The 56,563-nt window shown below is 60.6% G+C and carries 56 protein-coding genes and 6 pseudogenes; 32 read left to right on the top strand and 30 right to left on the bottom strand.

Features of this window, described 5'->3' with window-relative positions:
- Nucleotides 1-169: 169 nt before the first annotated feature.
- From EDE08_RS32690 to EDE08_RS32650, 9 genes are all read left to right on the top strand, one after another.
- A complete protein-coding gene (locus EDE08_RS32690; RefSeq protein ID WP_245524950.1) occupies nt 170-1,009 on the top strand; it encodes a hypothetical protein in 840 nt (279 codons plus the stop codon).
- A gap of 350 nt (nt 1,010-1,359) precedes the next feature.
- Nucleotides 1,360-1,659 (top strand): BufA1 family periplasmic bufferin-type metallophore, encoded by a 300-nt coding sequence (locus EDE08_RS32685; RefSeq protein WP_085400258.1) that lies wholly within the window; start codon nt 1,360-1,362, stop codon nt 1,657-1,659.
- Between the two features lie 45 nt (nt 1,660-1,704).
- On the top strand, nt 1,705-2,616 hold the full coding sequence (bufB, locus tag EDE08_RS32680) for an MNIO family bufferin maturase (protein ID WP_131873467.1): 912 nt from the start codon (nt 1,705-1,707) through the stop codon (nt 2,614-2,616).
- The gene (locus EDE08_RS32675) at nt 2,603-3,397 is read left to right on the top strand and encodes an HvfC/BufC N-terminal domain-containing protein (protein ID WP_131873469.1); all 795 of its coding nucleotides are present in this window, start codon (nt 2,603-2,605) and stop codon (nt 3,395-3,397) included. The genes bufB and EDE08_RS32675 overlap by 14 nt, the downstream gene beginning before the upstream one ends.
- Nucleotides 3,384-3,914, top strand: a complete 531-nt coding sequence (locus EDE08_RS32670; protein WP_502700658.1) for a DoxX family protein — start codon at nt 3,384-3,386, stop codon at nt 3,912-3,914. The genes EDE08_RS32675 and EDE08_RS32670 overlap by 14 nt, the downstream gene beginning before the upstream one ends.
- Before the next feature lie 279 nt (nt 3,915-4,193).
- Nucleotides 4,194-5,789 (top strand): GMC family oxidoreductase, encoded by a 1,596-nt coding sequence (locus EDE08_RS32665; protein ID WP_131873471.1) that lies wholly within the window; start codon nt 4,194-4,196, stop codon nt 5,787-5,789.
- Nucleotides 5,790-5,994: 205 nt separating this feature from the next.
- The gene (locus tag EDE08_RS32660; RefSeq protein ID WP_131873473.1) at nt 5,995-6,510 is read left to right on the top strand and encodes a Dps family protein; all 516 of its coding nucleotides are present in this window, start codon (nt 5,995-5,997) and stop codon (nt 6,508-6,510) included.
- 327 nt (nt 6,511-6,837) lie between these two features.
- Nucleotides 6,838-7,737, top strand: coding sequence for a DUF3095 family protein (locus EDE08_RS32655; protein WP_131873583.1), 900 nt, complete (start codon nt 6,838-6,840; stop codon nt 7,735-7,737).
- Nucleotides 7,647-7,958, top strand: coding sequence for a DUF3095 family protein (locus EDE08_RS32650; protein WP_131873585.1), 312 nt, complete (start codon nt 7,647-7,649; stop codon nt 7,956-7,958). Before EDE08_RS32655 ends, EDE08_RS32650 begins: the two co-directional genes overlap by 91 nt.
- Before the next feature lie 143 nt (nt 7,959-8,101).
- Here the strand turns inward: EDE08_RS32650 and EDE08_RS32645 are convergent, their stop codons facing one another.
- The 10 genes and pseudogenes from EDE08_RS32645 to EDE08_RS32600 all read right to left on the bottom strand — a co-directional run bounded on the left by EDE08_RS32645 (nt 8,102) and on the right by EDE08_RS32600 (nt 19,974).
- The gene (locus tag EDE08_RS32645) at nt 8,102-9,124 is read right to left on the bottom strand and encodes an AraC family transcriptional regulator (RefSeq protein ID WP_131873475.1); all 1,023 of its coding nucleotides are present in this window, start codon (nt 9,122-9,124) and stop codon (nt 8,102-8,104) included.
- A 357-nt stretch (nt 9,125-9,481) separates the two neighbouring features.
- Complete coding sequence (locus EDE08_RS32640; RefSeq protein WP_131873477.1) at nt 9,482-11,689, bottom strand: xanthine dehydrogenase family protein molybdopterin-binding subunit; 2,208 nt, start codon at nt 11,687-11,689, stop codon at nt 9,482-9,484.
- Nucleotides 11,690-11,693: 4 nt separating this feature from the next.
- Nucleotides 11,694-12,149 carry a (2Fe-2S)-binding protein gene (locus EDE08_RS32635; RefSeq protein WP_131873479.1) on the bottom strand — a complete coding sequence of 152 codons (456 nt, stop codon included), beginning with the start codon at nt 12,147-12,149 and terminating at the stop codon, nt 11,694-11,696.
- A 790-nt stretch (nt 12,150-12,939) separates the two neighbouring features.
- A pseudogene (locus tag EDE08_RS32630) lies at nt 12,940-13,236 on the bottom strand (transposase); the annotation flags it as partial.
- A gap of 156 nt (nt 13,237-13,392) precedes the next feature.
- Nucleotides 13,393-14,667, bottom strand: a complete 1,275-nt coding sequence (locus EDE08_RS32625; RefSeq protein ID WP_245524948.1) for a lactonase family protein — start codon at nt 14,665-14,667, stop codon at nt 13,393-13,395.
- 10 nt (nt 14,668-14,677) lie between these two features.
- Complete coding sequence (gene msrA / locus EDE08_RS32620) at nt 14,678-15,190, bottom strand: peptide-methionine (S)-S-oxide reductase MsrA (RefSeq protein ID WP_131873481.1); 513 nt, start codon at nt 15,188-15,190, stop codon at nt 14,678-14,680.
- Nucleotides 15,187-15,645, bottom strand: coding sequence for a peptide-methionine (R)-S-oxide reductase MsrB (gene msrB, locus EDE08_RS32615; RefSeq protein ID WP_131873483.1), 459 nt, complete (start codon nt 15,643-15,645; stop codon nt 15,187-15,189). Before msrB ends, msrA begins: the two co-directional genes overlap by 4 nt.
- 620 nt (nt 15,646-16,265) lie before the next feature.
- Nucleotides 16,266-17,480: a DUF3095 domain-containing protein gene (locus EDE08_RS32610; RefSeq protein WP_131873485.1), complete on the bottom strand. Its 1,215-nt coding sequence runs from the start codon at nt 17,478-17,480 to the stop codon at nt 16,266-16,268.
- A gap of 382 nt (nt 17,481-17,862) precedes the next feature.
- Nucleotides 17,863-18,366, bottom strand: a pseudogene (locus EDE08_RS39740) (MFS transporter); the annotation flags it as partial.
- A 1,209-nt stretch (nt 18,367-19,575) separates the two neighbouring features.
- Nucleotides 19,576-19,974, bottom strand: a complete 399-nt coding sequence (locus tag EDE08_RS32600; protein WP_131873487.1) for a hypothetical protein — start codon at nt 19,972-19,974, stop codon at nt 19,576-19,578.
- Nucleotides 19,975-20,535: 561 nt separating this feature from the next.
- Between EDE08_RS32600 and EDE08_RS32595 the strand changes: the two are divergent.
- The 4 genes and pseudogenes from EDE08_RS32595 to EDE08_RS38690 all read left to right on the top strand — a co-directional run.
- A pseudogene (locus EDE08_RS32595) lies at nt 20,536-20,718 on the top strand (urease subunit beta); the annotation flags it as partial.
- Nucleotides 20,719-20,730: 12 nt separating this feature from the next.
- Nucleotides 20,731-21,810, top strand: coding sequence for an urease subunit alpha (locus tag EDE08_RS32590; RefSeq protein WP_283810580.1), 1,080 nt, complete (start codon nt 20,731-20,733; stop codon nt 21,808-21,810).
- Nucleotides 21,704-22,027: pseudogene (locus tag EDE08_RS39430) on the top strand (amidohydrolase family protein). Before EDE08_RS32590 ends, EDE08_RS39430 begins: the two are co-directional and overlap by 107 nt.
- 5 nt (nt 22,028-22,032) lie before the next feature.
- Nucleotides 22,033-22,173 (top strand): hypothetical protein, encoded by a 141-nt coding sequence (locus tag EDE08_RS38690; protein ID WP_165936301.1) that lies wholly within the window; start codon nt 22,033-22,035, stop codon nt 22,171-22,173.
- Between the two features lie 75 nt (nt 22,174-22,248).
- Here the strand turns inward: EDE08_RS38690 and EDE08_RS32580 are convergent, their stop codons facing one another.
- A complete protein-coding gene (locus EDE08_RS32580; protein ID WP_131873489.1) occupies nt 22,249-23,055 on the bottom strand; it encodes an enoyl-CoA hydratase/isomerase family protein in 807 nt (268 codons plus the stop codon).
- A gap of 114 nt (nt 23,056-23,169) precedes the next feature.
- Between EDE08_RS32580 and EDE08_RS32575 the strand changes: the two genes are divergently transcribed.
- Entirely contained in the window at nt 23,170-24,726 is a 1,557-nt protein-coding gene (locus tag EDE08_RS32575; protein ID WP_131873491.1) for a class I adenylate-forming enzyme family protein, read from the top strand.
- 22 nt (nt 24,727-24,748) lie between these two features.
- Here the strand turns inward: EDE08_RS32575 and EDE08_RS32570 are convergent, their stop codons facing one another.
- Nucleotides 24,749-25,687, bottom strand: coding sequence for an IclR family transcriptional regulator (locus tag EDE08_RS32570; protein WP_131873493.1), 939 nt, complete (start codon nt 25,685-25,687; stop codon nt 24,749-24,751).
- A 164-nt stretch (nt 25,688-25,851) separates the two neighbouring features.
- Here EDE08_RS32570 and EDE08_RS32565 point away from each other — a divergent pair, with 164 nt between their 5' ends.
- Entirely contained in the window at nt 25,852-26,718 is an 867-nt protein-coding gene (locus tag EDE08_RS32565) for a MaoC/PaaZ C-terminal domain-containing protein (RefSeq protein WP_131873495.1), read from the top strand.
- A gap of 5 nt (nt 26,719-26,723) precedes the next feature.
- On the opposite strand, the gene EDE08_RS32560 is transcribed toward EDE08_RS32565, so the two are convergent.
- Nucleotides 26,724-28,250 carry an acyl-CoA synthetase gene (locus tag EDE08_RS32560; RefSeq protein ID WP_131873497.1) on the bottom strand — a complete coding sequence of 509 codons (1,527 nt, stop codon included), beginning with the start codon at nt 28,248-28,250 and terminating at the stop codon, nt 26,724-26,726.
- A gap of 40 nt (nt 28,251-28,290) precedes the next feature.
- On the bottom strand, nt 28,291-29,442 hold the full coding sequence (locus EDE08_RS32555; protein ID WP_245524947.1) for an acyl-CoA dehydrogenase family protein: 1,152 nt from the start codon (nt 29,440-29,442) through the stop codon (nt 28,291-28,293).
- 121 nt (nt 29,443-29,563) lie between these two features.
- Between EDE08_RS32555 and EDE08_RS32550 the strand changes: the two genes are divergently transcribed.
- The 9 genes and pseudogenes from EDE08_RS32550 to EDE08_RS39735 form a co-directional block, all read left to right on the top strand.
- Entirely contained in the window at nt 29,564-29,977 is a 414-nt protein-coding gene (locus tag EDE08_RS32550) for a Zn-ribbon domain-containing OB-fold protein (protein ID WP_131873501.1), read from the top strand.
- A gap of 3 nt (nt 29,978-29,980) precedes the next feature.
- A complete protein-coding gene (locus EDE08_RS32545; protein WP_131873503.1) occupies nt 29,981-31,120 on the top strand; it encodes a thiolase C-terminal domain-containing protein in 1,140 nt (379 codons plus the stop codon).
- Between the two features lie 62 nt (nt 31,121-31,182).
- The gene (locus EDE08_RS32540; protein ID WP_131873505.1) at nt 31,183-32,097 is read left to right on the top strand and encodes an SDR family NAD(P)-dependent oxidoreductase; all 915 of its coding nucleotides are present in this window, start codon (nt 31,183-31,185) and stop codon (nt 32,095-32,097) included.
- A 57-nt stretch (nt 32,098-32,154) separates the two neighbouring features.
- Nucleotides 32,155-33,399, top strand: coding sequence for an ABC transporter substrate-binding protein (locus EDE08_RS32535; RefSeq protein ID WP_131873507.1), 1,245 nt, complete (start codon nt 32,155-32,157; stop codon nt 33,397-33,399).
- Between the two features lie 7 nt (nt 33,400-33,406).
- Nucleotides 33,407-34,126: an ABC transporter ATP-binding protein gene (locus EDE08_RS32530; RefSeq protein ID WP_131873509.1), complete on the top strand. Its 720-nt coding sequence runs from the start codon at nt 33,407-33,409 to the stop codon at nt 34,124-34,126.
- Nucleotides 34,119-34,823: an ABC transporter ATP-binding protein gene (locus tag EDE08_RS32525; protein ID WP_131873511.1), complete on the top strand. Its 705-nt coding sequence runs from the start codon at nt 34,119-34,121 to the stop codon at nt 34,821-34,823. The genes EDE08_RS32530 and EDE08_RS32525 overlap by 8 nt, the downstream gene beginning before the upstream one ends.
- A gap of 12 nt (nt 34,824-34,835) precedes the next feature.
- Nucleotides 34,836-35,699 (top strand): branched-chain amino acid ABC transporter permease, encoded by an 864-nt coding sequence (locus tag EDE08_RS32520; protein WP_131873513.1) that lies wholly within the window; start codon nt 34,836-34,838, stop codon nt 35,697-35,699.
- Nucleotides 35,696-36,688: a branched-chain amino acid ABC transporter permease gene (locus EDE08_RS32515; RefSeq protein ID WP_131873515.1), complete on the top strand. Its 993-nt coding sequence runs from the start codon at nt 35,696-35,698 to the stop codon at nt 36,686-36,688. The genes EDE08_RS32520 and EDE08_RS32515 overlap by 4 nt, the downstream gene beginning before the upstream one ends.
- Before the next feature lie 458 nt (nt 36,689-37,146).
- A pseudogene (locus tag EDE08_RS39735) lies at nt 37,147-37,227 on the top strand (hypothetical protein); the annotation flags it as partial.
- Between the two features lie 9 nt (nt 37,228-37,236).
- On the opposite strand, the gene EDE08_RS39730 reads toward EDE08_RS39735, so the two are convergent.
- On the bottom strand, nt 37,237-37,416 hold the full coding sequence (locus EDE08_RS39730) for a hypothetical protein (RefSeq protein WP_502700657.1): 180 nt from the start codon (nt 37,414-37,416) through the stop codon (nt 37,237-37,239).
- 98 nt (nt 37,417-37,514) lie between these two features.
- On the opposite strand from EDE08_RS39730, the gene EDE08_RS39250 reads away from it, so the two are divergent.
- On the top strand, nt 37,515-38,111 hold the full coding sequence (locus tag EDE08_RS39250) for a hypothetical protein (protein WP_245524946.1): 597 nt from the start codon (nt 37,515-37,517) through the stop codon (nt 38,109-38,111).
- Complete coding sequence (locus EDE08_RS39245) at nt 38,041-38,649, top strand: glycine cleavage T C-terminal barrel domain-containing protein (RefSeq protein WP_245524945.1); 609 nt, start codon at nt 38,041-38,043, stop codon at nt 38,647-38,649. Before EDE08_RS39250 ends, EDE08_RS39245 begins: the two co-directional genes overlap by 71 nt.
- A 238-nt stretch (nt 38,650-38,887) precedes the next feature.
- On the opposite strand, the gene EDE08_RS32505 is transcribed toward EDE08_RS39245, so the two are convergent.
- The 7 genes and pseudogenes from EDE08_RS32505 to EDE08_RS32480 form a co-directional block, all read right to left on the bottom strand.
- Entirely contained in the window at nt 38,888-39,067 is a 180-nt protein-coding gene (locus EDE08_RS32505; protein WP_131873517.1) for a hypothetical protein, read from the bottom strand.
- A gap of 12 nt (nt 39,068-39,079) precedes the next feature.
- Nucleotides 39,080-39,781: an ABC transporter ATP-binding protein gene (locus EDE08_RS39240; RefSeq protein ID WP_245524963.1), complete on the bottom strand. Its 702-nt coding sequence runs from the start codon at nt 39,779-39,781 to the stop codon at nt 39,080-39,082.
- 210 nt (nt 39,782-39,991) lie between these two features.
- Nucleotides 39,992-40,387 (bottom strand): annotated as a pseudogene (locus tag EDE08_RS39235) (hemerythrin domain-containing protein); the annotation flags it as partial.
- Between the two features lie 8 nt (nt 40,388-40,395).
- Nucleotides 40,396-41,157: an ABC transporter ATP-binding protein gene (locus tag EDE08_RS32495; protein ID WP_131873521.1), complete on the bottom strand. Its 762-nt coding sequence runs from the start codon at nt 41,155-41,157 to the stop codon at nt 40,396-40,398.
- Complete coding sequence (locus EDE08_RS32490; RefSeq protein ID WP_319334920.1) at nt 41,154-42,092, bottom strand: branched-chain amino acid ABC transporter permease; 939 nt, start codon at nt 42,090-42,092, stop codon at nt 41,154-41,156. The genes EDE08_RS32495 and EDE08_RS32490 overlap by 4 nt, the downstream gene beginning before the upstream one ends.
- Nucleotides 42,089-42,964, bottom strand: coding sequence for a branched-chain amino acid ABC transporter permease (locus EDE08_RS32485; protein WP_131873523.1), 876 nt, complete (start codon nt 42,962-42,964; stop codon nt 42,089-42,091). The genes EDE08_RS32490 and EDE08_RS32485 overlap by 4 nt, the downstream gene beginning before the upstream one ends.
- A 96-nt stretch (nt 42,965-43,060) precedes the next feature.
- Nucleotides 43,061-44,200: an ABC transporter substrate-binding protein gene (locus tag EDE08_RS32480; RefSeq protein WP_131873525.1), complete on the bottom strand. Its 1,140-nt coding sequence runs from the start codon at nt 44,198-44,200 to the stop codon at nt 43,061-43,063.
- A gap of 304 nt (nt 44,201-44,504) precedes the next feature.
- Here EDE08_RS32480 and EDE08_RS32475 point away from each other — a divergent pair, with 304 nt between their 5' ends.
- The 5 genes from EDE08_RS32475 to EDE08_RS32455 all read left to right on the top strand — a co-directional run bounded on the left by EDE08_RS32475 (nt 44,505) and on the right by EDE08_RS32455 (nt 47,933).
- A complete protein-coding gene (locus EDE08_RS32475) occupies nt 44,505-44,987 on the top strand; it encodes a flavin reductase family protein (RefSeq protein WP_131873527.1) in 483 nt (160 codons plus the stop codon).
- 54 nt (nt 44,988-45,041) lie between these two features.
- On the top strand, nt 45,042-46,244 hold the full coding sequence (locus EDE08_RS32470; RefSeq protein WP_131873529.1) for an acyl-CoA dehydrogenase family protein: 1,203 nt from the start codon (nt 45,042-45,044) through the stop codon (nt 46,242-46,244).
- Between the two features lie 42 nt (nt 46,245-46,286).
- Nucleotides 46,287-46,697, top strand: a complete 411-nt coding sequence (locus tag EDE08_RS32465; protein ID WP_131873531.1) for a RidA family protein — start codon at nt 46,287-46,289, stop codon at nt 46,695-46,697.
- Between the two features lie 100 nt (nt 46,698-46,797).
- Entirely contained in the window at nt 46,798-47,397 is a 600-nt protein-coding gene (locus EDE08_RS32460) for a Crp/Fnr family transcriptional regulator (protein ID WP_165936300.1), read from the top strand.
- Nucleotides 47,398-47,441: 44 nt separating this feature from the next.
- Nucleotides 47,442-47,933 (top strand): PIN domain-containing protein, encoded by a 492-nt coding sequence (locus EDE08_RS32455; protein WP_131873534.1) that lies wholly within the window; start codon nt 47,442-47,444, stop codon nt 47,931-47,933.
- 8 nt (nt 47,934-47,941) lie between these two features.
- On the opposite strand, the gene EDE08_RS39425 is transcribed toward EDE08_RS32455, so the two are convergent.
- Nucleotides 47,942-48,073: a hypothetical protein gene (locus EDE08_RS39425; RefSeq protein ID WP_283810581.1), complete on the bottom strand. Its 132-nt coding sequence runs from the start codon at nt 48,071-48,073 to the stop codon at nt 47,942-47,944.
- A gap of 314 nt (nt 48,074-48,387) precedes the next feature.
- Nucleotides 48,388-48,954 (bottom strand): hypothetical protein, encoded by a 567-nt coding sequence (locus tag EDE08_RS32450; RefSeq protein WP_131873536.1) that lies wholly within the window; start codon nt 48,952-48,954, stop codon nt 48,388-48,390.
- 344 nt (nt 48,955-49,298) lie between these two features.
- Here EDE08_RS32450 and EDE08_RS32445 point away from each other — a divergent pair, with 344 nt between their 5' ends.
- The gene (locus tag EDE08_RS32445) at nt 49,299-50,708 is read left to right on the top strand and encodes a DUF2130 domain-containing protein (protein WP_131873538.1); all 1,410 of its coding nucleotides are present in this window, start codon (nt 49,299-49,301) and stop codon (nt 50,706-50,708) included.
- A gap of 51 nt (nt 50,709-50,759) precedes the next feature.
- Here the strand turns inward: EDE08_RS32445 and EDE08_RS32440 are convergent, their stop codons facing one another.
- From EDE08_RS32440 to EDE08_RS38910, 6 genes are all read right to left on the bottom strand, one after another.
- Complete coding sequence (locus EDE08_RS32440; protein WP_131873540.1) at nt 50,760-51,995, bottom strand: OmpA family protein; 1,236 nt, start codon at nt 51,993-51,995, stop codon at nt 50,760-50,762.
- Nucleotides 51,996-52,004: 9 nt separating this feature from the next.
- Nucleotides 52,005-53,024: a hypothetical protein gene (locus tag EDE08_RS32435; RefSeq protein ID WP_131873542.1), complete on the bottom strand. Its 1,020-nt coding sequence runs from the start codon at nt 53,022-53,024 to the stop codon at nt 52,005-52,007.
- A gap of 3 nt (nt 53,025-53,027) precedes the next feature.
- Nucleotides 53,028-53,675 carry a hypothetical protein gene (locus EDE08_RS32430; protein ID WP_131873544.1) on the bottom strand — a complete coding sequence of 216 codons (648 nt, stop codon included), beginning with the start codon at nt 53,673-53,675 and terminating at the stop codon, nt 53,028-53,030.
- Nucleotides 53,676-53,856: 181 nt separating this feature from the next.
- On the bottom strand, nt 53,857-55,116 hold the full coding sequence (locus tag EDE08_RS32425) for a hypothetical protein (RefSeq protein ID WP_131873546.1): 1,260 nt from the start codon (nt 55,114-55,116) through the stop codon (nt 53,857-53,859).
- A 208-nt stretch (nt 55,117-55,324) separates the two neighbouring features.
- Nucleotides 55,325-56,053: a thermonuclease family protein gene (locus tag EDE08_RS32420; RefSeq protein WP_165936299.1), complete on the bottom strand. Its 729-nt coding sequence runs from the start codon at nt 56,051-56,053 to the stop codon at nt 55,325-55,327.
- 295 nt (nt 56,054-56,348) lie between these two features.
- Nucleotides 56,349-56,563 (bottom strand): hypothetical protein (locus EDE08_RS38910; RefSeq protein WP_207913150.1); only part of this gene is annotated, 215 nt, incomplete at its 5' end.

Raw genomic sequence — 56,563 nt, 5'->3', positions numbered from 1 at the left:
CAGGGATCGAAGCGCCACGATCGGACTGCGCTTCGACTATTTGGCGCCGGCTCCCGCGGCCGCGGCCATTTGCTACCCCTTTCTACTCCGGGCCTTTCACGCCGTGGTCGGCACCCAAGCCGCAACACCTTCGCCTCTCGCAATTGTCGCCGCGACCTTGATCTTGGTCGTGGCGTTTTTTTTCGTGCCGTTTCTCGCGCTCGCGCTCGCTGGCCGACCCGACGCCGATCCAGGGGCGCGGCGGCTCGCTTATGCCGCTGTGGCGACCCCAACGCTCTTCGTCCTTCTTGGCGTCGTTCAGGACCTGATTCATAGCCCTCTCCCCGACGAACTCGTGTGGAGCGTGCTTTGGTTCGTGATCGCGATTTGGTCACAGACCGCCGGCCATCCCGCGGCTACAATGCGGCCGACTTTGGGGCGCTGGCGTATTGTCCACGGAATGACAGCGGCGCTCTTGTTCCTGTTCGTGACGTTCCATCTGGCCAATCACTTGTTTGGTTTGATCGGCCCCGACGCGCAAGCGGCCGTCATGCAGATTGGCCGGGTTGTCTACCGCTCTGGCGTAGCTGAACCGCTGTTGGTGGCTGCCATGCTTTTCCAGATCGGCACCGGGCTGTTTCTGGCATGGCGTTGGAGTGCCGCCCCGCAAGGCTTCCATCGAACATTTCAGGTCGCCTCGGGAGCCTACCTCTCACTTTACATCCTCGGGCACATGAACTCGGTTTTCATCTACGCTCGGAGCTTTCTAGGTATACCGACCGATTGGAATTTCGCGATTGGAGCCCCGACCGGGCTCATTCATGACGCATGGAATATCCGCCTATTGACTCATTACGCGCTCGGCGTGTTTTTTGTCCTAAGCCACCTTGCGTCGGGATTGCGGGTGGTTCTGATCGCGCATGGCGTCAATCGATGCGCCGCAAATCGTCTTTGGGGCGCGGGCGTCGCAACAAGCGCCGTTATCTCGGCCGCGATCATCGCGGGTATGTGCGGGGTTCGAATCAGATAGGCGACGGCGACGGCCTGCGGGGCATGCGGCCCGCAAGGACGAACGTGGCCACCACCACGGCGGCAAACGGTTTAGAAGCGTTCACTCCGCAACTCCTTTCGTCATGCCCGCCGACGCAGTTCGCGCTCGGCCTGCGCTTCTCGGCGGCATCTGGAGCGAGGCACGTGAAGGTTCGCTGATCGCAATTCGTCTCAGACGATTGAAGACAATAAAGCATCGGTTTCGAGGTGCGATGCGAATGGCCGAGCGGCAATAACGATTGTCTATCGACTCTATGGCGAGAGGTGATTTCCGTCGCCGGCGGTGTAAGGCCACTCTTCGGGCGCGACTAACCCCCCGTGGAGAGACTAATGAAGACGATGATCAGTTCACTCGTGCTCGCCGGCGCCGTGTCGACTGCGCTTGCGACCGTTGCCGCCGCCGCTCCCCTGAGCAAGGCAGAAGCCGATGCAGCGATCGCCGCCAAGAAGGAGAAGTGCTTTGGCGTTGCGCTGAAAGGTCAAAACGATTGCGCCGCAGGTCCCGGAACGACGTGCCAGGGCACTTCGACCGTCGACTTCCAGAGCAACGCGTGGAAGTACGTGCGGGGTGGCACCTGCACCAACATTCAGGTGCCGAACGGCAAGACTGGCTCGCTTAAGCCGGTCTAGACTGCGTAGCCGGGCGACGAGTAATCAGGAAAGCGGAGAGACGGCATGAACGCGGCGATCGCCCCAACCGCGGCGCACGACATGCCTCTTCGCTTTCCCGCGTTTTCGGTTGACGGGCTTGCCGGGACCAGCTTCAAGCATGAGCATTTTGCCGCGATCCTTGCGGAAGGAGTACGCAGCGGCTTCTTCGAGGTTCACGCCGAGAATTACATGGGGGCCGGCGGTCCGCCGCATCGCGCGCTTGAGGCTATGCGCCGCGACCATCCCATATCGCTGCATGGCGTCTGCATGTCGATCGGCGGCCCGCAGGCGCTCGACAAGGCGCATCTTGCGCGCTTCCGCCATCTCGTCGAGCGCTACGAGCCCGTCCTAGTCTCGGAACACCTCGCCTGGTCGACACACGAGACCACGTTCTATAACGACCTGCTGCCCTTGCCCTATACGCCAGCGACGCTCGTGCGGGTCTGCGATCATATCGACGAGATACAGGAGGCGATCCGCCGGCCACTGCTGCTGGAAAACCCATCGAGTTATGTTGTCTTTCGCCAGACGACCATGAGCGAACCAGACTTCATCCGTGCTGTCTCGCGCCGCACCGGGTGTGGTCTTCTGCTCGACATGAACAACGTGTTCGTGTCCGCCACCAATCAGGGCTTCGCCGCCCGCGACTATCTCGCCAACTTCCCGCTGTCGGCCGTCGGAGAGATTCATCTCGCCGGTCATGCCGAGCAGACCGATGACGAGGGCGCCCCACTCCTGATCGACAGCCATGACGGGCCGGTCGCCGACGCCGTATGGAAGTTGTACGAGACCGTCATCGCGCGTTGCGGCCCAATTCCGACGCTGATCGAATGGGACAGCAAGATTCCGGATTGGCCGGAGCTGAGGGCGGAAGCGGCGGCGGCGCAAGCAATCCTCGACAGCTATCAGCGAGACGTCCGTCATGCGGTCTCTTGAACAGGTATCGTTATCCTATGCCGCGGCCTTTTCATCGACGTTGATGAATCCTCTGCGCCCGGCGCCCGCGATTGTCAGTGGTCCCGCAGGGAAGGGCGGGGTCAAGCGCTACAACGTCTATCGCAACAACGTGACGGTCAGCTTGATTGATGCGCTGTCTGCAATCTTCCCCGCGGTCCAGCGGATCATGGGAGTCGAGTCCTTCCGCGCCATGGCGCGCCAACATGTTCGTGCCACGCCGCCGACCTCGCCGCTGCTGCTTGACTATGGCCGCAACTTTCCGGCCCTGATCGAAAGTTACGAGTACGCACAGGCGATGCCGTGGCTCGCCGACGTCGCGCGGATCGAGCGCGCTTGGCTTGACGCCTATCACGCCGCGGACGCTGAGCCGCTCGCGCCTGACGCGCTCGCGGCGATCCCGCCCGAGCAGCTGGGGGAAGCGGTGTTCGTCTCGCACCCGGCCACGCGGATCATGCGCTCGTCCTTCTCGGCGGTCACAATTTTTGCCGCCAATCGCGGCGAGGGCGCCTCAGGTCAGATTGATGCAAGCGCACCCGAAGATGCGCTGATCACGCGCCCCGGTGCCGACATTGTGGTCCGGCATCTGCCCGACGCTGCCGCTGCGTTCCTGACGAGCCTGACGGCCGGACGCCCGCTTGGCGAGGCTGCTGCATCGGCACTGCGATCTTTCCCGTGTTTCGACCTTGCCGCCAACATTGCCGGCCTGATCCAGGCGGGCGCTTTCGTTGCAGTTGCTCTGGAGAAACATGATGGGCCTTGATCAGCATATTGGCGCAGCGTTCCTCCGGCTCGGTCTCCGCGTCGACAAGGCCGAGTGCCGGGTTCAGGCGATCGCGCCGCCGTCTTTGGTGCAGTTCGTGATGCGCGTGGCGCTGGCGGTGCCGTTTTGGAAGTCCGGCATACTGAAATGGGCTGGTGTTTTCAAGCTTAGTGACGCCGCGGTGACGTTGTTCACTGACGAGTTCATGTTGCATTTGCCGGGCGGCCCTTATCATTTTCCGGTGCCGACGGTGATGGCGTTCCTTTCCGGCTGCGGCGAGGTCATGCTTCCGGTGCTGCTGGTGCTCGGCTTCGGCACCCGCTTCGCCGCACTCGGGCTGTTGTTCATGACATTGATTGTGGAGCTCACCGTGCCCGACGGCTGGCCAATCCATCTTACCTGGGCTGCAATGGCGTTCGGTATCATGGCATGGGGACCAGGACGGGTCTCCGTCGATCATTGGCTGGAAGGGATCAGCGAAGCAATGGTCCTGGGGGACGGGTGGAGACTTCGTTGATCGCCATCTCGTCTCAGGCCATTGAATACTATAAGGCGTCGGTTTCGCGGTGCGGTGCGGCTGGTGGCGTTCCTTGCTGCGGCATCGTCCGGCGTGGCGAGCGACAATAACGATCGTCTATCGACTCGATGGCGAGAGGTGATTTCCCTCGCAGGCACTGCAAGCTCACTCTGCAAAAGCAAGGTCAAATCAGTCTCTGGATCGGGCGACGCGATAGCGAGGCGGCCGGCTAGGGGCGTTGATTGAACGATAAGAATGGTACCAAAGAGAAAGACGCTGATGTCCCGGGAGAGTTACGACATTGTCATTGTTGGCGCGGGCGCGGCCGGCTGCGTCGTTGCGAGTTATCTCGCCGAACACACCGATGCGTCGATCGCGATGATCGAAGCGGGCGACATGGATCGCGATCCGTTCATCCACATTCCCGCCGGCTTCGCCAATATACTGGTCCACGACCGTCATGTCTGGAAATACGAGACCGTTCCCCAGCACGGCATCAAGCGAGCATATCGCTCAGGCAAGGTGCTCGGCGGCGGCTCCTCGATCAACGCGATGTGCTACGTGCGTGGTCAGATACGCGACTTCGCCGCATGGCAGGACGCGGTCGGCGACACCGGTCAATGGTCGTATGAAGACCTGCTCCCCGTCTTCATGGCGCAGGAACGCAACGACACCTTCCACGACGAATATCACGGCATCAACGGTGGTCTTGCGGTCCAGCTGCCTAAGGGCATCAACGAGTTGAACCAATATTGCCTCAAGGCCTTCCAGGAATATGGGGTCCCGTACAATCCCGACTATAACGGCGAGAGCCAGATCGGCGTCTCGCCGGTGCAGTCAACGGTCGGAGATTCGCGCCGTTGCAGCGCGGTCGACGCTTATCTGCGTCCGCACCTCGCCTCGGGCCGCGTCACTCTTCTTACCGGGAAGACCGTCGTGCGGATTCCTATCGAAAACAAGCGGGCTGTGGGCGTCGAGCTAAAGGACAACAGGCTTGAGAGGATCATGGCCGGCCAGGTCGTCCTGTCGGCGGGGGCCGTTCATAGCCCGAAAATCCTCATGCATTCGGGCATTGGGCCAGCGGATCAGTTGCGCCAGCACGGCATCGCGGCGATCGTCGATTCTCCGGAGGTAGGCGAAAATCTCCACGACCACCCGATGATACCGGTCCGTGCCTATGTGAGAGGTGATCTCGGCTATCAGGCGGCAGCGCACGGACTCGGCACCGTTAAGGCGGGCTTGCGTTATCTCGTCACCAAGGATGGCCCGGCGTCGGGCAACGGCATCGAGACGGTTACACACTGGAATCCGTCGGACTTCGCCGCCGAACCCACGATCCAATGCTATCATGCCCCTATCATCTTGAACGAGCAACTCGGCCCAGCGGGCGACCGCTCGGGCGTCACCTTCGAACTCGTGGTGCTTCAGCCCAAGAGTCGTGGCTGGGTACGGCTGGCCGATAGCGACCCGACGTCGATGCCCCTCATCAACCCGAACTTCGTCGGCGAGGAGGAAGACTTAAGGGCCGCGGTGGAATCCGTGCGCGCGATCCGCGAGGTTATGGCCCAGGAGTCGTTGGCGTCGGCGATCGAGGAAGAGATGGAACCCGGTCCGCATATCCAGTCGGACGCGGAGATCGGCGCATGGGTGAAGCGAGTCGTGACGACGATGTGGCACCCGGTCGGCACGTGCCGGATGGGTCAGGATGGACGAGCGGTGGTTGACGCAAGGCTCAGGGTCCGTGGGGTCGACGGCCTGCGCGTGATCGATGCCTCGATCATGCCGAATATCACCAGCGGCAATACCAACGCTCCGACCCAGGCGCTTGCGCGCCACGCTGCGACGATGCTGGCCGAGGATCTGAAGCGGACCTAGGGAGTTCGGGCGCGAGCCGGCGATAGCGATGGCCGCGGCCTCCCGGCCGTGCGCGCCGGGGGGGCGCGGGAGGTATCTGTGCCTTGTCTGAAAGATGGGTGGGCGGAGTGTTCGTGATCGTGACCCACTGCCACTCGCGGAACAGTTTCGTTCAGAGCCATCCTCCAGCGAAAAGCAAGGCTGCATCAACCAGGAAGGGATCAAAATGAGTCTGGAAGACGCGAGAAAGCGCCGCGAGGCACCACTCAACACGCCGAGCAATCTCGGCTCCAATGCCACCAAGGATATTTCCGCCGCTCTCACGGCGCTTCTGGCAGACGTGTTCGCGCTTTACGTCAAGACCAAGAACTTCCATTGGCACATGTCAGGCCCACATTTCCGGGATTATCACCTCCTTCTCGACGAGCAGGCTGAGCAGATCTTCGCGATGACGGACGAAATCGCCGAAAGAGCCCGCAAGATCGGCGGCACAACGATCCGCTCGATCGGCCACATCGCCAGGGTGAAGCATATCGGGGACAATGATGCGGATTTCGTCACGCCCGAAGACATGCTCGCCGAGCTGAAGGAAGACAATCGGGCGCTCACCCAGCGCATGCGGCAGACCCACAATGTCTGCGACGAGCACGGCGATGTCGCCACGGCCAGCCTGATCGAAAACTGGATCGACGAGGCGGAACGTCGCACATGGTTTCTGTTCGAGACGACCAGGAGAGCTTAACCTCGAGGGCACGCCAACTCGCGAATCTCGGCTGACCGCCTGCGTTCAAATCAAGCCATCCACTGTCCACTGGCCCGATTCATCCTCCGTATTGAGGCGCATGTTCACGTTCCAGCGGTTCGGACTACGGCTTCCGCAGCCCACGCCAGAGCGGCGCCGTGCTAACGGCGAATCTAAATTGTGCGTCCAGTCGTCCGTCGGGATCGCGGCGGCATAGCCCCCGATGGGTAGTGCGAGCTACGTCAAGCTCGATGCGCATGTCGCTGAGCCGGCGGCCCACACCGAGCTACGACGACGACCGAAGGGAGTGCAAATGACGGCGGATCGATCAGCGCCAGCTTTCGAACCCGGTCCTTCCAGATAAAGGTTGACCAAGAGGTCGAAGGTGACCGCTTCTATGAAGCGCTTGTGCGCTTCGACTCTTTTGATGACGTAGTGCGGCGAGATCGGTACAGCCCTCTACCTGATGACTGGATCATCGCCGTTACGAACGTCAGCCAGTCGACCGAAGCTATTGAACAAGGACGGTACCGTGAGGTGAATACGGTCGATGCGGCGGTTCTTTCTGCGGTAAGCAACGCACTACCCGATCTACAGTTTCCGTCTACGTTCGGAGGAGATGGCGCGAGCTTCGCCGCACCCGCCGCCTATTCGTCCATCATCAAGGATACGTTGGCAGGAACCGCCGCTGGGGCTGAAGACGCATTGGGTCTCACGTTGCGCATTGCGGTCATTCCTATTGCGGACATTCGTGCTCAGCAGTTGGACGTTCTGGTAGCCCGCTTCGCGCCGTCTGCGAATGTCACCTATGCGATGTATGCCGGCGGAGGAGTTGCCTGGGCCGAGCGCGAACTGAAGCAAGGTGCCTATACCGTCCCGCGCGCGCCCATGGGAGTAACAGCCGACCTCACAGGTCTTTCGTGCCGATTCGCGCCGATCGGTACCAAACGGGGCGTCATCTTGTCTCTTATCGTCGTTCCGCGCGATGATCCGACTTCATTCGTGGAACTCATACGGGAGTCCTGCGGACGCTCCGTTCAGATGAGCTCGGCCTACATCCATTGCCTGCCGAGGGCCGGCGGCCCGCATCGACCAGCGACCGTCTCGATCATGCCGTCAAGAAAAGCAGCCGAAAGATGCCCCTTGCGGCTTGGGCTGCGAAGTGCTTGCGCGCTGTTCGGCGCGGGTGGGCACCCTATTGCGAATCCCTGTTGGTGGCTTTCATGAAGTTAAGTTCCGACAAGAGCTTATGGAGAATACAGATTACCGAAAATGACGTCGAAGACGCACGTTTGGAAGAGGCTCAGCGGCGAGGCGCATGCTTTTTTGGAACGCATCGACAGTCGACCGCAAATCTTACCTGCTTTGTGCCATCACCCACGCGAGCTAATCACGTGCACTTCGTTGACGGTGCTTCCGGGGGTACGCTTTCGCCGCTGCCAACTTGAAGCGAAAGGTTGCGAGTGGAGTCGGTACAGAACGAACTCATGCTTTGGCTGGATACGTCCAACCCACCAGACATTCCGTCTAGGATGCTCAGGGGCATCCATCGTAGAATGGATAGCGCCTACCATGGGATCGCAGGTCGTTCTCAGATATCCTTCTGGGCCTTGCCTTCCTTGGCTGTCCGCCGATAGTCGCTCGGATCTCGATTGTACGCCTTTCGAAAAGCTCGCACAAAGCTTGAACGGCTCTCGTACCCAGCATTGTGAGCAATGACGTCGATCGACATCGTCGTTGTCGTCAAATTGATCGCAGCCTGGCGCATTCTCAAGTCTCGCAAGACGACCATCGGGGACTGTCCAAAGATGTCTGAGAATCGCGCCATGAACGCCGAGCGACTCAATCCTGCACTATGGGCCAAGCTCTGAACTGAATGGGCGGCTCCTGGCCGCGCCACCATATCTGCAAAAGCACGAGTGACCTGCCTGTCGGCAAGTATCGAGAATCGCTCAGTCCAACGCTGGGATGACCTGAGGGACCGTCGTACTAATGAGACAACAATTTGCTTGAGCAGAGACGCTGTCATGGCGCCAACGCCAACCTCCTGTTGTAGCAGCTCGTCCATAGCCTCGCGGAGTTTCAGATCAATCTTGTCCGCTGGCTCGAACTGCTCGATCACAGGTTCGCGGAGTTCTCCGAACAGCCTGACAGACTGACCAAAGGATGCATTAAAGAAGCCGCATATCTGAATGATTTCGGGTTTCTCATTCGGCACTGCGACGCGGAGGATGCCGTCTTGGCGGGTCCAGCAGTCTCTCGATATGAGCTTCGGTGGGCCACGTCCACCGTCGACCTCGATCGTGAACGGAGTGTTTGGCGGCACGATGATAAGCAAATGAGGATTCAACGGCATCTCGGGTCCGCCGTTGATCGATATGCGCCCCTCGCCACTCAAATTGTAGTGGATCCCGGGTGCGTCAATCATTCCCATTTCGACTCTATGGCCGTGAGGCACCAGAAGTTCAGTCAGCGCGATGACATCGATGTCGAGCCCCTGCATCAATTTGTCGACGTCTGTTGTAGACAATTTGTTGATAGTAGAGCCCATGGCCAGCGAAACGTTCTGCCCGAAGAGAGCTGTCTGTGTTGGAACCGCTTTCGAAGTGTACATGACTATAGTAGCCCTTTCTTGCTCGGCTACCGGTGCCGATGCTTCGGAAGCCCGTTCTCCCGAAGATCATGCCAGTTCGCGCCACTGACTGACCGTCTTCCCGAACCCGAATGAGTAATCATGACCGGAACTCCGTAGCATGGAAGTGAAATTCCTGCAGATCAATCCTGAGCTGCCTTCAGATCGAGGCTGACAACAATACGGTCTTCGACGCCATCACGCAGGCTGCTGCGGGCAAGCCAACAAGTTGTACTGAGCCACTTCGTCTCTCGCCAAGCCGATAGTCGTTATGCACGGCGCTTTAGTCCCGGACCATCATACCGCGCGCTGCGACGCGCGCGGGATGACAAGCAAGGACTAAGACGACGACTTCAGCAAATTTGTATCGATTGGCAGGCTGCGCACACGCTTGCCGGTCGCGGCGAAGATCGCATTGGTCACCGCCGCACTGACAATGGCTGTCGGAGCCTCACCAATGCCACCTGGAGCTTCTGCGTTCTTGATCAAGTGCGTCTCCACTAGCGGCACCTCGTCGATGCGCATCGGCACATACGTGTCGAAATTGCTCTGCTCGACGCGGCCATCCTTGAAGGTGATCGAGCCATGAAGCGCAGCGGTCAGTCCGAAAAGCGTTCCGCCTTGGATCTGTGCTTCGATCGTATCTGGATTGACGTACATGCCGCAATCAATCGCACAGACGATCCGCTTGACTTTGACTGAGCCGTCGGGCGCCACTTCGACCTCGGCGACCTGCGACGTGTAGCTTCCGTATGCGAATTGTACCGAAATCCCGCGGCCATGCCGTGCGGGAAGTGGTGATCCCCATCCTGCCTTTTTCGCAGCATGCGACAGAACAGCAAGCGCTCGTGGATTATGGCCAAGCAATCCCTTGCGATAGGTGACGGGATCCTGCATCGCGGCATGCGCGAGCTCATCTATGAAGCTTTCGACCACAAAAACGTTGTGAGTCGGTCCGACGCCGCGCCACCAAGAGGTCCGGACACCACGGGGCTCGACCTGGACAAAGTCGACATGGATATTGGGCAGCGCATAGGGCGGCTCGGCCGCCGCTTCGACGGCATCGGGGTCCAATCCGTCCTTGAAGTACGGGGGATAATAGCGAGCCATGACTGAGGAGCCGGCGATCCGATGCGTCCAGGCAACGGGCTTGCCGGCCGCATCAAGCCCGGCCGACAGCCGATCGAGATAATATGGCCGATACATATCGTGTTGGATGTCTTCCTCGCGGCTCCAGATCACCTTGACCGGGCCGTCGACGTGCTTGGCGATTTTGACAGCGAGGATCGTGCCATCGGCTTCCAGCCTTCGGCCGAAGCCGCCGCCAATCAGATGATTGTGAATTTTGATCGCATCGTTTCGCAAGCCGGTGAGTTCGGCCACCTGGGACTGCGTGATCGTAGGCGCTTGCGTCCCGACCCAAATGTCGCAACGATCCTTCTGCAGATGAACGGTACAGTTCATCGGCTCCATCGCCGCATGGGCCAGGAAAGGCACCTGATAGATAGCGTCAACTCGTTGCGCTGCCTCCGCAAGTGCCTTCCCTACATCACCGACGTTGCGGGCAACCGCGCCCCGCTTCTCGGATTCCTCCTCCAATTGTTTGACGATATCGGCGTTGCTGATCTTGCCGTTCGGCCCGTCGTCCCACGTGATGGCGGCGGCCTCGAGCCCCTTCTTCGCCGCACCCATGTGATCCGCTACGATGGCAACAGCTTCATCGATATTGACCACCTTTCGCACGCCCTTCACCGTCAGCGCGGCCGTCTCGTGGACCGTTTTCGTTTTACCACCGAGCACGGGTGAAATGGCAACCGCCGCAACCTTCATGCCCGGCAGTCGGGTATCGATGCCGTAGAGCGCGCGCCCATCGACCTTTATTGCTGAATCCACGCGCTTGGCACGCGTGCCGATCAGGGTGAAATCCTTCGGATCCTTCAATTTGATGTTTGCCGCAGGCGTCACCGGCAATTTCGCCGCGGCCTTCGCAAGCTCGCCGTAGCTCAGATGCTTCAAGCCTGATGCATCGAAAACGACGCCGTCCTTGGCGCGGCAGGTTGCTGGATCGACATTCCAGTGCTTTGCGGCTGCCGCGATCAACAGACTACGACCCACAGCCCCTGCCTGACGCAGCGGTGTCCAGAAGGCCCGGACAGAGGCGGAACCACCTGTATTTTGAATGCCTATGATCGAATTGACGTAAAGCGCATGATTGGGTGGCGCATGCTGAACCTGAATCTGATCAAGCTTCACTTCCAGTTCTTCAGCGAGAAGCATCGTAAGCGATGTGTAAACCCCCTGTCCCATTTCGATCATCGGAATGACCAGAGTCACGGCGCCGGTTGGATTGATCCGTATAAATCCGTTCGGCGCGAAAGTACCCGTGACCTCGTCTTCGGCCACCTGCAAAGCGGGCGCCGCGAAGACAGACTCCGTGCTTGCACCGGTCAGCGCAAAGCCAAGTAGCAAACCTGTACCCTGAAGAAGGGCGCGCCGCGACATCGCTGTTTCATTGACAATTGGCTCTTTCAGAACAAGCTCATCCATGATCTCAAACTCCTGCAGCGTGCTTGATCGCGGCGCGGATGCGCTGATAGGTACCGCATCGGCAGACATTGCCCGACATGGCAGCGTCGATGTCATCATCCGTCGGTTTCGGTTTGTCCTTCAGCAGCGCCGCCGCCGACATGATCTGGCCTGATTGGCAGTAGCCGCACTGCACCACCTCCAACTCTAGCCACGCCTTCTGCAAGGCCGCGCCCTGTGGCGCCTGGCCGATCGCTTCGATCGTGGTGATCGCGCTGTCGCCCACGCTGTCGACAGGCGTCTGGCAGGAGCGCACCGGCTGACCGCCGACATGCACCGTGCAGGCGCCGCACAGCGCCTGGCCGCAGCCGAACTTGGTCCCGGTCATGCCGAGTACGTCGCGTAGTACCCACAAAAGTGGAATGTCGCCATCAACATCGACCTTATGGGGCGTGCCGTTGATCGTTAACGTGAAAGCCATGGATCCCTCTTGAGCGCGTTGGAGAGAGCAGCCGACGAACATCGCGCATTAGAAGTCTTCGGCAGGACCAGATTGCCCAACGCGGTATCTTCGGAAGATCGAAGTTGGACTGAGATTGCGCTGGGCGGTACTCGACGAAATCCGCGACGCTAGTAGCCATTCATCGCAGCATGGGACGAAGATTTCCAATGTCCGGCATGTATAGTTTCCATACCAGCGGGGAATACTGCTACGACGGCCTCTCTGCCGTTGTAAATTTAGGGGAACGTGCACGACGCACTGCTGAATAGTGCGGGCATTCTGTGGAAAGCGCTGCTCGACCAGACGACATTGGAGATGTGGAATGAGTTGAGCGCGGTAAGCTTGGTGACGCAGTCTGCACCACGCGCCTCTGCCGCCATCATGATAGGAATAGTGACATTGACGCGCGCACTGCCCCCAGGACTGCCCGACGACCCAATTCGCGTCGATGTAGACCCCGGTACCGCGGACATGCCGATGGTCCTAGGAAGTGATAAAGTTCTTAGCCGGTGGGTATTGGCCACGGATCAGGGCGCGCTGCATCCTCTTGGATTGTAGTTTGGCTGCCAAGGATCAAGCCTGTGAATCGGCGCAGGGGGCAGGTTGTTGCAGGTATCGGCAGTAACGCTCTGAAGGCGGTTAAGAAACGCCAGTCGATATGGGGTCACCGTCGGCGCCGATCGGGACCTCTCATGACGCAGATTTCCTTATTCGCCACAGGGCATTGCCGGCGTTAGTTCAAGGCGCCCAGTTCGGTGCCGATTCACAAATAGCCCTCATACTGGAGGCGCTCGGCGGCTGTTAGCAGCTTGGGATCGATCGTGGTCGCGCGAATGACGATGCGTATCTGCCGCATCGATTTGCAGACGGCATCAAGGAAGGCCCGACTGGCGTTCTCCATCAAATGCCAACGGTCGGCGACCTGCACCGCGTGCGGCAGGGCCTTTGCTGTTGCTTCGCCATATCCACCGCCACGATCGCGAGCGACGACCGAGATCGTGGGATGAGCCGCCAGCCAGGCTTGGGCGGTTGCGGGCTCACGATCCGGCAGCAAGGTAGCTAGCCGCTCTTCACGGATGACTCATTAAGCCCGTCGTTAGAGATCGCGAAGACTATCTTGCGATCAACTGATCTTGCCGCAAGATCCAAGAGTGCGCTGCCAGACTTGATCTCAGTGGGAGTGGCTTAATTTTAACTGGTCCCGCGGTCCGTCGGAGGATGTCTAGAACCCTGCGAGGCCTTGGGGGCTGTTATAAGGGATCGGGTTTCGACCAATCTCTGTCAGTTTGCCGCTCGTCTTGTCGAGGCTGTAGCTGACAAGCACCTGGGCATTTCCAAAGATCTGGTAGAAGTAACGGTCATCGGGAGTCAACCAGCTGTCGCTGGGGCCACTGCTGACGAGCCCGTTCACAGCGCGAAAGGTACCGTCACCCGATATCGCCTTGTTGGCCGGGTCCTGGAGAAGGCTCAACCGGCCCTTTTCAAGGCGGTAAGTCGAGACCGTTCCGTACCCGAAGTTGGTCGCGAGCACCAGCGAGTTGTCAGATGTCACCTGTAGCCAGCATAGCTCAGATGGCTTCCCGAGCGCGGTATGGATTGGGGCCAACTGGCCGTCTGTCACGCGACCCTCGCCATTAATGCGGCTCACGAGCACGCCGTCTCCTACCGCAAATCCGTTCAGGAAGGTATCGCTACTCCGGTTGAGGAATGCGATGTAGAATGGCCCTGCGCCGCCGGCATTGGAAAAGGAGGCCTCTCCCAGCGTGCCGTCATCGCGCACTGGGAATATCACGAGCCCGTCTGGGTCGGGGGCGTTCGCCACGACCAGATTGGGCGACCCGTCCGAACTGATGGCCGGACGGGAGTCGAAGAGTATATCAACCAGCAGGAAACGGCCGTCGGGCGATAGGACTGCTTGTGTCGATACTCGATCGGTTTTTGTCGCGCTGTTTACAGAGTGGCGCTCCGGGCGCAGCTTCAGCTTACCGTCCTGGGCAACCGTGTATGTCCGGAGGTGGTTGGGGCCGAAGGCATGGAGCACGTATAATGTTCGACTTTGGGGGCGGTAGGCGAGCGACTTTGCCGTTCCGCTGCGCCCGGCCACGGGCTCGCCAGTCGATTGCCGATCAATAACATTCAGTTTGCCGTCTGGGCTCACTCGGAAGCTTGTCACGCTATTGTCGCCGCCGTTTGTCGTGAACAGCAGGGTGTTGGATTCGGCTAGGATCACGCTGCCAGCGCCCTCGAATGCGTTAGGCGCGCTCATCTGGCCGCTGATCGGCTTGAAGACCCCCGAGCCAGTGCCCCCCGTAGGGATACTCTTGAGTAGTTTGAGTTGCCCGTCTGCGTTCCGACCGAAGTGCATGATGCGGTTCTGAACTTCATTAGTCTGCATGTAGACGTGGCCTACAAGTTCCGACGCGCGAGCTTCTATTTGGGGAAGTCCGAGCAGACATAGCATTGTAAGAAGGAAATTTGACGACAGGGTGCGAGCCATATGGTTCTCCTTAGGCGCCAGTCCTGACTGGCAGTTTCCAATGCGGGCGGACGAAGTGGCAGGTGTAGCCATTCGGAAAGCGCTCCAGGTAATCCTGGTGTTCGGGCTCGGCCTCCCAAAAATCCGCGGCGGGCAAAATCTCGGTCACAACCTTGCCCGGCCACAGCCCTGAGGCTTCGACGTCAGCGATGGTGCCCTCGGCGACGCGGCGCTGCTCCTCGTTCGTATAGAAAATCGCGGACCTGTAACTTGTACCTCGGTCGTTTCCTTGCCGGTTGAGCGTCGTCGGGTCGTGGATCTGGAAGAAGAATTCGAGCAGGTCGCGAAAGCTCGTCTGGCTGGCGTCGAACGTGATCTCGATCGCTTCAGCGTGCGTGCCATGATTGTGGTAGGTGGCGTTTTTGACGTCGCCGCCCGAGTACCCGACCCGCGTTGAGACGACGCCGGGTAGGCGACGCACCAGCTGCTGCATTCCCCAGAAGCACCCCCCTGCCAGAACCGCGCGCTCTATAGTCGCCGTCATTCACAGTCCTCCTGTTTTGAGAATAAATTTGAGTACCTGCCGTATCCCTGACTCTCCAATTGATCACGGTGGATGAATCTCAAGAAAGCTGAGTTTATGCAGTACCTCAACCCGCCCTTGTCGCGGGGCCCGTCCGGGAAGACGTGGCCAAGATGGCTGTCGCCGTGCTTGGAGCGAGCCTTGGTGCGCGTCATGCCTTGCGCACTGTCAGCTTTTTCAGCGACGTTTGCGGCCTCGATGGGTCGTGTGAAGCTGGGCCACCCCTTCCCGCTTTCGAACTTGTCTAAAGACGCAAAGAGCGGCTCGCCCGAAACCACGTCGACGTCGAGACCAGGCTCCTTGTTATCCCAGTATTCGTTGGCAAAGGGACGCTCGGTCCCATCAGTCTGGGTGACGCGGTACTGCTCGGGAGTCAACTTCGACACAGCTTCTGGATTTCTCCTGTAGGTCGGCATTCGCCGTGCTCCTCTTTGTTTTGAATTGAAGACCCAATCATAGGGGGTACGAAAATTGTCCCGAACTTTCCCTCCGATACGATCGATCCAAGTCGATCAAAAGGCTCATCGACCCGTTATCGGCGTGCAGTCGGTTCCACCGCTCCATTGATCTTTCGCGGAGCTGCCTGGCTTATGAGTCGTCGACTTCGGAAACTCCGGTCTATGCTGTGACGAGCGTCGTAAAACCGCCAATTCCCTTCTGGAATGCGTTCGATAACTCCTTTGTTACGTCGTCGTGGACTATTGACGAGGTCGTGGCGCCTTATTCGAGGCTCGCTAGGTTCGTGTGGAGGTGCTTCCTTGATGGCGATTTGTTTCCGCTGGGGAGGGGGCCTGTTCTGCGGCAAGACCTGATCGGACACGAGCAAGTAGCAGAGCCACAGTCGATCTGCGTTTCAGCCGGAAAGATTGAACGATGATGTCGCTAATCCTGGACTCGCTTTTGAAAAAGAACGTCCCACGAACTGGTTCTATGACTTCTCAACGGCAAGTCGGCGACCGAGATGCTGCTACTTGACTCATAAACGAGATTATCGGTCGGCAGCCTGGAGTCATGCTTCGTAGAGTTCCCTTAAGAGTTAAGCCTCTTCCCTCATGGAAGCCGCTTTACCTGACTTGAGTTTGGCCGCCGCCGCGGCATAACCTCCGTCTGCCCCATCAACAAAGTGAACGTGATCTGATCGGATATTTGAAGAAATATAACAGGTGAGGTACGCGCTCGTCTGACGGTGTGTCGCCGCTACACAAATACCAGAAAGCTGAGCCGAGAGCAGTCGAGCTTCAATGGCGTCTGCTATTTCCAGCGAACAATCAACAGTCATTTTGAGGCCATCATCGAACTTTCTGAAATCCGTATTCTTCGAAATATTTCGCCGATAGTCGAGGGGATCGAACCGGCCAATACGAATGCCTGCAGAAAGAATGGCCCGAGTCTTGATCGCTCGTAGTCCATCCGCGAGCGCCGTTAGGAGATTCGTGTGGGGCAAGCGCTTACTGAGCAATCTCGGGAGCTTGCCTCCGAGCCACGGTGGTAGCGGACCGCGCTCAGGCAGTGGATGTCCTGACCGATGGGAAGAAAATTCAATTAAGGCTAAGACATCGGCTACCAAGGCCGCGTACGACCTCTGCTCTCCGAACGGAATGGCGATGATAGAGAGAATGGTACCATGCTCAGTAGGGATTGGTCCGAATCCGCAATAGAGCCCAGATAAGTCGGGCTTGGCGTTCGACGTTGCGGGGCTTATGCCGAATTGTCCTTTTTTAAGTTGTCTCTCCGCCCAGGCCACGCCGCCGCCGCTGAACATCGCGTATGAAACGTTATCGGACGCGGCATATCGTGCAGTTCGAACATCGTGACCGGCTGCGCGGATCGCCCACAAGGGGACGATCGCCACTCGAAGTAAAAGATCAAGAGTGTCATCTGCCCATGCCGCAGTTTGTGCCAGCGCATACTTTACCGTATCAAGATGCTTGCCGGGGATAGCTACCGTCGCTCCGTCGCCGCCGAACACATAAGGAAAACTAAGGTTAGGCAACGCGTTGGTTATGGCGACCAGGACCGCAGCCCCTACGGTGTTTACGGCTTTATATCGACCGGTCTTAATCGCCTTCGTCGACTGGGCGACATCAGCAATTCCGAGGAACCAATCATCCGGTAAAGGGAGGTAGCGGTCGAAATGCGCTATCTGGGAGAAATTATCGAATGGCCTCACACTGGCGTAGAAATCCTCTGTAGGAGCACTCTCTGTTTTCGTGCTTGAAAAGGTGATTTTATTCGCCGGTCTGCCGGTCATGGTATCTCGGGGTGAAATCACCTGCTCGCTCCTTTGTTGCAAAGCCCAACCTCTCGGAATAGACGGATATGCGCTGAGCGCCGCCGCGGGAAATCACCTGTTGCCATAAAGACCATAGACGATCGTTATTGCGGCACCGCGCGCGCTTTCGGAATTACTGGCCACCCCGGCTCGCTGTTGCCGGCCACTGACGCCACCAGCCTTTTCCGTCGTGATCGCGTTACGACTAATCGAATGGATCGCACCCACGAATTTCAGAGCGGATCGCGACAGTCCGATAGATGCGCGCTGGGCCTCAATTCGCGTTCAGGGTAGCGCCCGAGATCACGTAGGCGTAAGTGAAAGCGGACGTTACGTGCGTGTGACGCGGGCCCGTCGCGCCCTAGCGTCGAATCGATTGCGCTATTGACGCCAGAGCCCGTTCCGGCGTGATCTGGGTCAACCGACGTGAGCACGAGCGTGGTAAGGGGAGGTTGATCAGTGCCGCTCCTAGCCCGCCGAGTCCGAATGTCGACATAGCAGCGCCACCAACATCTACGGGGGCATCGCTAGTCCGAGGTGTACTGGGTAACCACAAGGCGCCGGCGGCGAGCGCCCTGACGACGACTGGTAGGAACATCAGAAATGCTATTCGCCAAGAACTGTGATCGAGAGTTGCGCCGGCGATCGCGGGTGCGACGCCGCTAAAGACAGCCGCGGCGGCAGACCGGATGCCAACTGCACGGGCTTTCTTGTCGGCCGGAAATGCTTTTCCAAGTATGGAAAGGCTGTTGGGCAGGATCACCGGTTCTCCCAGACCTTGCAGGAAGCGGCCAACGACGAGTGGCGCGAAACTCGGCGCTAGCCCGCTTGCGGCCGCGCCCACGCCATAGAGTGCGATCCCCCCAAAGAAAGACCTGCTTCCGTCCTAACCGGTCACCGAAGGCGCCGGCGACCAATGTCAGGGCCGCGAGTGGCAAGAGTTCAGCGTTCATCAACCATTGCAGATTGAGTGAAGAAAGCTGCATGTTGCGGCTAATCGGTGCGAGCGCGACCGTCACGACGGCACTGCCGGCAAAGACAAGGCAGCCGCCTAAGCTCGATGCGCCGAGCACCCTCATATTGCTCCTGGGGCCCACGACCTCTGGCTCCGAAAGCGCTTGGCCCCACTCGCTAAGTGCTTGGGACGCGCCGCTCACAATCAAATGCCCCAAAATGCACTTGCGGGTGGCAGAGGACGAGTCTTAAGTCGAGCCGACGCATTCGTGGCAAGTCTGAAGTATCGTCGTAACCAGAGTGCATCTTCGACTGGAGCCACGACGCGGTGCTGCTGAGCGGCACCATGGAAGTCTTTCAAATAGACAGTGGTCTTCCTCAGGTCGGACGCATGTTGATCACTGTGCCAACGACAAAGCATAGGGATCCGATGAGGTAGAGCCAGTTCGCTAAATTTTCCATGCGACATCCCGTGATTTGATGGTTGGGGCTCCAAAATCTGTTCATTCGGCATATATCCTCATTTGGCCCGGGCCGCTTCCATCACTCAAGCAGCAGCTCAGCAATCCGCGTGCTGCCGAGTGTTGGCGCCGTAGCCAGCAATCGTTGTCCACCGCAGTCCTCACCGGCCGTAATAGAACCCGGGTAGCAAAAGATCCGATCTGATTGTCAAACATTGAATGTCGCCGAAAGCGATGATCCGATCGCGGGCGCCTTAAGATCGGCGCCGACCAATACCATGCATGTGACGGTCTTTGAGTCTTCATGGTAGCTCGCTACTATACCCACCAGCCGAGAATGCCCCTCCAATGCTGGCGATGAAAAAGCCTCTGGCTATAGGGTCGATCGAGGATCGTTATCTCGGCTGCGCCGTTTATGCGATAGTGAGTAATTTGACCAGAGGCAGCTGCGGAGATCCATTTTCGGATCATCTAAGCCAACTTAGGGCTGCGTTGGGGCAGTGAGTATGGCCGGAAGCCAAGACCGAAATCGATCCAGTTTGCTTGATCAGACAGCGTCCTCGTATTTCCCAACCTCAGCAGTGCACTCCGTGAAGCCAGCATTCGATGGACTGATCGTCGCGAACGGATAACGCTACCGCACCTCTTGGACGGATATCTCAATTGCTGTGACGCATATACCATCCCGAAGTTGCCGACGAATCTTCAGGTGCGTTGAGGACGGATGTCGTGAACAGGATAGCTGCGGCGAGCAGCCAGTAGTACTGGGCATCGAATTGAGCAAACGTAAAGGCAAACGGCACGACAGCAAATACAATGCCAACCGCCCGATCGACCCAAAGGTGTAGCCAGTAAGGAATGATGCGGACCAATCCCGTGGGATGGTCGGTCATGGCAGCCAAGAGTAGCGCTGCGATACCGACAAAAACCGAAAGCCACATTGCGAAGGGTCTACTCTCGCCGAGAGTCAGCACGAACGGTGCCATGATTAAGACGCCCGCGACGGGATAATCTATCAAATAGGCGTGGAAAGACTTTGTGATGAAGCGAAATGACATCGATGACTCCTGCGCGATTGGCCGGCCCTTGCGCGGCCGAGACTGCCTCCGTCCAAGAGGACGGTGGGCCGCCCTATGGCAGCGGACACTCCGCACAACCGTCGCCAGTTCGTTTAAGCGCATTGATAGTTAAGCCGAAACGCCAATAGTTAAAAATTCCGCGTCGTTATCGTTTCTATTCCATTTCATCGCCGTGGAGCGACGAAATGGCGACTAGTGTTGCTCGCCCTTGCACGTTGAGTGTACCGGTTCATATATCCGCCGGGGCCCCAAGAGCATGACATCCCTGGTTGGAATGAATGTCGGGCTGAATAGAACGGAATCATCGAACACAGGTCGGAGATCTCGGAATGTTCGGACGTAAACCTAGGGCGCCAGCTTGACGGGCGGCCGGCTCAGGCTGGCAGAAGTGAGCCAGCGCTCTCGAGATTATGGTGCGGTGAGACATCATCGGTAGTACGCGGCTGCAGCGTGCCTATCGCTAAGGGCGAACGGGATCCCCGGCGTTCCTGATAGGCGCTTTCGGGCCGCTGCCGCTGAGTCAATAACGGCGGGAAGCGTCGGGCCGTTGCCCGTGGCTGCCGCCTCGATATCCCGGCCGGGACTGCCGTGAGGGTTGAGCCGGGGCAGTCGCGCGAGGTTTCATTGATTCCGTTTGCCGGAGCGCGGCGCATCTACGGCTTCAGCGGCGGCGTGATGGGCCCTCTTGAATCGAGTACCGGCGCCTCTCGCCTCAATGAGTGAGGGAGAAAAACGATGTCAGTCACGATGAGCCGCAGAGCCTATGCGCAGATGTTCGGCCCGACTGTCGGCGACAAGGTGCGTCTGGCGGACACCGACCTGTTCATTGAGCCCGAGAGGGACTTCACGATCTCTGGCGAGGAGGTGAAGTTCGGCGGCGGCAAGGTCATTCGGGACGGGATGGGACAGTCGCAGCAGCGCGCGCGGGGAGCAGTCGATACGGCCATTACCAATGCGCTGATCCTGGATCATTGGGGAATCATCAAGGCCGACATTGCGATCAAGGACGGACTCATCGCCGGCATCGGCAAGGCGGGTAACCCCGACACACAGCCGGGGGGTGTCGATCGTTATTGGACCGGGGACGGAAATCATCGTGGGCGGGGGCAAGATCATCACCGCCAGAGGGATACTCACATTCATTTCATATTCCCTCAGCAGATCGAGGAAGCGCTTTTCTCGGGCGTGACGACCATGATGGGCGGAGGCACCGGACCCGCCGCGGGAACAACGGCAACGACCTGTACCCCGGGGCCGTGGCACATCCATCGCATGCTTGAGGCGCTGGACCCCTTCCCCATGAATTTCGGCATTTTCGGCAAAGGCAATGCCAGCGTATCCGAGGGCCTGGTCGAGCAGGTCGAAGCCGGGGCATGCGGCCTGAAGCTGCACGAGGACTGGGGTGCAACGCCGGCAGCCATCGATTGCTGTCTCTCCGTTGCGGACGACATGGATGTGCAGGTCATGATCCACACCGACTCCCTCAATGAGGGTGGGTTTGTCGAGAGCACGATCGCTGCGTTCAAGGGCAGGACGATTCACGCCGCCCACACCGAAGGGGCGGGCGGCGGCCATGCGCCGGACATCATCAAGATCTGCGGTGAGAACAATATCATCCCCGCCTCGACCAATCTGACGCGCCCCTACACGGCGAACACGCTAAGAAGCACTGGATATGCTGATGGTGACCCATCATCTCGACCGCCGTATCCCGGAAGACGTTGCCTTTGCGGAAAGCCGCATAAGGAAGGAGACGATTGCCGCCGAGGATATCCTGCACGATCTCGGCGCGTTCTCGATCGTGTCGTCGGATAGTCAGGCAATGGGACGCGTCGGCGAGGTGATCACGCGTACCTGGTAGACCGCCGACAAGATGAAGAAGCAGTTCGGCCGGATGTCGGAGGTGGCCGGACAGAATGACAATTTCAGGGCTCGGCGCTACGTCGCAAAATACACCATCAACCCAGCGATTACGCAGGGAATGTCGCGCTACATTGGCTCGCTCGAGGTCGGAAAACCGTACGCCGAATAACAGCCATGGCCGCGACCGTCACATGGAGCCAGCTGAGCGAGGTCCCGAAGGCCCCGCCGGCGGTCACCGTAACCTTTTCGGGTGACAAACCGAAGATCGTCGCGATCTCGGCCTGCTCACTGACGACGAACTGGGGCTTGCTCTAAATCTTCAGAAAGTCGTCGTTCCTCCTGGCGATCGTCCCATGCGGTTCCATCGGATTGTGGTTCTCGCGCGCGACCTTAACGGCTGCGCGTGACCTTCCGGAAATCCGGCTTCCGCTTGTGCAGAAATGCATCGACGCCCTCGGCAAATTCGCGGCTGCCGAAGGCCACGCCCTGCGCGAAGGCTTCTGCCGCGAAGAAATCCTCGATCGTTCCGTAGGCGTTGTTCAGCAGCGTCTTGGTCAGCCCAAGCGACGTCGCCGGCCCGGCGGCCAGTTCCTTGGCAAGCGCCACAGCCTCCTCGAGCAAGGTGGCGGATGGAACCACCCGCTTGGCGATGCCGATCGACACAGCTTCAGCAGCCTCGACGCGGCGATTGGTCAGCAGGATGTCCTTAGCGCGCGACGAGCCGATGGCCCGCGGCAGCGTCAGTGCGAGGCCGAGATCAGGCGCCGCACCGAGGCCCGGAAAGGCCGCGCGGAAATATCCCCTGTCGGAAACGAGAACGAGGTCGCAGAGCAGGGCGAGTGAAAAGCCGGCCCCGGCAGCTGCGCCGTTGACCGCCGCCACGACCGGCTTCTCCGCGGTGAGGAGCCTCTTGGCCCATGCATGTGTGGCTTGCATCCGCTTTCTGACGCTGGGCGCATCGCGCTCCCCCATGTTGTTGATGTCGCCGCCCGCGCAGAATGCGTCGCCAGTCCCAGTGATGACGAGGCAGCGGATCGTCCGATCGCCGAGCAATTCGGGAATCCCGGTTACGAGCCTCTGTTTGACGCGGAGTTCGAGTGCATTCCGTGTGGCGGGACTGTTGAGCCGCACAACGACGACGTCCTCCTGGCGTTCGAACAGGACAGCTTCGCCGTCCCTCGTCATGTCTGATGTCATCTGGTTTCCACCCATATCGCTGTCATTCTGCTATATACAGCACTCTCGGGATTTGCGAAATTCATTTTCGCAGTGCTAAGAGAGCGCTCAAGGGACGGAAGCGCAGAGGACCACATGAACTTGACGGCAGGACTCCGCAGAGCGGCATCCTTCAGGAGCACCACGACCGCGCTTGTCGCGGGCGAGCTTCGCCTGACCCATGGAGAGCTGTTGGACCGGGTCTCGCGGTTGGCGTCCTCGCTCCGCAAGCTTGGCGTCGGACCGGGGGACCGCATCGCGGTCCTGGCCGTCAATGGCAATCACTACGTCGAGTGCTACTTTGCTGCGCTGTGGGCCGGCGGCGTCGCGGTGCCGGTGAATTCGCGCTTTTCGCTCGCCGAGATAATCGAACAGGTGCGTGACGCGGAGCCGACAGTGCTGATCTGTGATGGAATCTTCCTGGAGAACGCGGTGCAGGTCATGGAGGCCTGCTCCAGCCTGACCGCGCTCGTCGCGGCATCCGGAGGGCAGGGCTTGCCGAGAACGCACGACTACGAAGCGTTGGTCGCGGAGGCCGCAGCCTGCGAGGACGCGCTCCGAAGCGGCGATGACCTCGCGTGCATCTTCTATACCGGCGGGACCACGGGCAAGGCCAAGGGCGTCATGCTGAGCCACCGCAATTTGTGGGTCAACGCCATCGTGACCTCGATGAGCTTCGGCTTCGGCGAGTTGACGGTCGCCCTGCATGCGGGACCATTGTTTCATCTGGGTGCCGGCGCGCGCGTCTACACGACGTCTCTCATGGGCGGGCAGCACGTCGTCATTCCCCGTTTCACGCCGTCGGATGTGCTGGAGGCGATCGCCAGGCACAAGGTGACGGTCGCGACATTCGTGCCGACGATGCTCGGCATGATCCTGCAACTACCCGACCTCGATAGGTACGATCTCTCCAGCCTGAAGCTGATCACCTATGGCGCCTCGCCGATGCCCGAGGCGGTTCTCGGCGAGTGTCTTCACCGCTTCCCGGGAATCCGCTTCGCGCAGTCATACGGGATGACGGAGCTGTCGCCGGTTGCGACGATCCTCGGGCCGGATGATCATCTGCCGTCGGCTCCAAGGCATCGTCTGCGCTCGGCCGGCCGACCGATCGTTTCGGCTGAAGTGCGGATCGCGGATGCGGACGATCGCGAGGTGAAGCGAGGCGAGGTCGGCGAGATCCAGGTGCGGGGACCGATGGTCATGATGGGCTACTGGCGGCAGCCTGAACTCACCGCGAAAGCGCTGCAGGGCGGATGGATGCATACCGGCGATTCCGGCTATTTCGACGATGACGGCTATCTGTATGTCTCCGATCGCATCAAGGACATGATCATCACCGGCGGCGAGAATGTCTATTCGATCGAGGTCGAGAACGCGGTCGGCTCGCACCCCGAGGTGCTGCAGTGCGCCGTGATCGCCATACCGCATCCGAAATGGGGCGAGGCGGTCCACGCCGTCGTCGTACGGCGTCCGGGATCATCGCTGTCGGTGGCCGATATCATCGCGCATTGCCGGGCGGTCATCGCGGACTACAAATGCCCGCGCAGCATCGAGTTTCGCGATGATCCGCTGCCGCTGTCCAGCGCCAACAAGGTCAACAAGGAGGCGCTGCGCAAGCCGCATTGGGACGGGCATGCCCGCCGCGTGAACTAAGCGGTGTGTCCGCGCCGGCGCCTCAAGCGCCGAGCGAGGCGCTGATTTTCTTCGCCGCGGCGGCAATGGCAGGACCATATTCGTGCTCGAGCTGTTCCTGCGAGACCAGGTAGGCCGGTCCGCCGAAGCTCAACGCGTACACGGTTCCGCCACCCGGCGGAATGATGGCTGCGCCGACCGCATTGATGTCCTTGCGCCACTCTCCTGCCGACGTGCAAAATCCGCGCTTCTCGATCTCCCCGATGGAGCGTTCGACCGACTTCACGATCGTACGCCATTCGCTTCCATGCTGCTTGCTGATCTCGGAGAGAATCTTGTTCCGTTCGTCTTCACTGATGGCCGCGAGGTAGGCCTTGCCGATGGCGGTGATCGCCATCGGTACGCGGGAGCCCGACGGTAGCCGCAGACCCACCAGGCCGTGGCCTTCGCAAGTTTCGATGTTCAGGATCATGAGCTGGTCGCGTGTGCCGAGCGCGACGTGCAGATTGTTGGTCTCCGCCAGTTCGGTCATGATCGGCCGCGCGATGTTGCGGACGTCCAGATTGGCAAGCGCGGCGTAGCTCAGCGAAATGGCGCGGCTACCGAGCTGATAGGTCGTCGACCGCGCATCATAGGAGAGATAGCCGAGCTGGGTCAGCGTATGCGTGATCCGCGAGATGGTCGGCTTCGGCAGGCCGGTCCGCTCCGCAAGCTCCTGGTTGCCGAGCGCGCGGTCGCGGGCACGAAACGCGCTCAGCACGTCGAGGCCTCGCGCGAGCGCGGATACGAACAGGCGGCCGCCGGCATCGTCGGCCTCGGTCTCGGTCGAGCGTGGGCGTCTTGCCGCGCGCTGCAGCTGCTGCTTGTCGGCTCGCGGCCTGGTTTCGGCTTCGCCGGCTCCGGCCTGCGCCATGCCTGCAGCCTTCTTCGATCCGGCCGGGCTGGGGCTTCCAGTCCGGGGATTTCGCTTCCTGTTCGTCATTCTCTGCTCCAGCGGCACGAAGGTCCTGCGTGCGCTTGTCCACCTCGTTTGTTCTGCAATCCGTCGAATTCGTCAACCAGCAAATGCGAAAATCGATTTCGCATATTGTCTTCGCGACCTGCCGATGGCAAGTTTCCCGTCAGCTCAACAGGAAAACACCGACAATGGCGATCGACCTCCAAGCGCTGCGCAACTGGCCCATCCCGACCATCGAGCAGACCTACACCGAGCGCGATACGATGTTGTACGCGCTCGGCGTCGGCCTCGGCTCGGATCCGCTCGACGCACGCCAGTTGCAATATGTCTATGAGGACGGTCTCAAGGTTCTGCCCTCGATGGCCGTGGTCCTCGGATATCCCGGCTTCTGGATCGGCGATCCCCGGACCGGAGCCGACTGGCGCAAGGTCTTGCACGGCGAACAGGGCTTTGAAATCTTCAAGCCGTTGCCTGCGAAGGGCTCCGTGGTGGGACGTTCGCGCGTCACCGGCCTGATCGACAAGGGCGCGGACAAGGGCGCGGTCCTTCTGTCGGAGCGCGACGTGGTCGACCGCGAATCCGGCGAATTGCTCTGCCGGTTGACCTCGACCACGATGCTGCGTGGCGATGGCGGTTTCGGCGGTCCGGCGGGGCCGCTGCCGGCGCCGCATTCCCTGCCGGAACGGGCGGCAGATATCGTCTCCAGCATCAAGACGCTGCCGCAGGCCGCGCTGATCTATCGTCTCTCCGGGGATTACAATCCTCTCCATGCCGATCCGGCCGTGGCGAGAAAGGGCGGCTTTGAACGGCCGATCCTGCATGGCCTTTGCACTTTCGGCGTTGTGTGCCGCGCGTTGGTCGAGATGGTGTGCGGCGGCGAGCCGTCGCGGCTGACCAAGATGCAGGTCCGCTTCAGCTCGCCAGTCTATCCGGGCGAGACGATCGTCACCGAAGCCTGGACCGACGGTGCCGGCGCAGTCTCCTTCCGGGCCAAGGTCGCTGAGCGCAACGTCGTCGTCATCAACAACGGGCTCGCCAGCGTCGCGGCCATGTGAGCGCGTCAGATACTCCGGCCTGAATTCTGCCAATAGGGATCGCGCAAACGTCTCTTGAATATCTTGCCGGAGTCCTCGCGCGGCAACGAGGACCTGAATTCGAAATATTTGGGTACCTTGTAGTTTGAGAGCAACGACTTCAGACCCGCGCGAATTTCGTTCAGATCGGGATTCGCGCCGGCCACGGGTTCAATCACGGCCATCAGCGCCTCGCCGAACTCTTCGTCCGGGATGCCGAACACCGCGCAGTCGTGAACTCCGGGCAGCGACTGCAGCGCGGCTTCGACTTCAGCAGGGTAGATGTTGACGCCGCCCGAAATCACCATGTCGCGCTTGCGATCGGAGATGAACACATAGCCGTCGTCGTCGATATAGCCGACGTCGCCGCTCGTGATCAGGCCGTCGCGCTCGATCTCGCGGCGCTTCTCCGGCTGGTTCTGGTAGGTGAAGTCGGGGTTGTAGCTGGTCCTGCTGTAGATCTCGCCGACCTCGCCGCCCGGTAGCCAGGCGCCCTTGCCGTCGAAGAAGCGCAACTCGCATCCGTCGAGGACGCGCCCGACCGTGCCCGGCTTGCGGCGCGCATCCTCGGGGGTGGCGAAGGTTATCGCGCCGGATTCGGTGCTGCCGTAATATTCGTGGATCACCGGTCCCCACCAATCCAGCATCTGCCGCTTCACGTCGGGCGGGCAGGGCGCCGCGGCGTGAACGACGTGGCGCAGCGAGGACAGATCGTATCTGGTGCGGACCGCTTCGGGGAGGCGCAGCAGCCGCACGAACATCGTCGGCACCATCAGCGCGCAGTCGATCCGCTCCCGTTCGATCAGTTCGAGAAGTGACTCGGCGTCGAAGCGCGGCATCAGGACCAGCGCGCCGCCCAGACGACCGGCGCGGAGCGCGAACGCGTTCGGGGCCGAGTGGTAGAGCGGCCCGGGCAGCAAGGCGCGAACGCCCTGACGCAGGCCGTAGACGGTCTCGCGCACCCGCTCGTTCCTGGCGATCTGCTCCGGCGCGGGAGGATCGCGCCGAACGCCCTTGGGGTGTCCGGTCGTGCCCGAAGTATAGATCATGCTCGCCGGTGCAGGCATGGTCGGACCGTCATAGGGCTCCTGGACCGAAAGCCAGGCTTCGAAGTCCTCGCCGTCGGGCGGAGTGATGGTCTGCACGCCGAAAGCGGTCGCGATTTCCTGCGGCACTTCGACACAGAGCCGAGGGACTTCGCGGGGAATGACTGTGCCGAGCGCGTGCAGCAGGTCGGCGTGTCCGACAAGGACCCGCGTCCCGGTATCCCCGACCACGTAGGCGACTTCGTCGGGCTTGAAATGCCAGTTGATCGGAACGGCGTAGCCTCCGATCAGCATCACGGCATAGGTGATCTCCAGAAAGGCGATGTCGTTGCGCATCAGGATGCTGACGCAGTCACCCTGCCGGACGCCGAGGCGATGCAGTCCGCCGGCGATTTGTCGAACCCTTTGCCCAACCGCGTCGAACTGACGCGAGCGCGTTCCGCTGATCAGCCCGTTTGACGTGCCCATCCTGTGCTCTCCCTGGAATTCCCGTTGCTGCCGGACAGTGTCACGAGGCTGGCTGCAGCGACCTTGCAACAAGCTCGCGCATGATCTCGTTGGAGCCGCCGTAGATGCGGCGGACCCTGGCGTCGGCGTAGGCGCGGGTGATGGGGTATTCCAGCATGTAGCCGTAGCCGCCGTGCATTTGCACGCACTGGTCCACCACGCGGCACTCGAGCTCCGTCGACCAGTATTTGCACATCGCGGCCGCCTCGACGTTCAACTGGCCCTGAAGATGCAGTTCCATGCACCGGTCGAGGAACACGCGACCGATCTGAACTTCCGTCTTCATTTCGGCCAGCTTGAACCGGTTGTGCTGGAAATCCGCCAGTGGCTTGCCGAAAGCCTGGCGCCGATGGGTGTAGTCGATGGTCCATTCGATGGCGGCTTCAGCGCCGGCAATGGCCGTGATTGCGACGAGCAGCCTCTCCTGCGGAAGTTCGTGCATGAGGTAACGGAAGCCGCGCCCCTCCTCGCCGAGCAGGTTCTCCACGGGAACGCGGACATTGTCGAAGAACAGTTCGGAGGTGTCCTGAGCCTTCATGCCGAGCTTCTCGAGGTTTCGGCCTCGCGCAAAGCCGGCGCTGCTGCTCTCGACCAGGAGCAGGCTGATGCCCTTGGATCCGGTGCGCGGATCGGTCTTGCAGGCGAGGATGACGAGATCGGCAAGCTGTCCGTTCGTGATGAACGTCTTCGAGCCGTTTACCACGAAGACGTCGCCATCACGGACGGCCGTGGTGCGGATCGCCTGCAGATCGCTTCCGGCGCCCGGTTCGGTCATCGCCAATGCCGCGACCGTTCCTCCGGACGCCATCCGAGGCAGCCATTTCTCTTTCTGCGCCTCGCTGCCGTGGTTGAGGATGTAGAAGGCCGCGATGTCGGAATGCACGCGGAAGCCCGGTCCGTTGAAGACGGCGCGCGACAGTTCTTCGGTCACGATGGCGCTATGCAGGAAATCGCCGTCGCCGCCGCCATATTGCGCGGGAATTGACGTGCAGAGCAGGCCGGCCTCGCCGGCGCGCCGCCACAGATTGCGGTCGACAACACCGTCCTTTTCCCACTGGGCGTGAAACGGCGCGATCTCCCGCTCGATGAACTTTTTTACCGTGTCGCGGAAAAGCTGGTGGTCGGGTGTGTAGATCGCTTGAGGAATGGCCATCTCGGCTCCGCTTGTCATTTGCGAAATTGATTTTCGCAAAATTGACATTTGCGGTTCTGCATGGCAAGTCCGGTGTGAACTGGAAATCCGGAAAGCGATTCCGGGAGCGAGGAGGATACGAATGTCAGCGCCGATGCGCGCGCGTCCAAAGCCGACGCCGGAGACCCAGCATTTCTGGGACGGCACGAAAGCGGGCGAATTGCGCCTGCAGCGCTGCGACGCCTGCGCGCATGTCTACTTCCCGCCGCGCCCGTTCTGCCCCTCCTGCGCCTCGCGCAAGGTCTCGGTCTTCAAGGCCAGCGGCAAGGGCTTTCTCTACAGCTACGTGATCAACCATCGCCCCGCCGCGCCGGGCTTCACGCCGCCTTACGCCATCGCCGTGGTCGAGCTCGACGAGGGCCCGCGGATGATGAGCAACATCATCGACTGCCCGCAGACGCCGGAGGCGCTCGAGCTCGATATGAAGCTCGAGGTCGCGTTCCAGGAGCTCGACGACAAGATCACCCTCCCCGTCTTCCGTCCGGCGAAGGGATAAGCCATGCGCAAGAACCAGATTGCCGTCGTCGGCGCGGCCGAGACCACCGAGCTCGGCGTCATCCCCAACGCTTCTCAGCTGCAGCTTCACGCCGATGCGGCGCTCAATGCCATCGCGGATGCCGGGCTGAAGCTGTCCGACATCGACGGCTTTGCCACCGCGGTCGAGACGCCGCAGCAGGTCTGCCACTATCTCGGCATCAAGCCGACCTGGGTGGACGGCACCTCGGTCGGCGGCTGCTCGTTCATGCTCCACGTCCGCCATGCCGCAGCGGCGATCGAGGCAGGCCTGTGCAAGACCGTGCTGATCACCCATGCCGAGAGCGGCAAGTCGATGATCGGCAAATTGCCGCGCTCGACGCCACCGGACAGCCTCAACGGCCAGTTCGAGGCGCCCTATGGCGTCTATGGCCCGCCCAGCATGTTTCCGATTCCCGTGCTGCGCTTCATGAAGACCTGGGGCATCACCCACGAGCAACTGGCGTCGGTTGCGGTGGTGCAGCGGGAATGGGCGGCGAAGAATCCGCGCGCGATGATGAAGGACCCGATCACGGTCGCCGACGTGCTCAACTCGCGCATGATCGCCTATCCGTTCCGCCTGCTTCAGTGCTGCCTCGTCACGGACGGCGGCGGCGCGCTGATCCTGACCTCCGCGGACCGCGCCAGGGACTTTCCGCGCAAGCCCGTCTATATCATGGGCACCGGCGAGAGCGTGGAGACGCCGATGGTCAGCCAGATGGAGACCTTCAATTCCTCGCGCGCGTTCAAGACCGCAGGGCCGCTGGCGTTCAAGGAGGCCGGCATTGCCCACAAGGACGTCGATCATCTCATGATCTACGATGCGTTCGCGCATCTGCCCCTGTTCGGCCTCGGCGATCTCGGCTTCATGCCCTATGAGGAGACAGGCCAATTCATCGCGGACGGCAACACGCGTCCCGGGGCCAAGCTGCCGCTCAACACCAATGGTGGCGGATTGAGCTACATGCATTCGGGCATGTACGGCATGTACGCGCTCCAGGAGAGCGTCCGCCAGATGCGCGGCATCGCGCCGGCACAGGTGCCGAACGCGAAGATTTCGGTGTGCCACGGCGTCGGCGGCATGTTCGCCGCTAGTGGCACGATCGTGTTTACGAACGAGAGATAGTGCCTCGTCGTTCCGGATCCTTCGCAAGATCCCGGAATGATGGACACGGAGGAGACAGCCACATGACAAAACTGCTTCAAGACAAGGTCGTCATCGTCACCGGCGCGGGCCGCGGCATCGGGCGCGAGATCGCGCTGCTCTGCGCGGCACAAGGCGCCAAGGTCGTGGTCAACGACCCCGGCGGAGCGCCGGATGGTGCCGGGACCAATGCCGCGCCGGCGGAAGAGGTCGTGGAAGAGATCCGCAAGGCCGGCGGCACGGCAGTGGCGAACTTCGAGACCGTTGCCGAAGCCATTCCCGCGAGCAAGATCGTCAAGCAGGCGGTCGACACCTACGGTAAGCTCGACGGCGTCGTCAACAATGCCGGTATTCTGCGTGACGCAATTTTCCATCGCATGAGCGTGGAGGCCTTCGAAGCTGTCATCAAGGTCCACCTGATGGGCTCGTTCTACGTCAGCCACGCCGCTGCACGGCTGTTTCGCGAGCAGGAGTCGGGCTCCTTCGTGCACTTCACCTCGACCTCCGGCCTGATCGGTAATTTCGGACAGGCCAACTACGCCGCCGCGAAGCTCGGCATCGTCGGCCTGTCGAAGTCGATCGCACTCGACATGAACCGCTTCAACGTCCGCTCCAACTGCGTCTCGCCCTTCGCCTGGAGCCGCCTCATCGGCACGATCCCGACCGAGACCGACGCAGAAAAGGCCCGCGTCGAACGCATGAAGCGGATGGGTCCGGAGAAGATCGCGCCGCTCTCGGCCTTCCTGCTGACGGATGCGGCAAAGGACGTTACCGGGCAGATCTTTGCGGTGCGGATGAACGAGATCTTCCTGATGGGACAGTCGCGCCCGATCCGCTCGGTGCAACGGAGCGAGGGCTGGACGACCGAGACGATCGCCGAGCACGCGATGCCGGCGCTGAAGGGCTCGTTCTACAAGCTCGACCGCTCGGCGGACATTTTCAGCTGGGACCCGATCTAGAGTTCGCATATAAGACCGCGCCTGCAAGTAACGACCAACAAACATCGAGGAACGCCTTTGTCCATCACCCGACGCTCATTTGGTATCGGCACGACCAGCCTCATGCTCGGAACGGTCGCTGCACCATGGATCCGCCGAGCCGCCGCCGCCGACGGGCCGATCAAGATTGGCGTCATCAATTCGATGAGCGGGGGCCTGTCGGCCTATGCCCAGGAAGGGCAACCCGCGCTGCAATACATGATCAAGAAGATCAACGACGCGGGCGGTATCAAGAGCAAAGGCGGAGCGAAAATCGAGCTGATCCAGGCGGACGACACCAGTCAGCCCGCGCGTACCGCCACCGAGGCGCGTCGGCTGATCACTGAAGAGAAGGTGCATCTGCTGACCGGTACCATTCTCAGCGCGCAGATGCTGGCGTTGACGCCGGTGCTGGACGAATTGAAGGTCCCGACGCTCTCGATATGGGCCGGCGGAGCGCATTCGAAATACATGTTCTCGCTCGGCTATCCCTATGACCGCGGCTACGCGCAAACGTTGCATGATTTCATCATCTCGCTGCGCGACAACAGCAAGTTCGCGATCAAAACCGCAGTGATGAGCTATTCGAACTACGAGGCCGGGCAGCAGGTCAACAGCTTTCTCGCGCCGAAGCTGAAGGCCAGCGGCATCGAGATCATCGGCGAAGCGCCGCTCGATACCCGCGCCCAGGATCAGACCGCTGCCATGATCCGCATCAGGTCGCTGAAGCCCGACGTCGTGACGGGCCTGGTGACCCCAAGGGACGGCATCCTGCTGCACCAGGCGCGCTACAACCTCAACTATCACGGCAGCTTCTTTTGTGGCGGTACTGGCGGATATTCGGACCTCTCGCTTTGGAAGGATCTCGGTCCAGAGATCGGCAAGGCCGTGCTGACGAGGAATCTCTTCGCCATGACCGGCTTCAGTGCCGGCGCCAAGATCGATTCGATGCAGAAGGTCGTTGCGGAATTGCGCGACGTCGCCAAACTGGACCGGATCGGCCAGGGCGCCATTCAATACGCGCAGGGCGCGCGCGTGCTGCAGCAGGTACTGGAAACGACGTCCTCGCTCGAAAGCGACGCGTTGCTGGATGCCTTCAGGAAGTTCAATATTCCGTTTGGCGACCCAAATTTGTACATCGCCAAGCCGAAGGGGCTGCAGTTCGCCGAGGACCGCCTGCTCAAGGACGGGACGGCCATGATGGTGCAGTGGCTGCCGGATCAAGGGCAGGAAGTGGTGTTCCCGAAGGAATTCGCGCAAGCCGCGCCGCGACCGCGTTCCTGAGGCGACCGTGGCGCTGCTCGAGGTCGATAAGGTCAGTAAGCGGTTCGGCGGCCTTCAGGCGCTGAACGGGGTAAGCTTTTCCGTGGAGAGGGGCGAGATCCTCGGCATCATCGGTCCGAACGGTGCCGGCAAGACGACGCTGTTCGGCGTCATCTCCGGCTTCACCCCGCCCTCGAGCGGCGACGTCCGCTTCGATGGCAGGCGCATCGTCGGCGTGTCGCCAGACCGGCTGACGCGCCGGGGCCTGATCCGCAGTTTTCAGATCGTCCAGACTTTTGCCGACATGACCGCGCTCGATGTCGTCACGACGGCGGCGCTGACCCGCAGGCCGATCCGGCAGGCGGTCGATTATGCGGCGCAGGTCCTGACGCGCGTGGGGCTGGGGAGCAAGCTCGACGACACACCGGCGACCCTGTCGCTCCAGGACAAGAAGCTGCTGGAGCTCGCCAAATGCGTGGCGACCGATCCGCAATGCATTCTGCTGGACGAGGTCATGGCCGGGCTCACCATGGCCGAGACGGAGGCACCGATCGCCATCATCCGCGAGTTGAACCGACAGGGTGTCACGTTCGTCATGGTGGAGCATGTCATGCCGGTGATCATGCGGCTTGCGACGAGGATGGTCGTGATCAATTTCGGCGAGAAGATCGCCGAGGCCTCGCCGGACGAGATCATCAATGATCGCCGGGTCATTGACGCCTACTTCGGAGAGCATCTCGATGCTTGAGGTCGATGGCCTCGTCGCGGGCTATGGCGACATTCCGATCCTGCGCGAGGTTTCCGTCAAGCTCGCTCCCGGCGAGATCGTGGGCTTGCTCGGCGCCAACAACGCCGGCAAGACCACGCTCATCAACAGCCTGTCGGGTATCGTGAAGCCGATGTCCGGCCGCATCCTGTTGGAGGGCCAGGACATCTCGGGCACGACGGCCCGGCAACGGGTCGAACTCGGCATCATTCAGGTGCCCGAGGGCAGGCTGGTGTTTCCCGAGATGAGCGTGCGTGAGAATTTGCTCCTTGGCGGATTTTGCGACCGGGCGCGACCACACCGTCCGCGGCAGATGGAGAAGGTGCTTGCGCTGTTTCCGCGGCTGAAGGAGAGATTGCAGCAGCCGGCCGGCACGCTTTCGGGCGGCGAGCAGCAGATGCTGGCGATCGGCCGCGGGCTGATGGCCGAGGCCCGCATCCTGATGCTGGACGAACCCTCGCTCGGTCTGTCCCCGCTGTTCGTGCAGCATATTTTCGAGATCATCGACCAACTGCACAAGAACGGTCTGACCATGCTGCTTGTCGAGCAGAATCTCAATTTGACGCTGCGCCATGCGCAGCGCTGCTATGTGCTCGAGCGCGGCCATATTGCAGTTGAAGGCACCGCCGAGGTCGTCAGGGACGATCCGCGCACGCGACAGGCCTATCTCGGGCTATGAACGGAGAGTGAATTGAGCGAACTGTGGCAGGCATTGGCGCAAGGCATTCTGATCGGGAGCACCTACGGGCTGCTCGCGCTCGGCATGGGACTCGTCTATGGCGTGAGCGGCATCGTCAACTTCGCGCATGGCGACTTCATCTCGCTGGCCATGTTCATGTGCCTGGCGTTGTTTTCGGCCTTTGCCCTCGATCCCTATGTGTCCGCCCTCATCACCGTCCCCGTCATGACGGCGATCGGCGCACTGGTCTACCGATTCCTTCTCAAGCCAATGGTGGGCTACCAGTTTCTCATGGTGGTCCAGTTGACCCTGGGATTGAGTCTGGTGCTGCAGAACGGCATTCTGATGGTCTTCGGCGGGCAGCCGGCGCGCACGCCGTCGGTCGTCGAGTCGAAGCTGATCATTCTTGGCGACGTTGTGCTGAGACTGCCGCATCTGATCGCGTTCATCGTGGCTTTCGCAATGGCGATTGGCCTCTTCGTGATGCTGCGTTCGACCGACTTCGGTCGCTCGATACGCGCCGTGCATCAGAATGCGCGGGCCGCAGCACTGATGGGCGTTGACGTCGGCCGCGTCCAGGTCCTGACCTTTGCGATTGGCATCGGCATTCTCGCGGTCGCTGCCGCACTGCTTCTACCGGGCACCCCGATCCAGCCCACGCAGGGCCTGCAGTACACTGTGATCACGCTGTTGGTGGTGGTGCTGGGCGGTATGACGAACTTCGTCGGCATCATGCTCGGCGGCCTCGTGATCGGGATCTCCGAGGCGTTTGGTACGATCTACGTCTCGGACACGCTGGGCCGGCTCGTGCCCTATGTGATCTTTGTTTTGATCATGCTGTTTAGGCCGCAGGGCCTCACCTGGAGAGCCTCGTGATCAGGGAAGATTTCTACAGAACGCTGCGTTCACCGTGGTTGTGGACCATCCTTGCGCTGAGCGCTGTGCTGCCGTTCATGCTGAGCAGCTATCACGTTCATATCCTGACGATCGCGCTGGTCTATGTCGCGCTGGCATCGGCCTGGAATATCGTCGGCGGCATGGGAGGGCAGATCTCGCTGGCCCATAGCCTGTTCATCGGAACCGGCGCGATGCTGTCCGCTGCGTTGCTGGTGAAGTTCGGCGTTAATATGTGGGCCGGGCTTGTGATCGCTGCAGCGACGGCCGGAATGCTTGGCGCGATCATCGCCTGGATCGACTTTCGCTTTCAGCTCGGTCACCTGTCCTTCGTGCTCATCACGCTCGCCTTCGCGGAAATGGCCGCCATCGTCGTCGAGGGGTGGGATTTTCTTGGCGGGGCGTCCGGTCTGCTGCTGCCGCGCGACACCGGCGATGTATTGGCGTTTCAATTCGGCGGCGGGCGTGGCGCATTCTGGGTTATGCTCGGGCTTGCGGCGCTGACCGTGCTGGTCAATGTCGCGATCCTTAACACGCCGCTTGGCTATTATCTGCGTACCATCCGGGACAATGAAAAGGCCGCGCAGGCGATCGGCGTCAATGTGTTGCGCCACAAGACTATCGCGATGATAATCTCCGCCGTGCTCACGTCGATCGTGGGGACCGCTTATGTGCGGTATCTGACATTCGCGGACCCTTACCTACTTGCTTCGCCTGTGATCACGATCGAGATCGTGCTCTTTGCGACGGTCGGTGGTCTTGGTCGCGCCTATGGTCCAGCGCTTGGAGCGCTGCTATTGGTGCCGCTGGGCGAAGTACTACGCGGTAAACTTGGCGGTGTGGTGCCGGGACTGCACTACTTCATTTACGGCATCGTCGTGATCGTCGTCATCCTCGCAACGCCGAGCGGCTTGCTGCCGCTGTTTGAGAGGCTCCTGACGCGGTGCATTCCCAAGCTGACGAAGACCTGAGTCCAGCGCAAGAATGGCTCGCCGAGATGGGACGATCTCCCGGCTCGCGATGTTCACGACGCGCTCCGGGTTCAGTCAGCGCCGCACGATGGGCGCATGTGAGTGGGCGTTTCGGCCGACCTACCTGAGTCCTCGCGGGAGACCTCGCCTCTTGTGGCGGCGTCCAGGATCCTCGAGGGCGTATGCGAACGCGCCCTGATTTCACACTGCGAAAGGCCCTCGCATACTTCGTCGAAGACCACGCGCATAAGCGCGGTGGTGTCAAACATGAGAGGCCCCCAATGAGGAAAGTCGCATCTTAGCCGAGTTTTCCGGGTGTGAGGATTCAGGCATGTTAGCCGCGCGTAAGTTGGCGGCGAGTGCGCTCGGCTTTGCCATGATCAACGGCACGCTGGTGCCTAGCGTTTCCGGCGGCGCGCTGACCGTCTCGCTGAAGACGGTGGCCGGCAACGACCCCAGTGCGACCGATAAGCTTCACGCCCGACGATCGCCATCTTCTCGGCGAAACGCCGGAGGTGCGAAACCTATTCGTTGCGGCCGGATTCAACTCAATCGGGATTCAGTCCGCCGGCGGCGCCGGCAAGGTTCTCGCTGATTGGGTCGTCGACGGCCATCCGCCGATGGATTTGTGGGATGTCCATATTCGCCGCATGATGCCGTTTCAGCGCAATCGCCGCTATCTGAAGGATCGGACGGTTGAAGCGCTCGGGCTGCTCTATGCGATGCACTGGCCATTTCGGCAGCCCGAGACCGCGCGTGGGGTTCGGCGCTCGGTGTTGCACGACCGCCTGCTTGCGAGCGGAGCCTGCTTCGGAGAACTCGCCGGATGGGAAAGGCCCAACTGGTTTGCCCCGAAGGGAGATCAGCCCCACTACCAATATACGTATGGCAGAACTGGTTCGACCATTCGGCCGGTGAGCACAAGGCCGTCCGCGAGTCCGTGGGGCTGTTCGATCAGTCATCGTTCGGCAAGTTCATCCTGGAAGGTGCCGACGCGGAAACCGTGCTCAACCAGATCTGCGCCAACGACGTCTCCGTGCCGGTTGGCCGGATGGTCTACACCCAGTGGCTCAATCATCGCGGTGGCATAGAAGCCGACCTCACGATAACGCGGGAAAGCGAAACCCGCTTTCTGGTTGTGACAGCGGCTGCGACGCAAACGCGCGGTCTTGCATGGCTCAAGCGCAATATACCAGACGACGCGCGGGCCATTGCGGTCGACGTCACTTCCACCTATTCCGTCGTGGGATTGATGGGCCCGCGGTCGAGGGAGGTACTTTCAGGCCTGACCGACGCCGATTTGTCGAACGACATGTTTCCGTTCGCGACTTCGCAGGAATTCGACCTCGCCTATGCCCGCGTTCGGGAAAGCCGCATCACCTATGTCGGCGAACTCGGTTGGGAAACTCTACGTTCCGACTGAATTCGTTCAGGGGGTATTCGACGCGGTCCGAGAAGAGGGGGCCCCAGCCGGCATGCGGCTTGCCGGTTATCACGCCATGAATTCGTTGCGGATGGAAAAGGGCTATCGCCACTCGGGACACGACATCACCGATGAAGACACTCCGCTCGAAGCCGGCCTCGGCTTTGCCGTGTCATGGACCAAGAGCGGCGGGTTTCTCGGCCGCGATGCGCTATTGCGTCAGAAGGAGCATGGATTGAAGCGCCGGTTGGTGCAGTTCGCACTGAACGATCCCGAAAAACTGCTCTACCACAACGAACCGATCTGGCGGGATAGCGTCCTCGTCGGCCGCGTCACATCGGGCACGTTCGGTCACACCGTCGGAACGTCGCTTGGCATGGGCTATATCGCAAACGGCGGCGGTGTCACCGACGCGGCTTTCGTCAACACCGGCCGCTACGAGATTGAAGTTGCTGGAACGCGTGTGGAAGCGCGGGCCACGCTCGGGGCCCCCTATGATCCCAAGAACAGGCGCGCGAAGGATCAGGCGGGTTCGTAGCCGCTCCGGGTTCGCTCTGGAGCCGGTATGCGGTCAAACGAGCCTGCCAAGCCATGACGAGCTTGCGGCCTTTACCGGGTGCGGACGGTCTCGCGGGACATCGCATCAGTTGTTCGAATAAGTTAGTTCAAGAAAATATCCGATGCGTGCGGGAAGGAAGGCGTGCGTACTGACCACCGATTGACCACCGAAACTCCGTGAACAAGCGGTGACGAAGGTGGTCAATCGCGAGCGTACTTCATTGTTTTTGTTGGTCTTTTTGCTTGTTATTTGCGTGCGGGCGCATGGCAGACCGCGCGCCCGCACCAGCAGGCTTCTTCATGATAATGCCGAGTGCTACGCGTTCGGCGGCAGTCAGCGCATCGAGGATACGACGCTCGCGGGCCTGGGCCAGCGGCGCGATCTTCTGAGAGCGCACGGCCGGCCGGCGTCACATGCCGAGATAGGCCGCGCGCACGTCGTCATTGGCAAGCAATTGCTGGCCGGTACCCGTCAAGGTTATGCTGCCGGTTTCCATGACGTAGCCGCGATCGGCGATGGCGAGGGCGGCAAAGGCATTTTGCTCCACCAGAAGGATGGTGATGCCCTGGGTCTTCAGCGTCTGGATGATATTGAAGACTTCCTGTACCAGCAAAGGGGCTAGCCCCATCGAAGGCTCGTCGAGCAACAGCAGCTTGGGCCGGCCCATCAAGGCTCGGCCGATGGCGAGCATCTGCTGCTGGCCGCCGGACAGCGTCCCCGCCGGCAGGTCGCGCTTCTCCTTGAGGATCGGAAACATCGCGTAGATTCGGGCGATATCCGCCTGCGCCTCGTCGCCGGGCCTCGTAAAGGCACCCAGCTGCAGATTATCCTCGATAGAAAGCGGCCCGAACACCTGCCGGCCCTCCGGACACTGGCAGATGCCTCGACGCACGCGCTGATCGGAACGCAGCGCCGCGATGTTCTGGCCGTCGAATACGATCTGGCCGGCGCTTATCGGCTGTACGCCGGACAGCGCGCGAAGAAAGGTCGTCTTGCCGGCGCCATTGGCTCCGACCAGCGCAACGATTTCTCCGCGTCGCACCTCCAGATCGATGCCCTTGAGCGCCTTGATGCGGCCGTACGCGCTTTCGAGCGCCCGGACGCGGAGCAGCACGTCGCTCTCGCCGACGACGGCCGAAAGCTCGCCGGCACTGTGTCCGCCGAGGCCGATCGAGTCGGGTGCGAGGTTGACTAGCCGGTGAAACAGCGTGCGGTATTCGGCACGCGCTTGCGAGCCGAAAAGCGGATCGTCATTGGCGAGGAATGCCGAATCGATCTCCTGCCAGTCGTCGGGCGCGAGCGCCGCGCGCGCCAGCGGCAGAAGTTCGGTCTCCTCGACGCGGATATGCTCTTTTTGGCCGGCAGCATACGCCTTGAGAGCGGCGGCGAATGAGGAGATGGCCGAGGGAGTCGTGGCCGCGGCCAGTTGCGCGCGCAAACGAGCAAGTTCGCCGGGCGCCTCATGGTGGTCATGGGCAAGGCGATCGATGACCACGCAGGCCGCGGCGCTACGCTCGCGCAGCAGGCGGAAAAGGAAATCGTCTTCCTTCGGGTGATGGGAATGATCGACGAATTGCTCGACATAGTCGAATACCGAATTGAAGAACTCGACGTCGACTTTCTGCTCGCTCTCGATGCTATCGGCAACCAGTTCGAGGGCGTTCGTCAGCCGCCAGATATTGCGGTGTTCCTCGCTGATGATCCGGAGTGCTTCCATGCTCGAGCTCACGCGTGTGCGCCGAGATAGGCGGCGATGACATCAGGGTGATGGCGGATTTCGTCGCATGTTCCCTCGACCAGCTTCTTTCCGTAATCCATCACCAGAATTCGGTCGGAGAGGTTCATCACCATTTTCATGTTGTGCTCGACCAGTACGACGGTCACGCCGGAATCCGCGATTTTTCGCACCAGGCCGTCGACATCGAGGGTTTCCTTCGGATTGAGGCCGGCAGCCGGCTCGTCGAGGAACAAGAGCCGCGGCTTGAGCGCCAGCGCGCGCGCGATCTCTAGCCGCTTCAGGGCGCCATAGGGCATGCCATCGGCGCGTGCGCCGACGTAATCTTCGAGGCCGACGAAACGCATCAATTCCTCGGCCTCCTGCTTGATGTCGCGATCGCGCCGGGCCAGGGCCGGGAAACGAAACGCCGCCTTGAGCAGGTTGCGGTCGAGCCGCAGATGCGCGCCGACCATGACGTTCTCGCACGCGTCCATGTTCATGCAGATCTGCAGGTTCTGAAAGGTGCGGGCGACGCCAAGCGCGGCCAGCTCATGCGGTGGCTTACCGGCAACCGAGACGCCGTCGATGCGGACGTCGCCCTCGCTCGGCACGTAAACGCCGGTGATAAGGTTGAACAAAGTGGTCTTGCCGGCGCCGTTCGGTCCGATCACGGAAAAGATGATCCCGCGATCGACCTCGAAAGAGATGTTCTGGACGGCCTTCACGCCGTCGAAGATCTTCGACACGGAAGCGACGGACAGCAGCGTCATGGCCGTCTCCCGCCAAGCCGCGCCGCCAGGGTCGGGACCAGCCCCCGCGGCATGAAGATCATGCAGAGGATCAGGATCACGCCGAACGCGACGGTTTCCCAGCCCTCGAAGGTGGCGAGCGCCTGGGGCAAGGCGGTCAGGAGCACTGCGCCGACGAGCGAGCCGAAGACCGACGCCATGCCGCCTACCACGACCATGGTGATCAGTTCGATCGAATGGCCGAAATCGGCCAAGGCAGGCGAGACGAAGCCGACATAATGTGCGGTGACGCTGCCCATCAGGCTCGCGAAGACGGCCGACATCACGAAGATGGTGACCTTGTAGCGAGTGATGTTGACGCCGACCACCTGGGCGGCGACCTCCGAGCCATGAAGCGCGCGCAGCGCCCGGCCGAACGGCGAATTCATCAGGTTGATCGAGGCCCACACGCTCACCATCAGAATGGCCGAGACGATCCAGTACCATTGGCGGTCGCCGTCGACGGTGAGGCCGAGCAGAGTGAAGGGCGGCACCGGCATGCCGTCCGGGCCGCCGGTGTACTTCGCCTCGTTGCGGAGCACGATATTGATGATGATGCCGAGGCCCAGCGTGGCCATCGCCAGATAGTGTCCTTTGAGGCGGAATATCGGACGTGCGACGAAGGCGGCGAGCAGGCCCGCGGCCGCGGCGCCCGCCAGCAGGGCGGCAAAGGGAGGCCAGCCGAAATGGGTCGGCAGAACCGCCGTCGCGAAGGCGCCGATGCCGATGAACCCGGCGTGCCCCATGCTGATCTGGCCGGCGAAGCCGATCAGCAGGTTCAGCCCGAGAACGATCACGGCATTGATCCCCATGCGGATGACGAGATCCAGATAGAAGCCGTTAGGGATCAGAAGCGGCAGCACCGCGATCGTGGCGGCGACCAGATACAGTCCGAGGTAGCGTCGCGTCATCATCATACGCGATCGGTGATCTTCACGCCGAACAGACCGCGCGGCATGAAGAAGAGAATGAACAGGATCAGCACGAAGGGGATGGCGTCCTTGTAGGCCGACGACAGGTAGCCGGCGCCGAACGCTTCGATCACGCCGACGAGAAGTCCGCCGACCACGGCGCCAAGACCGTTGCCGAGCCCACCGACCACGGCGGCGACGAAGCCCTTGAGGCCGAACATGATGCCGGCATCGAAGGACGTCAGCGTAATCGGCGTGACCAGAATTCCGCCTAACGCGCCGAGGCCGGCGGACAACGAAAAGCTCATGAACAGTACCCAGCCGGTGTTGATGCCCACCAATTCGGCGGCCACGCGATTGAAGGAGGTGGCGAGCATCGCCTTGCCGGTGAGCGTGCGGTTGAAGAAATACCAGAGCGCTAGCACCAGGAGCGCCGATACGCCGAGGACCCACAGGCTTTGCGGCATCAGCGTGGCGCCGAGCAAGCGGATTGGCTTCTCGCCGGAGAAGGCCGGCAGGCCGTGGGACGCCTTGCCCAGCCAGACCTGAATGAGGCCGCGGATGACGAGCGAGGCGCCGATGGTGACGATGATCAGGGTGACGGTTTCGGCCCCTTTGATCGGCTCGATGGTGAGCCGTGCCATCAGCGCTCCGGCTATCGCGGGGATCAGAACCGCGAGCGGTAGGGCGACGGGCATCGGCAGGCCGGCGTCGGTGAAATACACCGCGAGCATGCCGCCTAGCATGATGAATTCGCCTTGGGCGAAGTTGATCACGTTGCTGGCGTTATAGATGATGGTGAAGCCAAGCGCGGCGAGTGCATAGGTGGCGCCGATCGTAAGGCCGGAAAAAAGAAACTGAAGAAATTCGGCGAACATCGATCGGTCTTTCCACGCGACCTGCGTCTTCGATCGGATCGGGCGGCGCGCGGAGGTCTCCGGCGCGCCGCCGACCACTCGAGAGGTTATGGCTATCTATTGGGCTTCGACCCAGGTCCCATTCTTCACTTCAAGCATGCGCAGCGACCACAAATCCAGTCCCATGTGGTCCGTGGGCGTCATGGTCACCTCACCGCCGGTGCCGATATACTTCCTGGTCGCCTCGATCTCGTCGCGAACCTTCGCTTTGTCGACGGAGCCGGCGCGCTTGATGGCGTCGACAACGATGAAGAAGTTGTCGTGGGCCTGGCCGCCGAACATCGAGACGCGGTCCTTCCAGCGTTCCTCGAAGGCCTTGACATAGTTGGCCACGATCGGTTTTTGCGGATCGCTGCCCGGGAGCTTGTCGGAGATCATCAGCGCCGGCGCCAGCGCGCGAACGCCTTCCGCCGCGGGGCCTGCGAGCTTGATGAATTCGTCGGAGCCGACGCCATGGGCGTGATAGACCGGCAGCTCGATGCCGAGCTGCTTGATGTTCTTGGTCAGGATGGCCGGGCCCTGACCGAAGCCGAACACGAAGATGGCTTCGACACCCGGCGTGTTGCGAATCTTGGTGAGCTGCGGGGTCATGTCGGTGTCTTTCGGCCCGTAGGTCTCGTTGGCGACCAGCGTGATGCCGTATTTGCCGACGACCGACTCGGTCTGCGCCTTGCCCGACTGGCCGAAGCCGGCCGTATCGGACAAAAGCGCGATCTTGGTCATGCCGCGCTTCTTCATGTCGGTCAGGACGCGCTCCGCGGCGATGCGGTCGGTGGTCGATGCCTTGAATACCCACTTCTTGACCGGCTCGACCACGACGACGGCGCCGGCGAGCGACATGAAGGGCACGCCGGCCTTCTCGACGAGCGGCACCATGGACATGGTTGAACCGGTGGTCGTCCCGCCCACGATGAAGTCGACCTTGTCGTCCTCTATCAGGCGCTTGGCGAACGCGTTGGCCTTGTTGGCGTCGCTGCCGTCGTCATAATGTACGAGCTCCAGCGGCCGGCCCAGCAGGCCGCCCTTCTTGTTGAGATCGTCCACATACATCTGGAGGGTCTTCAATTCGGGGTCGCCGAGGAAGGCTGCCGGACCGGTCACGGACAGCACCGAGCCGACCTTGATCGGCTCGGCGGCAATCGCCGAATTCATGATGCTGGCGGCGAACGCCATGCCGCCGATGGTTTTTCTGAGCATGCCTCGCATGATGCGAACTTCCCCGTTGAAGGTGCGCTATGGGAGGAGCGATCGACGCGCGACAACGACCGTTCCGGGCTTCCTGGTGCCGCGTCTCCGCCCCGGCGGATGGAGCGACGGCGACCGCAAGTTTTGAATCTAGGGGGCCGGCTTCGGCGGTGTCTGTATCCGCCGATACAAGATCCTCCGTTTTCATTTTTTCGCCAAAACCATCGGCGGGCGGTATCCGCGGATACAGACATGAGCATTTCGGCGGCTCTAGACTGGGCAAAGATTGAGCACGCAATTTCCGTGAAGGCCGCCAATGCTTGCACCACAACAGCGATTTCGCATCCTGATGGGACGGTTCGTTACCGGCGTCACCGTCATTGCCGCCAGGGCCGGGGAAGGTGTCGCGGCGATGACAGCCAATGCGGTCACGGCCGTCAGCCTCGATCCGCTGCTGCTGCTCGTCTGCATCCGCAATGAGAGCCGATTGCTGCCTACACTACTGGAAAGGGGTGCTTTCTCGGTCAATGTGCTCGCCGCTGGGCAGGATGACATCTCGCGCCATTACGGCGGCTCTCCGCAGGCGGCATCGCCGGCGCGATGGACGTCGGGCGTCATGGCGGAGCCCTTGCTGATCGGAGCCAATGCTTCGTTTTCCTGCCGGGTCGATTCGCAGCACCGGGCTGGGGACCATACCGTGATCTACGGCGCCGTCGTCGAAATGGCGGCCGCCGACCCGGTGGCTCCGGCGCTGATCTACGCCGCCGGCAAGTACAGCGACGTGACCCTTGCCGCCTGACGCCTGTATCCGGTCGGCGTCTCCGCTTCATTCCGTCCAATCCTGTGAGGGTTCATGAACGAGATTTTTGCATCCAACGCGGTTACTGCCGATAGTCTTATTTCGGCCGCTCGCGATCTCATTCCGCACTTGAAGCAGGCCGGTTCGAGCCACGACGCCAACAAGCGCATCTCCGACGACATCGCACGACGGCTGCGCGAGGCCGGCTTTTTCCGGATCTGCCGGTCCGTGGAGAACGGCGGCTACGGAATGCGTCCCTCGGTGCTGTGGCGGGTGGCACGGGAAATCGCCCGCGGCGACAGCGCCACCGCCTGGATACTGAGCCTCGCCGGCTTGCACCCATGGATGGCCGGGATGTTTCCCGTCGCGGCGCAGGACGAAGTATTCGCCGGCGGCAAGGACGCCGTGGTGATCGCGCTGACCGGAAATGTCGGGCGCGGCGTCGATGCGGCCTTCGACGGCGAACATTACCGTATTAGCGGCAAATGGACTTATGCATCCGGCATCGACGTTGCGGACTGGGCCGCGGTGCTGGTGGAGGTGCCGGCGGCGGAGGGAGGTAAGGAGCAGCGCCTGCTTCTGGTCCCCCAGGCGAGCTTCCGCATCGACCACGAAAGCTGGAACGTCTTCGGGATGCAGGGCACCGGCAGCAAGGACGTCTATCTTAGCGATGAACGCGTGCCCGTCTATCGAACGCTGCGATGGCTTGACGTGCAGCGCTCGCAGGTGCCGGGCACCGAGCGCAACCGGGGCCCGATGTACAGCATCCCGCATACCAGCCTGTTTGTGATGTCGGTCGCAGCACCCATCGTCGCGGTAGCTTCGGGGCTGCTCGACATCTACATCGAGACGGTCAAGAAGCGCATCCCCGCCGGCCTCAGCTCGCCGCAGACCGAAGACCGTTTTTCGCTCGCGGAGCTCGGCAAGGCGGCCAGCAGGATCGACATGGCCTTCAATCAGCTCATGCACGACGTCGATGAAATGTGGGACCAGGCCGTCGCCGGCCGGGAATTCAGCATCGAGCAGCGGACCCGCTACCGCACCAACGGCTCCACCATCTGCGATACGGCGCTCGCCGCCAGCAACGATCTCGTGCGCAATCTCGGCGGCAGCCTGCTGCCACTCGGCCCGGTCGAGCGCTATTTCCGCGACCTGCACAGCATGGCTGCGCACTTCCTGATGCAGGCCAATCCGTCTGCCGAGCTTTACGGGCGTGCGCTGCTGGGATTGGCCCTGCCACCAAACGCGCGCATCTGACGCCTTGTCATCTCCCGACCCCGTCCATAAAAGGCAAAATCCATGAGCAACATCCAGCGCCTGCGACTTCCGGAAAACGATCCCACTTTCGGCGGCAACAAGGTCTTCGACCTGTTCAAATACTCGCCTGCCGTCAGGGCCGGAGGGCTGGTCTTCATCGCCGGCCAGGTTGGCATTCGTCCGGACGGCACTGTCCCGGACGAGGCGGCCGAACAGATCCGCTTGGCCTTCACTCGCCTCGGCGCGATCCTCAAGCATGAGGGGCTTGGTTTCGAGGATCTGGTGGAACTCGTATCCTATCACGTACGGATCGACGAGCAATTGACGACCTTCCGCGAAATCAAGGACGAATTCATCACCCGCGAGTTTCCGGCCTGGACCATTCTCGGCATTGCATCGCTGGCGAGGCCCAACCTGTTGATCGAAATCAAGGCCGTGGCGGCCGCGAGGTGATCCGCTTCACACCCTCATGAATCCAAGAGCCCTGCCCAGATCGCGCTCCACCGAAACATGGCGCCTCGACAATGCCGTCGCCGGACCCTTGATTCGGGCAGTGCATCTGGGAAAGCGGCGCACGTTCAAGAAGGGCGAGTTTCTATATCACCAGGGTGAGACCGACTCCTGCTTCTATTTCGTGCTGAAAGGACACGTTCAGATATCCGCCTTCCGCCAGGATGGTTCGGAGTTCGTCCTCGAAGTCATGGGGCAGTGGGCGGTCTGCGGCGAGGGCGCTGCTTTCGACGGAAGTCCTCGCTTTTCCTCCGCGATCGCGCTGGAGGATACCGATGTCATCGTCTTCGATACCAGCGGCATCGAGGAGGCTTTTCGGGCCTTCCCCGAACTTGCCGTGGCGCTGTTGCGCATCACCGCGATGAAGCAGCGCGTCCTTGGAATCCGGGCGCAGTATCTGGCTTCGCCCAAGCCGGAGAAGCGTATCTCCGAGCTCCTGAACCGTTTTGCCGAACTCTACGGCGTCCGCGAGGGCGGCGTCACGGTCATCGGCATATCGCTGACCCACGAACAGATCGCCGCCATGACCGGCGCATCGCGGGTGACGGTGACGCGCACGCTCAAGCGCCTTCGCAGCGAGGGCATCATCGAGGTCAAAGGCAAGCAATTGCGCATCATCGATCCGGCCCGCCTGATGCTCTGACGTCACATTCCCGACCGCGGTCATTCTTGTTCGGAAAGCCAACAGTGATTCATCAGCAATCCTTCTCTGATCTGCGTCACAAGTATCGACAAGGCCAGCTATCGCCGGTCGATGTCACGCGGTCTGCGCTGCAACATGCAGAACGTGTTGCGTCGCTGACAAATGCTTTTGCCCTGCTTGACGCAGATCGCGCGCTGGCCGCCGCCCGCCGCTCGGAGCGGCGCTGGAGGGATGGACTCCCGGTCGGCGACCTCGACGGGATGCCGATGACGGCCGAGGACTGTTTCTCCCTGGTTCTGGCGGAAGACAACAAGAGTTCGATCCTGCTCACAGGTGACGCCGAGCTTCGCAACGTGGCAGTCAGTAAGGGTTGCGAGGTCCACGGCGTCATCTGGGTCACCGACGAGATCCATAACCGCAGCCTCCTCGCCAGCGTGAAGCTCGCTCAATGCCTTGAGGCCTGGCTCAACGATCCGTTGGTGCGGCTGCCGGTGGCCCACCTGAATACCCGGCTGCGGCTTCTGTCGAAGAAATGACGCCAACATCAGCGCCGACGCCAACTCAGGTAGAGAATGAAGGCGAGCGCGACGACGGCAAGCGAATAGACGGCCGTCTCTCCGTTGGCAGAGGCCGACAGGCCGAAGAGACTGATCTGGAGGCTTTGCGCCGAGGGCATAGGACATCTCCCTGCCGGGCGCATGAGATCGCCCGGCGGTTTTACACGCCTTGGGCGATCTCTGGTTACGCAGTCATTCCACCACTGCGATGGGCGATTAATCCGCCCCGTCAGAAATCGTATGAAACTCCAATTAGCCCGTAGTCTGGGCTCCGTTTGCGATCTGCTCGAATTCGCATTGGCGAAGGCCTACGGAAAGACCTCTCCCCTCCGCGGGGAAGCCCTGTGCCGCGGGTAGTGCGCAGTAGCGAGAGCTGCCCACTAAGTGCGGAAGGACGAAGTGATTCGCAAGAGGGGCTAGAGCCGCGACGCGGTCACAGCAAGGCTTTGAAGAAAGCCAGCGCAGCCGTGACGAGAACGCCCAGGGCAACGAGAGGGCCTTTATCGTATTCAGCAATGCGCCTGGCGACGAACTCGAGGGCGGACAATGGAAGCAGTAACGCGGCGACGACCAGGATCGTCGTTGCCAAAAAGAATTGCTTCATCGTAATGATCACGCCGGTCAGCGACACGCCAGCAATAGCACCGGTCAGCGCGACGATTTCAGCGCCCTTCCAATCTAGCGCCCCCTCGCACGCGAAAAGCAGTCCGCCCAAGAAGGCGGCGCCGTTCGGTATCAGAAACAACGCAAAAACCGCCATCCAGAGCGGCGTAATCAAAAGCATTCCCGCGGTCGCCAGGGCCGTGATGAGCGGCGTGTCTTCGCGCATGAGCTTGCCGGCGCCGCTGGACACCAGGGTTTGCCGACATTGGTCCATGGCAGACCAAGCGCGGATATTCCATAGCGAAAGGGCGCGTTGCTGGACGTCGGAAAGCAGAATGCTAACGGTCGTCAAACAGAACGCCATCGCGCTCAGCAGCATCAGACTCTTATTCAGCATCTGAGCGACCTCCTGACGGCTGCCACTTTACAACGATTCGGCTCCAGCTAGCGGTGCGGCGCCGGGTCCCACGGGCGGTGCTAATGGTTTCCCCTCGTTGGTGGAAGCGCTCCGTTTGGTAGCGTGCGCCCACGGCTCTTGCCCCGGCATCCCCGTTCCCATCGAAAACCGTGGATTTCCCGCTGAGAATGCCCGGGAGGGCTGCGCGTAGCTTGTCATCCAGGTCGGCATGTTCTAATTTTGTTCTCGCAAACGAGGGGCCGCCCGACAGCCAACTGGCCAGGTCGGGGCAACGTTTACCCTCGGCTTCAGCGGCAACAGCCCCGGTCTTTCGGACAGGAAATATGCACGAGATCATCTGTCCACACTGTGACAAGGCCTTCAAGGTCGACGAATCCGGCTATGCGGAGATTCTAAAGCAGGTCCGTGATGGAGACTTTGAAAAGCAGCTGCACGAACGGCTGGAATTGGCCGAGCGCGAAAAGCAGAACGCTGTGGAATTGGCCAAGGCGAAGGTCAGCAGCGATATGCAGAGGACCACGGCCGCTAAGGACGCAGAAATCCAGGAGTTGAAATCCAAGCTTGAGGCCAGTGGAGTTGCGCAGAAGCTCGCGGTCACCGAGGCACTGAGTGCCGTAGAGAAGGAACGTGACAGGCTCGCGAATGCGCTGGCCGAGTCCGAGCGCGAAAAGAAAGCGGCCTCGGAGCTTTCCGATGCCCTGCTGGCTGGCGAGCTGCACAAGGCCTCTGCTGTCAAGGAAAAGGAAATTCAGGAGCTGAAGGCCAAGCTCCAGGCCTTTGAGCTTGAGAAAAAGCTCGCAGTGACCGAGGCTGTCGGCACGATCGAGAAGGAGCGCGATGAGCTCAAAACTGGCATCAAGCAGATCCAGCTTGAAAAGCAGCTCTCTGAGCAGTCGCTCAAGGACAAGTACGAAACGCAGATCAAGGACCGTGACGACGCGATCGAACGCCTGAAAGATATGAAGGCGCGCCTGTCGACCAAGATGGTCGGCGAGACCCTAGAGCAGCACTGTGAGACCGAGTTCAACCGGGTGCGCTCGATGGCCTTTCCGCGGGCGTATTTCGAGAAGGACAATGACGCGCGGACCGGCAGCAAGGGCGATTACATCTTCCGGGACTCGGATGAGGCCGGGACCGAGATCATCTCGATCATGTTCGAGATGAAAAACGAAAGCGACAGGACCACGACGAAGAGCAAGAATGAGGACTTCCTCAAGGAGCTTGACCGGGACCGGACCGAAAAGGGCTGCGAATATGCCATCCTGGTCTCATTGCTTGAGCCGGACAACGAACTCTACAACGCGGGCATTGTCGACGTCTTCCACCGCTACCCTAAAATGTATGTTATCCGGCCGCAGTTCTTCCTCCCGATGATTACGCTCTTGCGGAATGCGGCTATCAATTCGCTTAAGTACAAGACCGAGCTGGCGCTCCTGAAAGCGCAGAATATCGACATCACCCAGTTCGAGAACCAGCTTGAAACCTTCAAGACCGCATTCTCGAAGAACTACGACCTGGCCTCCAGGCACTACCAGACGGCGATTGCCGAGATCGACAAGTCCATCGATCACCTGCAGAAGACCAAGGACGCATTGATCGGTGCCGATCGCAATCTGCGGCTTGCAAATGACAAAGCGCAGGATGTGACAATCAAGAAGTTGACCCGGGGCAATCCAACGATGGCGGCGAAATTTGCGGAGCTTAAAAGCTCTCCTGCTGAGGCTGCCGAATGAGCAAGGCCTGCTCGAGGCGGAGGTCTAATACCCAGATACGATGCTCAGCGTTTAATGTGCTACCGCTGCTGTCCCCGGCGAGGGGCGGCTAACGGGCGGCGTTGCCGGCTTGGGTGCTGGCGAGGGTTGCCGCGGTAATAGTGATATGGGTGCAGGAGACGCCGGAGGCCTTGGCTTCACCGGAGCCCGTACCGGACGAGGCGGGACGGCAGGCACGCGAGCGGGAGCGGGCGGCGAAATGGTTGCCGTAGCTTCGCGAGCGCTTGACTTCCGAAGCCGAATTTCAATACGGCGTCGCTGCTGGATGCTTGCGGGAATACCTTCAGTCGCCAAGGTTTCATCGGTATTCACGAGCTGCGCGCCCGAGAGCGGAAGGATCTTGTAGTTTGCAAGCTCCGGACTTTGCTTGAGGACGCTCACGACTGAAACGGCGCGGGCTAGCCCGAGGCCGGCGTTGTCGGCTGGAACTAGCTTCCCAATCTCCGTCTTGCCCTTCAGAACCGGGAGCAGATCGCGGTCCAAGTTGGACTGATGCACGCCGAGGGGCTGCTCGTCGGTGTGACCGACTACCTCGACGACATCCACATCATACTCTTTGATATACTTCAGGACTTTGTTGGGGATCGTTGTCTGGAGGCTCTCTCGGAAGGGTTGAGAAAGTTCGGCGCTCCCACTCTTGAAAAAATTACCGTCGGCCTCGCTGAGGCTGATAATCGGTGGCCACAGATGGCCAGGCGAGCCTCCGATAGGTGTGGTACGCTTGAGCGCTTCAATGATGGCCTGTGTAGATAGGGGGGCGTCGCCCGGTTTTGCGAGCACTCGATTGATGGCCGCTATAGCATTCGCGTCTTGAATCGCTTGGTCTACTTTGATCCCATTGGCATCCAAGGTTTTGATTTGTTCAATCCGCTCGCGAAGTTCTGTCAGCGACATGCCTGACCTTTTCAGCTCGTCCGCCGCTGCGCGGCCTTCGACCAGCTCCCGCCAGTGCTGATCGATCGCCTGCGGATCGTTGCTTCCCGCGACAGCCTTGATTTTCTCGACGAGCGAGTCGTTCTTGCTGAGCGCTTGTACAAGGTCTTCATTGCGCTTGTTGTCAGCGAGCAGCTCCTTGACTTTGTTTTCTGCAGCCTGGCTTCTTTTTTGTTCCTTCAGAATAAAGGTCGCCATGGCGATGAGCAGGCAGAACACCAGCAGGAGCATGATCTCGGCCATCGTCAGCCCGAGCACCAGGCCCTGACGATACGAGGAGTTTTGCTTGCTAATCTGGCCTTCAGCTATTGCCATGGTTTCCGCTCAGGTGTTATGTCCCCGGCCCGCCCAGGGGCCAGTAGCATACCGTTCTGCGTTCTCCGCGCGGATTTCGTTCATTAGCTCGTTCAGTGCCGCCGCGAGAGCCTGCGTTTGCCGGAGGTTTTCCTCCATGACCTTTGCCTGGGTCTCCGCGCTCTTGCCGAATGAATTGACGGCGCGCGAGAGGCCCTGGATCATCGGTGCAAGCTTGATCTCGATGATCTGCTCCGGTGTCTGCAGCGAGGTCAGTTTGCCGACGACGGTATCAATGGCCTTAATCATACTTGTAGTGCTTCTCGTCAGCCGGTCCCCCTGTTCCACCAGCTGCTTGGACATGGCTTCGAAAGTTCTCGTCGCTTGGCTGTTCATCATGTTGAGGGCTTCACCAGAGCGTTTTGAAGCATCTTCTAGAGGCTGGCGGGCGGTGGCAGCAAAATCCTTTATCTCCCCGGCTAGCTCCTTGCGAGTTTCCCCCAAGGTTTCCTTCAACTCGTCGAGCGCATCACCCAGGGCTTGTTGTGTTATCCTACGAAAGGAATTGAACTCAAGTATCGTGCTCTCCAGCTCGACTTTCACCTTCCTTGAGGCTTGAGCGAGTTCCAGGCGGGCAGTGGCCTCGACTTCAATGGGGTCTCGGCGCATTTGATTGAAGAAAATGCGGAGGGCGATGCCAGCGATCGTCGAGGCAATAGCAATGCCAAAATTCCTGACGATCTGCTCGGCACCGCCATCGGCCGAGAACTGATAGAGCGAGACACCGAGACTCGTTAACGTGAACAGAAAGCCCATGTAGTAGAGATTGTCGCCGGATTGGTCGTCTCGAAGCCGAAAGAGGCGCGCTAGGGCGAGAAGGAGCGCATATCCGATCATGACGACGACGGGCACTATCGTCACAACGATCGGGCTAAAATCGCTCAGCTTGGAGAAAACGATGTAACCGGCTCCGGCCAGCACTACTGCGAAAAACAATAGGCCGCTCAGCAAGCCCGGCGGCAATCCCCTGCCTTTTTCTGTCGGCGCCATCAGCTATGCTCCCTGCAGGCGCTTGAGCCCGCCGACCCGGCCGTGATTGTCGGAGATCCATTCCTGCCAGAATTGCATGAGCTGGCGATCGTCGACGACCGGCTTGCCATTCACTTGGCGAGTGACGAGCCGCACAAAAATGGTCGCGTCATTTAACTCCGTCCAGTACCTCCTGTACGCGGGAGACTGTTTGAAGCGTTGATAGGACAGATCGCCAGACCGCGGATACTGACTGTAATCTTTCGTGGACTCGATCATGTCGGAGATGATGTAGAGCGTCTTCCGGGTGCTTTGCCTGACGCTGCCGGAAAATTCCCCGATCGCGATGTCTTGGATAGCGCCCATGATAGGCGAGGAAGCGGCTCGCGCAGGCGATACGCTGCTATCGATGGCCTGTTGTGCCGGCTTACGGAAGCTTTCGACCCAGCGCTGCCGCGCAACACTGATGTTGTTGGTCCACTCGCTTAAGCCGGTTCCGTCGCCAGGATTGCATTTGGCGAACAGCGAACGGCTCCGCGAGCCAGCAACATCGAGCACGCGGATATCTAGTTTGTAATAAGGCGGCAGCGTCGTGATGATTTCATCGAGCAGGCCGAAAACCTCGCGCCGAGTGGCATCAGGCAAATCATCTGACGTATCAATCAATATCACCGTAACTCCCCGAGGTCCGTCGACCGGACACAGGCTGTCTTGAGCGAGGGAGGGCGGCTTCTCTGTGAAAAACGCCAGATACACTAGGGCGGCACCACTGCAGAGCGCGACGAAAAAGAGGGCTATGCCAAGATACCCCGGCCAGCCGATGCCAGACGAACTGCGCCGCCGAGGATGAGGTCTAGCCACCCTTCTCTCCCTTCTCCGGAAAGAACTGGTCGATTTCGCGGTAGGACCGCATGGCACGCTCGAAAGCTTCGTTGATTGCCTTGATCTGGTCTTTCAGGAGACCCTGGGTCTCATCAATTGTTTGCCGCAGGCGTTCCCGCGCGCTCGAATCCGGTTCGGCATTCGCGTAAATGATCCGCTCCAGAATAAACGGCTTCTCGAAGGAGGCGGGAGCCGGCGTCGACCGAGCTTTTCGGTTCGCCTCGCGATAAAGCCCAAGCAGAGAGCGGCCTGCCGCTTCAATCTGATTTTGCTGTTGTGTGAAACGTTGACCAAGCCGCGCACGGCCCTGGAGGATCGAATCGTATTCGCCGCGGCGTTTGGAGAGATCAGTGGATGCCAGATTCATGACCTCAGTGGCGTCCTGCCGAATTTCCCTCAACCTCTCGATCAACTCGCTCTTGAGATCCGTGAATTGTTTGCTGGCATCGTTCCAGCGTCTTTCGAGGCCGGCATAACCAATGTAGGGATCGAAGAACGTCAGGCCGTCGGCCATTGCGACTAAAGAGAAGACCAGGCCAATGCTGACAAACACCCAGGAATTGACGTCCGTCAGGTCGAATGGCGCGGTTAGAAGACGATGTAGAACATCCTGACCGACCTCACCATTGAGTTTGGGCGGCATTTCACGCAAGTGCGCTAGGGTCAAGTTCAGCGCGCCAGCAAAGGCTAGATAGCCAATGAAGGAGGCGGCCCCGACGAGTTTGAGCAGGAGGTTACGGTGGAAGATCGGCCTGATCAGCACCAGGCCCCACAGGAAGCTCGCCAAAATGTTCAGAGCGGCAAAGGTCGCCGCCTGGATCGCGGCCCCAATGTAGCCCCCCATATTGGCCTTTGCCAAAAACCCGGCATTGACCGCAACCTCGATGACGAAAAGGATCGCGAGCAGCCCGACCTTCAGGATGATTTTTCCGGGAGTCGCAAGCCGACCGGGTCGCTGCAGCCGATGCAGCCTCCGGAACGCCTCGCGTTCCAGCTCGGATTCATGGAGGCGGCGGCGATGAACGAATAGCTCGTCCCGCCCCATCGTCGCTTCGGCCTCAAAGTCGCCAACGGCCTCCGGCGCGGTCTGCTGGATGACCGCGAAAAGCTCCTCAAAGCTAAGCGAGGCCATCCGTTCTTCGTACGTATGCAGGTGATCCTGATAGACAGAGTGGGAATCCTGCTTGTGCGCCTCAACCCTTTCCACGATGAGATGCTCGACGTCGTCCATCGTCTGCACATCTGATGAGGGACGGTTCTGGGAACCCCGATCTCGGCCCAGGCTCGTCAACCTCAGTTCGTCAGCGACCCGATCAACGTTGAGATCGACGAAAACGGTGGTAGCTGGGCGGTAGTCGTGAGGAGGCTTGTTAAGGAGGGCCCATAGACGCGCGATTGGAGAGAGCCGGGTTTGAGAACGGTCCATTGTTGTTTCGCAATTAGAGCTTCGATTTACGGCAGCCGGCCGCCTGCGCTTCGGCCTCGGAACAAAACCACCGGCGCGATGACCTGGGCTGCATACTGAGACGATCGTAAAAGCGGCCCCCCGGGACGTGATATATGCATTGTGTTGCGCTGCTCAAATTACCTTTGATCAAGCAATTGCCAACAGGCGGTGTGGGAGCCGCTAGAGAGTTCGAGACCAGGGCCCGCTGTGCCGTGGTGGGAACAGCGAGCGCGCCCAATACGACCGTCGAGTTGTTCCGGTGCCGCCAATCCCATGGAGCTACAAAGGTCCCACCCCAGAGGCCGCTTTGATGTTCGCGCGCCGTATCCTCGTCGGCCACATATTCGGTGGAATAGCGGCGGAATGCCAAAGCCCAGCCGTTTTGAACAAGCCACCGCGATACGTTCTCCCCTCCAACAGTGCAGAAACCCAGCGACCGCCTGTAGACGTCCGTGCCGGTCAGTTCGCAAGACCACGTCCGGTCTTTGCTGAAGGACCGAAGTTGCTCCCTTGCTTCGATGCCGCACGTCCATGTCTTGCCGGCAGCATCCAGACAGATTTGGTCGGTCTCCGGGGCGTCGATTCCGTTGAACCGGATCTTGGTCAGTCCGATGTAGACTGTGTCCGCGTCAACGATTTGAGGCACGCCGCGCACCTGCCCGGCGAAAGCGGCGTGGACGCTGATCAGGAAAAGGGCCGCGACAGCCAGCCAGCGCTGCAAATCTCCTCCCCCGTTTTGCAACGATCTTCGATAGTTAATAGTCTATTACACTTTTTAGGCGAATAGGGCGAGTGCGACGACTGCTTGCAGATATGGTTAATCAATCGTTGATCGGGTCTGGAGCTTGAGTTTGGGCGACGCGGCGGTCCAGCAGCTCTGATCGGATAAGCTCTCCGGCTCGACAATGAGATTCTCGGAAATCCCAGCTCCCACAGGATCACTCCGGCGATGCGGCCGCCGCTGGCATGTTCCAGGAGTCAATTAGCTGACTGATAACACTTGGTCGTAAGCGGAGTCAGTTTCTTGGACTGATACGAGCTGCTGTCAAAACTTTCCTCGCAACGGCCACTTCCCAAGGTTTCATGTCGGGAAACTCGGTAGGAGAACCGTCTTGTAAATAAGCGCCGAACTTTGACCCCCGTATTGCCGCATCTGCGAATGTTACCCTGATGGCGCCATTGCCGATGACGATCCGATGTCGATTAATCGGTCGCGCCAGATGGCTTTCCC

It is taken from the genome of Bradyrhizobium sp. R2.2-H (assembly GCF_004346455.1).
GTDB lineage: Bacteria > Pseudomonadota > Alphaproteobacteria > Rhizobiales > Xanthobacteraceae > Bradyrhizobium > Bradyrhizobium diversitatis.
The sequence above is the reverse complement of the archived record's forward strand: the minus strand, read 5'-3'. Positions and strand labels throughout refer to the sequence as shown.

Excerpts from the sequence above, each read along its gene's own strand:
- EDE08_RS32440 (WP_131873540.1), bottom strand. The coding sequence starts at position 51,995 with ATGGCAATAGCTGAAGGCCAGATTAGCAAGCAAAACTCCTCGTATCGT.
- EDE08_RS32560 (WP_131873497.1), bottom strand. The coding sequence starts at position 28,250 with ATGGGCACGTCAAACGGGCTGATCAGCGGAACGCGCTCGCGTCAGTTC.
- EDE08_RS32580 (WP_131873489.1), bottom strand. The coding sequence starts at position 23,055 with ATGACATCAGACATGACGAGGGACGGCGAAGCTGTCCTGTTCGAACGC.
- EDE08_RS32650 (WP_131873585.1), top strand. The coding sequence starts at position 7,647 with ATGCCCCTTGCGGCTTGGGCTGCGAAGTGCTTGCGCGCTGTTCGGCGC.
- EDE08_RS39250 (WP_245524946.1), top strand. The coding sequence starts at position 37,515 with ATGGGAAAGGCCCAACTGGTTTGCCCCGAAGGGAGATCAGCCCCACTA.
- EDE08_RS32575 (WP_131873491.1), top strand. The coding sequence starts at position 23,170 with ATGAACTTGACGGCAGGACTCCGCAGAGCGGCATCCTTCAGGAGCACC.
- EDE08_RS32425 (WP_131873546.1), bottom strand. The coding sequence starts at position 55,116 with ATGGACGACGTCGAGCATCTCATCGTGGAAAGGGTTGAGGCGCACAAG.
- EDE08_RS32480 (WP_131873525.1), bottom strand. The coding sequence starts at position 44,200 with ATGCTCAGAAAAACCATCGGCGGCATGGCGTTCGCCGCCAGCATCATG.
- EDE08_RS39245 (WP_245524945.1), top strand. The coding sequence starts at position 38,041 with ATGCCCGCGTTCGGGAAAGCCGCATCACCTATGTCGGCGAACTCGGTT.
- EDE08_RS32665 (WP_131873471.1), top strand. The coding sequence starts at position 4,194 with ATGTCCCGGGAGAGTTACGACATTGTCATTGTTGGCGCGGGCGCGGCC.
- EDE08_RS32555 (WP_245524947.1), bottom strand. The coding sequence starts at position 29,442 with ATGGCCATTCCTCAAGCGATCTACACACCCGACCACCAGCTTTTCCGC.
- EDE08_RS32495 (WP_131873521.1), bottom strand. The coding sequence starts at position 41,157 with ATGACGCTGCTGTCCGTCGCTTCCGTGTCGAAGATCTTCGACGGCGTG.
- EDE08_RS32435 (WP_131873542.1), bottom strand. The coding sequence starts at position 53,024 with ATGGCGCCGACAGAAAAAGGCAGGGGATTGCCGCCGGGCTTGCTGAGC.
- EDE08_RS32525 (WP_131873511.1), top strand. The coding sequence starts at position 34,119 with ATGCTTGAGGTCGATGGCCTCGTCGCGGGCTATGGCGACATTCCGATC.
- msrB (WP_131873483.1), bottom strand. The coding sequence starts at position 15,645 with ATGCCGACCTACAGGAGAAATCCAGAAGCTGTGTCGAAGTTGACTCCC.
- EDE08_RS38690 (WP_165936301.1), top strand. The coding sequence starts at position 22,033 with ATGGCCGCGACCGTCACATGGAGCCAGCTGAGCGAGGTCCCGAAGGCC.
- EDE08_RS32685 (WP_085400258.1), top strand. The coding sequence starts at position 1,360 with ATGAAGACGATGATCAGTTCACTCGTGCTCGCCGGCGCCGTGTCGACT.
- EDE08_RS32675 (WP_131873469.1), top strand. The coding sequence starts at position 2,603 with ATGCGGTCTCTTGAACAGGTATCGTTATCCTATGCCGCGGCCTTTTCA.
- EDE08_RS32625 (WP_245524948.1), bottom strand. The coding sequence starts at position 14,667 with ATGGCTCGCACCCTGTCGTCAAATTTCCTTCTTACAATGCTATGTCTG.
- EDE08_RS32660 (WP_131873473.1), top strand. The coding sequence starts at position 5,995 with ATGAGTCTGGAAGACGCGAGAAAGCGCCGCGAGGCACCACTCAACACG.
- EDE08_RS32640 (WP_131873477.1), bottom strand. The coding sequence starts at position 11,689 with ATGGATGAGCTTGTTCTGAAAGAGCCAATTGTCAATGAAACAGCGATG.
- EDE08_RS32670 (WP_502700658.1), top strand. The coding sequence starts at position 3,384 with ATGATGGGCCTTGATCAGCATATTGGCGCAGCGTTCCTCCGGCTCGGT.
- EDE08_RS32465 (WP_131873531.1), top strand. The coding sequence starts at position 46,287 with ATGAGCAACATCCAGCGCCTGCGACTTCCGGAAAACGATCCCACTTTC.
- EDE08_RS32485 (WP_131873523.1), bottom strand. The coding sequence starts at position 42,964 with ATGTTCGCCGAATTTCTTCAGTTTCTTTTTTCCGGCCTTACGATCGGC.
- EDE08_RS32490 (WP_319334920.1), bottom strand. The coding sequence starts at position 42,092 with ATGATGATGACGCGACGCTACCTCGGACTGTATCTGGTCGCCGCCACG.
- EDE08_RS32550 (WP_131873501.1), top strand. The coding sequence starts at position 29,564 with ATGTCAGCGCCGATGCGCGCGCGTCCAAAGCCGACGCCGGAGACCCAG.
- EDE08_RS39425 (WP_283810581.1), bottom strand. The coding sequence starts at position 48,073 with ATGCCCTCGGCGCAAAGCCTCCAGATCAGTCTCTTCGGCCTGTCGGCC.
- EDE08_RS32450 (WP_131873536.1), bottom strand. The coding sequence starts at position 48,954 with ATGCTGAATAAGAGTCTGATGCTGCTGAGCGCGATGGCGTTCTGTTTG.
- EDE08_RS32590 (WP_283810580.1), top strand. The coding sequence starts at position 20,731 with ATGTCAGTCACGATGAGCCGCAGAGCCTATGCGCAGATGTTCGGCCCG.
- EDE08_RS32570 (WP_131873493.1), bottom strand. The coding sequence starts at position 25,687 with ATGACGAACAGGAAGCGAAATCCCCGGACTGGAAGCCCCAGCCCGGCC.
- bufB (WP_131873467.1), top strand. The coding sequence starts at position 1,705 with ATGAACGCGGCGATCGCCCCAACCGCGGCGCACGACATGCCTCTTCGC.
- EDE08_RS32600 (WP_131873487.1), bottom strand. The coding sequence starts at position 19,974 with ATGTCATTTCGCTTCATCACAAAGTCTTTCCACGCCTATTTGATAGAT.
- EDE08_RS32545 (WP_131873503.1), top strand. The coding sequence starts at position 29,981 with ATGCGCAAGAACCAGATTGCCGTCGTCGGCGCGGCCGAGACCACCGAG.
- EDE08_RS32540 (WP_131873505.1), top strand. The coding sequence starts at position 31,183 with ATGACAAAACTGCTTCAAGACAAGGTCGTCATCGTCACCGGCGCGGGC.
- msrA (WP_131873481.1), bottom strand. The coding sequence starts at position 15,190 with ATGACGGCGACTATAGAGCGCGCGGTTCTGGCAGGGGGGTGCTTCTGG.
- EDE08_RS32645 (WP_131873475.1), bottom strand. The coding sequence starts at position 9,124 with ATGTACACTTCGAAAGCGGTTCCAACACAGACAGCTCTCTTCGGGCAG.
- EDE08_RS32470 (WP_131873529.1), top strand. The coding sequence starts at position 45,042 with ATGAACGAGATTTTTGCATCCAACGCGGTTACTGCCGATAGTCTTATT.
- EDE08_RS32565 (WP_131873495.1), top strand. The coding sequence starts at position 25,852 with ATGGCGATCGACCTCCAAGCGCTGCGCAACTGGCCCATCCCGACCATC.
- EDE08_RS32635 (WP_131873479.1), bottom strand. The coding sequence starts at position 12,149 with ATGGCTTTCACGTTAACGATCAACGGCACGCCCCATAAGGTCGATGTT.
- EDE08_RS32475 (WP_131873527.1), top strand. The coding sequence starts at position 44,505 with ATGCTTGCACCACAACAGCGATTTCGCATCCTGATGGGACGGTTCGTT.
- EDE08_RS32610 (WP_131873485.1), bottom strand. The coding sequence starts at position 17,480 with ATGACCGGCAGACCGGCGAATAAAATCACCTTTTCAAGCACGAAAACA.
- EDE08_RS32445 (WP_131873538.1), top strand. The coding sequence starts at position 49,299 with ATGCACGAGATCATCTGTCCACACTGTGACAAGGCCTTCAAGGTCGAC.